The organism is Marixanthomonas spongiae (genome assembly GCF_003095375.1).
Classification (GTDB): domain Bacteria; phylum Bacteroidota; class Bacteroidia; order Flavobacteriales; family Flavobacteriaceae; genus Marixanthomonas; species Marixanthomonas spongiae.
Window position 1 is genome coordinate 1 of the sequence record NZ_QEHR01000012.1, and the last position, 53466, is coordinate 53466.

Sequence of the window (53466 nt, forward strand, 5' to 3'; positions counted from 1 at the left end):
AGCGAATACAGGATAAGGGAAATTGAAAGACTGATAAATAACAGAAGAGTGAGAAAGTTTGGCTACATTAGCCCAATAGAAAAATTAAAATCAACTTGGCCAGTTGCACTTATAACTTGAACATGGCAATAAATCAAAAAAGAACACGAAAAAAACGTGGATCCAATATGCAATTTTTGCTGTAATAGCGATTACGTTATACGCCACAGGGATGCATACCGAAGTAATTGGCTTCGCACAGCGAGGCTTGCTTGCCACTGGTTTAATGAACCCAGATGTTGAAGAGATTGCACACGTAAGAAACAATCAAAGCATTCAGGAAGAGCCAGTATCTTCCAATCTTACAAAAGTAGATTATAACCTAATATTTACAGATAGGGATGGCAATACAAGGTCTCTAGAGGAATTTAAAGGAAAAGTGATATTCTTGAATTTCTGGGCCACTTGGTGCCCCCCATGTATTGCCGAAATGCCGAGTATCGATAGTTTGCACGAAGAAATGGGCGATGAGGTTGCTTTTGTTTTATTATCCTTCGATGATGATTTTGAAAAGGCTAAAGCTTTTGATAAACGTAAAGGGTATAACCTACCTATTTACGCACCTGCGAGTAATCTTCCACAAATGTTTCAATCATCTGCTTTACCTACAACCTACGTTATTGATGCTAAAGGTAATTTAGCTTTAACCCATAAAGGAATGGCAGATTATAGTGATCCAGAATTTAAAAAATTCTTAGAAAGCTTGAAGTAGTATTTTTTTTTTGAAATGGGATGGAAACATTTCACATCCATCCCATTCAAAAATAATTATGATAAATAAAACGTAGTATGCGACATTTAAAATTAATACTGATAATCGTACTTGGCCTATTGAGCAAATTTGGGCAATCGCAAGTAATGAAAGCACCAGATTGGAAAGCTGAAATTCAGGAGAACACTGTTGCCAAAGGCGATACGATAACGGTACTGTACACATCTAAAATACCAGAAGATTGGTATATGTACTCCAGCGATTTTGATCCTAACCTTGGGCCAATGGTTACCGAATTTAAGTTCAATGAGTCTGAACAATTTGAAAAATTGGGCAACCTGCAACCCATTGGTCAAAAAAAAAAATACGACGAACTTTTTGAAGGTGAATACACTTATTTCAAAAAAGAAGCAAAATTTAAACAACGGTTTATAATCCATTCCGATAGTCCTGATATCAAAGCAATGGCTTCCTATCAAATTTGTTCAGATATTAATGGGCAGTGTATTCCTTTTGAAAGTGACATTTCCCTTTTCGGAAACAATGTGGATCAAGCTTCCAACATAGAGTTAGATGAAACGAATGCCAACGCTCCAAAATCTTTGAAGGCGTTTAAAAACGATTTTAAAACAACAGAAACCGAAGGACAAGGCGTTTCATTTTTGTTAACCTTTTTCTTTCTATCCTTTGGCGCAGGTCTGGTAGCGTTGCTTACTCCTTGTGTGTTTCCTATGATTCCTATGACTGTTAGTTTCTTTACCAAATCTAACACCAGTCGTAAAAAAGGAGTCATGCAAGCTATTTTGTACGGTGTTTCCATTATAGCGATTTACACTATAGTTGGCACGTTGTTTTCAGTATTGTTTGGGGCAGATTTTGCTAACTTTTTAAGTACCCATTGGATACCAAACCTATTTTTCTTTGCCATATTTGTATTATTTGCGCTTTCTTTTTTCGGTTTATTTGAAATACGACTGCCCAACAAGTTTGTAAACCAAATGGATTCCAAATCTGATAAAGGTGGGGTGCTCGGCATCTTTTTTATGGCCTTTACCTTGGTTTTGGTGAGTTTTAGCTGTACAGGACCCATTGCAGGAACCATTCTCTTACAAGCCGCCAGCGGCGATACCGTACAACCCTTGGTAGGGATGTTAGGTTTTTCGTTGGCATTTGCATTGCCGTTTACCTTGTTTGCCATTTTTCCGAACTGGATAAAATCGTTACCTAAAAGTGGTGGTTGGTTAAACACTGTTAAGGTGGTGCTTGGTTTTGTGGAATTGGCACTTGCGTTAAAGTTTTTAAGTATTGTAGATCAGGTCTATCATTGGGAAATATTAAACCGCGATGTGTACCTTGCTTTATGGATTGTTATATTCGCTTTTCTTGGTTTTTATCTTTTGGGAAAAATCACGTTCCCACACGAAGAGAAAAAGGAAAATACATCGGTAGGTCGTGTCATATCAGCCTTATTGGTCTTCAGTTTTGTTATTTATCTTATCCCTGGCTTGGTGGGTGCACCTTTGAAGGCATTGGCCGGATATATGCCCCCAATGAGTACCCAAAGTTTTGTGATGAACTCGCCTCAGGTTACAACCACGGCATCCACTTCTCCTGAGATTTCAGAATGTGGTGCACCAAAGTTCGGCAACCTGTTGGAACTGCCCTACGGTATTCAAGGTTATTTTGATTACGACCAAGCTTTGGCCTGTGCCAAAAAACAGGACAAACCTTTATTTATAGACTTTACCGGTCACGGTTGTGTAAACTGTAGGGAAATGGAAGCTGCTGTTTGGTCAGATCCCAAAGTGCTGAAAAGACTAAAGGAAGATTATGTGGTCGTGGCGCTTTATGTGGATGAGAAAACCGAATTGCCTGAAAACGAATGGTACGTTTCGGCATACGATGATCGGGTAAAGAAAACCATTGGCGGACAAAACCTCGATTTTATGATACAGCGGCTCAACGCCAATGCCCAACCTTATTATACTTTGGTTGACACTAACGGCTCCTTATTAAGCGCGCCGAAAGGCTATGACCTAAACGTAGATAATTTTGTAGAGTTTTTGGACAACGGTTTAAAGGAATTTCAAAATAGGTCGTCTGTAATGGAAGTTGCAGGAAATGAAAAATCACAAGATACCGAACCAAATTTATTCGTAAATTAAGATACTTTCTTTCAATTACAGGTTTGATTTAAAGAAATCTGAACGGATTCTTCTACCTGAAATTTTGAAGTGATAAAACTGAATATATTATTTATAAATGATGTGCACGGTTTTGATTGTAATATTTAATGCGGTTTGCTTTTTTGGGCAGATAATCAATTTTATTTTTTCACGCCTACAAACCGTATTACTTCTGCTTTTCCTTTGTGATGGTTTCCTTCTGAAAGTTCAATCGACTCCTCTTTTAGGATTTGAAAACTTAAGGATGAAAATTCCTCCTTAATTTCTTCAATTGAAAAGAGCATCGCTTCGTCTTTAGGGCCGCCTGAATCCTTTTCTATTTGTGCTTTTGCAAAGCCTTCAAAAATTACAATCCCGCCAGGTTTTAAGAATTGCAGCAAGCCCTGGTTTGCCGATTTACGGATTTCAGCTGGAAAATGGACGTAACTCAATCCTATAACATCAAATTTTTTATCGGTGCTAAAATCTAGTACACCAGTAACTTCATAACCTATTGAAACATTTTTTTCTTTTGATAAGCGTAGTGCTTTTTGTTTTCCTTCCGTACTAATGTCAAAAGCAACCACATTCCACCCTTTGGAAGCTGCATATACGGCATTGCGACCTTCGCCTTCTGCTGGTAGTAGTATGTTTCCTATTTCTAATTTATCAAGTTGTTCTTTAAAGAATGTATTGGGATTGGTACCATACCTGAATTCATCGGTACCATACATTTCATTCCAAAATTCTGCGGGATATTTCTTCATATTTTCTAAATAAATCGTCTTGTTCTTTTTTTGTAATCTGTGTATGCTGGGAATTTCTCAATTAGCAGCTTTTCTTCGTAGATGGATTTGTAATAAAATAAAACCAATAACAATAACGTAATCAACAGTTTAAATAAAGATACCTGATATATTGCATAACCCACTCCCGAGAACACCACGGCGGTATATATAGGATGTCTCGCTATAGCAAACGCACCATTGGTAATCAACTTCCCATTTGCAACTGGGGTAGGAAAAGGGGAAAGGTTGGTATTGAGTTGCAGTAATGCTACGGCACCTAAGATCAGCCCCAATCCCAAAATAAAAAATCCCGAATAGCGTAGCCATTCGGGATAAGATATTTTAGCCAAACTAATTGGCAATACATAGACTACAAATAATATTATTTGAACACCTACATAGAAGTAGTCTTTGCCTGGTTTTGGCAGCTTCAATCCTTAAATTGTTCTACATCATCACTTAAATCATACACAGTAACTCCGTCTAATTTCTTTTGAAGGATACTGCTTCCTGCAGCACTACGGTAACCACCGGCACAATGCACTACAATAGGCTTATCGGTAGGTATCTCGTTTGCTGTTTCTCTTAATTCATTCAATGGGTGCGCAATCGCATTATCGAAAAATTTGCCTTGTTCTATTTCGCTTGTATTGCGGATATCAACAATCGTATAATTGTCAGGATTTTTCTTGAAATCGGTTACATCCAATTTTTCGGTTGTTACCAGATTTTCATCCGAAAGCGTAATTACTTTTTCAAGCAATTTTTCATAGCCTATTTTTGCTACGCGATGCAACAATGCATCTTTATTTTCTTTGCTGTCAATTACCAGCGTAAATGTATCTTCAGGTTTTATAATGGAACCTAGCCAGGTTTCAAATTTTGCATTTTCTGAAACCGCCTGTATGTTGATACTGCCTTCTAAATGACCATTTTTAAAGGTGGCTTCATCGCGTGTATCTACGATAATACCTTCTGCTGTGGTATTTTCAGAAAAAGAGACTCTTGCGATAGAAGGTTCTAAATCTTCTGCTCCCGCTTTGTTGGTATCTACATCAAAACCAAAATAATGAGGAATAAAAGGCTGCCCATCTAAGATAGTGCTCATAAATTCTTCTTTGGTTTGATCCTTAAACGCCCAATTTCCCATACGTTCATTGCCCAACGTGCTACTTGCAGCGTCGCTCAAATTCTTTCCACAAAGCGAACCTGCACCGTGTGCCGGATAAACAAGTGCATCATCTGGTAAATCGGTAAATTTATTCTGAATGGTTTCGTACATCATCTCCGCAAGCTCTTCACGCTTGGCTTTCATATTGCCCGCTTTTTCGCGCAAGTCTGGTCGGCCTACATCACCTATAAACAGCGTGTCGCCTGTAAACAGGGCAGTATCGTTTCCTTCTGTAGCTACAATAGTAATACTATCTGGCGAATGGCCTGGTGTGTTTATAGCTTTTAACGTTACATTTCCCAAAGCTATAGTATCGCCTTCGTCAAAAGCATTGTGCGGATAATCTGCTCCCAATTTTTCACTGTTATAAATAGTGGCGCCGGTTTTCTTGTGAATTTCTAAATGCGAGCTCACAAAATCGGCGTGTGGGTGTGTTTCTATTACGGCTACAATTTCTGCATTGTTCGCTTTCGCGAAATCATAATATTGCTCAGGATTTCTCTCTGGGTCTATAACCGCCATTTTACCATCACTTACAATGGCGTAGCTGTAGTGTGCGAGTGGTTTGTACTCAAATTGTTTGATATTCATAACTGTATATGTGTTTTATAATTATAGTATAAATATAATGATTAAAAAACCTATAATGAGTAACTTAGGTTACACTATGGGTAGTTTAAAACTTCTTTAACATTAAACATGAAGTGATAATGAAAAACCTGCCATTGACGGCAGGTATATGAATTGATCGTAAGTAATTTAACAAACAGAGAACACTATATTACATTAAAAATTCTCTAACATATCAGCAACTTTATTTGAGAACTTTTTAGCATTCAGATGTTTTGGGTTAAGGGATAATAACATTATATCCATTTGCCTGAATTTGCAAAAGTCTTAAAAATGCGTTTTCTACAGAAATGACGCCTTCTGGCAAATCTTCTTCGGTTACGTTTAATCTTTTCATTGCTTGTTGGCATACGCTTACACGCAGTTTGGCATGTTGGTTTTCCTCGATAATGCGGGAAAGTTCAGAGTCCTTTCCTAATTCTTCAACCACATTTCCCCAAATTACGATTTCAAAATTTTCAAACTCAATATCACTTGCGAGCAGGCGGTCAAAAAACTTGAACGCGCCTTTAATATGGCGTTCTTTCTGTAATCCCAACGCCATATTTGGGGTTTTGCTCAAATCTGATACCAATTGCGTTTCCAATGGTTTGGCTGCTGTGTCCTGAGCCGAAACGGAAAAAGAAAACAAGACGATAAATACGGTTAAGATGCTTTTTGTGAGATTTATTAGTTTCATAATTTAAAAGTTTTTAAGATTATTAAAATGAGTCTGATTATTCAGGTTATAGGTTTAATTTTTGATTGAGTGATTTCTGTGTTTTTGTATTTCTAAAAATTATTTAAGATTAATACCAATGAAAAAATAGATATCACAATCCAAAGCCCTGTGGCATAAAAAATGGATTTTGCCCCAACTTTCTTAATTTGCGAAAGTGAAATTCCCGAGCCGATAAAAAATAAAGTGGTCACCAAAAGCTGTCTGGAAACTGCCGAAATAGAATCGTAAACAACTTGTCCTTGGGAAAAAATTGTGGCAATAACGGTCGCCGCTATAAAAGCAAGAATAAATGACGGAATTTTGATTCCTGTTGCGCCTTTAGATTTGTTATGAAAATATGAAATAATGAGCGTTACCGGAACGATCCATAAGGCTCGGCTCAACTTTACGGTGGTAGCAACTTCCAAAGCCTCTTTTCCAAAAGCCTGTGCGGCACCTACAACCGAACTTGTATCGTGAATGGCAATGGCAGACCACAGCCCGAATTGATATTGTGACAGTTCGAAGAAATGACCAATAAACGGAAAGATCAACAAGGCAAGGGCATTGAGTAAAAATACCACGCCAATAGCAATACTAATTTGTTCGTTTTTGGCTTTCACTATAGGCGATACCGAAGCAATGGCGCTACCACCACAAATGGCCGTTCCTGAAGAAATCAATAAAGCGGTTATTTTTTCAATTTTAAAGAATTTGTTGAACAAATACCCTAAACCAAATACCAGTGAAATAGTGACAATGGTAATTAAAAACCCGTCTTTACTTACCTCAAAAGCGTTGATGGCATTCAGGCCAAACCCCAAACCCACGATGGAGAGTTTCAGTAAAACTTTAGAAAACTTTGCAGTCTGCTCCGCAAAAGGATTTCCCAGTAAAAGTGAGAATGCAATGCCCGCCACAAGGGCTATTGGCGCATTTATTATTGGCAACAGGGTTAATAAAGCCAATAGGATATAAAAAATTTTCTTTAACTGCATATTTATTTTGAAATTGGAGCTAATATTTTCTTTAATTATGGCACAAAATTATTAAAAGAAAGGTAGGCAATTGGTAACACAGGTTACACTAGCGGTTTTTATTACAATATTTTAAAGAGGGTTAACAATAGCATATATGATCAATATAAATAACTGTATATCATTACATTATATGTTTTAAGCTCTAATAAACTAATGTTTTATATATCATCATAGCGTAAACACTAAAGATGTTTCCCAAATATGGTTGTTAAGTGTAAAGTTATTGCGAGGAATATTGATGTAATGATAACCTGATGTAATTGTGATATGGTCGTTATTACGGAAACGCAACCCAACAAACATCCAGTTTTGGTCTAGTGTTTTAGGTTGCAGGGTTTTCTCAAAATCAAGAAAAACCTCGTCATATACCAAAGCTGATATGTTGTACTTTTTAATTAGTAGAATCTCAACGATAAAACGATAGCGCAGTCTATTTGAATAATCCGTTCCGTTAATTTCAAGCACATTATTTATTGACGAAATTTTATCCCGAAACCGTTCTTCAAAACGGATTCTATGGGAAACTTTAAAGGTTTTAAATGGTTGGGTTATATATACTTGCTGCCAAACGTTGTTTTCACGGTTATCGATTGGAGCAGAATAGTCTGAAAAAGAATAATTTTGACTGAAGGTGTAGCCTATGGCAACTTTAATGAATGGATTAATTTTATGTTGAATGGAGGGGCGTAATAGAATCTGTTGCCAATCTTCAATAAAATTAGTACGTCTAAAACTGAACTCGGATTTAACAAACCAATTCTTATTTATAGCTGCTTTAATAGTCAAAGTGTTCCAACTACTATAGTGGTCAACTTGTTCTTGCTGTGCATGTAGGGAAATGGCAAAGATTAAGAATACTATGACTAGACTATTTTTCATTTGTAAACATTTATACTTTCAAATTTATGGAACACAGTAAATGAAAGACGTAACGAGTGTTACATAACTTGTAATTAATCAATATAAAAAAAGAGCAAACCAAAAAAGTCTGCTCTTTTATATAAGATTTTTCTTTGTTTAATATAGCATTGTCAGCACCGTCAGGTGGTTAACCATTAATGCAAGAGTACGCTCTGTATGGGTAAGGATACTCACTATTTTTTATAAGGCCATTTCATATAACCTCCTTTTAAATCATAGATTTTTTTAAAGCCTAAGGCATCTAACTTTGCAGCTGCTTTTTTGCTACGGTTACCAGAATGGCAATAGAGATAGACGGGTTGCTCTTTATCCAACTTGTTAAATTCAGCATTAAAATTTTCTTGCTGAAAATAATCGATGTTTAATGCACCTTTTATTGCGCCTCCTTTAAATTCCCTCGCAGTACGTACATCTACTAATTGAACATTCTTTTTTGCAATGGCTTCCCTAAATTCTGAAGCCGACAAGATTTTTATAGCGTCGGTTTGTTGTGCCTTAACGCCAAAAAGCGTGCTTAAAAGTGTCATAATTATGATATATTTTCTCATTGATTGTAAGTATTTCATTTTCAGTGTAAAATTATGCTTTATAAACTGGAAAGTGCGTAACCAATGTTACCGTAATCAAAAAAAAGCGACAATCTCTTGCCGCTTTCACTACTAACCAAAAACCAATCTAATTATTTTAATGTGGATGGACACACATAGTTTGTAGTTTCAACACCAGCTTCTTTAATAGCGTTATAACCACCTTGTATATCTATTAAGTTATGGATGCCACGACTTTTTAAGATAGAAGAAGCAATCATACTGCGGTAACCGCCGGCACAATGAACGTAAAAGGTTTCTTCCTCCGGAAATTCGGCAAGGTGATCATTTAATTCTGAAAGCGCGGTATGGTGTGCATTAACCACGTGCTCGCTTTGAAACTCTCCAGGTTTGCGTACATCAAAAATGGGAACAGCATTATTTTTATCGCTTATCACTTGTTTAAATTCGGTTGCAGGAATTGATGTTACCGTATCATATTCTTTTGCAGCTTTTTTCCAAGCATCAAAACCACCGTTAAGATAGCCTATGGTATTATCAAAACCTACACGAGAAAGTCGAGTGATAGCCTCTTCAATCCGGTCTTTATCTGCAATTAACAAGATGGGCTGATGCACATTTTTAATCAAATCGCCCACCCAAGGTGCAAAGCTATCATCGAGACCTATAAAAATAGAACCTGGTATATGACCTTTAGCAAAATCGGTTTGATGTCTCGTATCCAGAATTACAGCACCTGTTTCATTGGCTGCTGCTTCAAAGGCATTAGCTGAAAGTGCATTTTCACCTTGAGCAATAACTTCTTCAATATTTTTATACCCTTCTTTGTTCATCTTAACATTCATAGGGAAATAAGCCGGAGGAGGCAAGAGGCCATCTGTTACTTCCTTGATGAATTCATCTTTGGTCATATTGGCACGCAGGGCGTAATTCATTTCTTTTTGATGCCCAAGGGTATCTACTGTTTCTTTCATCATATTCTTCCCGCAAGCACTGCCTGCACCGTGCGCTGGGTAAACCATTACGTCGTCTGCCAAAGGCATTATTTTGCTATGAAGGCTATCATAAAGCGTAGCTGCTAGCTCTTCTTGGGTCATATTGGTAGCTTTTTGCGCTAAATCGGGTCTTCCAACGTCTCCTAAAAAGAGGGTGTCGCCTGTAAAAATGGCGTGATCTTTTCCATTTATATCTCGTAATAAATATGTGGTGCTTTCCATGGTATGTCCTGGGGTATACAGCGCTACAAAAGTGAGTTGCCCCAACTTAAATTCTTGTCCGTTTTTAGCTGTAATAGCGTCAAAGTCAGAATTGGCATTTAGACCATAAATAATAGGTGCGCCAGTTTTTTCTGAAAGGGTTAAGTGTCCCGAAACAAAATCGGTTTGAAAGTGAGTCTCAAAAATGTATTTAATTGTTGCCCCAGCAGCTTCAGCCTTGTCAATATAAGGTTGCACTTCGCGCAATGGGTCAATAATTGCTACTTCTCCTTGGCTCTCAATTTAATAAGCAACTTTAACAAGACATCCGGTCTAAATTTGTTCTATTTTCATAATTTTTGATTTTTATATTCGGTGCGCTACAAAAGCACAGCTATTAAAATAAATATGAAGTAAAAGTAATAACTTCTTGATTGAAAGTTTGTAACCGTTGTTACCGTTCCTTTTTTTTTTGAAAGGAAATACTATATGTTCAAAGAAAGTTCCATTATGGAAGCGAGGCATCAACAATGTAGGTGTGCTTTTTTAAAATTCTTATGCGGTCAATTCCTTATAGATAATATAAACACCCATTACTAATACGAACCAACCAAAACCCTTTTTCAATTTTTTACCGTCGATAAAATTATTAAGCCATATACCAATGAATATACCTACTATTGATAATCCAGAAAAGACAAGTAGAAAAAGCCAGTCAATATTCAAGTTTTGTACGTCGCCTATAAATCCAATTAGCGATTTTATTGCGATAATGAGCAAAGAAGTGGCTACTGCTTTTTTCATAGGTAATTTGGCGAAAAGTACGAGTGCAGGAATAATTAAAAAGCCGCCGCCAGCACCTACGATACCCGTTATTGTACCTACTACTAAACCTTCAACAATTATTAGTGGATAGTTATAAGTGATTTGGGCATTTTCATCAACCTCTTTCCTGTTGTTGCGTATCATTGAAACAGAAGCCAAAAGCATTATAACGGCAAAAAAGAGCATAATAGCCAGATTCTTTGTGACCGTAAAGTTGCTCCACTCAAAGAGTTCATCAGGTATTGCAGGAATTAAAAATGCTCGGGTAAGATATACTGCAATAAATGCAGGGATGGCGAAGATAATGGCTGTTTTATAATCAACCATTCCTTTAGACATATTTTTTATGGCACCCACAAGAGAAGTGATACCTACAACAAATAGTGAATATGCCGTTCCAATTATTGGGTTGAGCGAAAGTGCATAAACCAAAATTGGTACAGTAAGAATAGAACCACCACCGCCAATTAATCCTAGAACAACCCCAATAAATAGTGCTCCTATATATCCTAGAATTTCTATTATTTCCATTTGTTAAATTAATTATGGAGCAAATGTACTTTCTTGCATATTATATATTTGTAACCCTTGTTACAAGACTTCAATAAAACTACGGTGTAATTTTATTTTTTTATTATTTTCCATTTTTTTGAGCAATCTAGAAATTACTACTCGGCTGGTATGTAAATCACTTGCTATTTGTTTATGGGTTGTATAGATATGTTTACTATTTAAAATTTCAATTCGGTTTTGAAGATAGTTTTCCAGTCGTTCATCCATGTTATTGAAAGCTATATTATCAATGCTTTCGAGCATTTCCATCATACGATTGTGATAGTTAGAAAAAACAAAATTGCGCCAAGTTTTATATTTTCTAGACCATTCTTCCATCTTGCCGATAGGAATCATTAGCAGTTTTACCGGTGTTTCGGTTACTGCGTGTATCTCACTTTTTTTATCACCCATACAACAGGTCATTGTCATTGCGCAGGTATCACCACGTTCAAGATGGTATAACAAGAGTTGTTCACCTTCATCGTCAGGTCGCAATATTTTTATACTTCCCAATAATAATAATGGCATGGATTTAATGTATTGACCGGGACGCATTAGGTCTTGCCCTTCGGGAACTTCCATAAATGTCCCCACATTATCTATTTCTTCAATAAGCTCGGGTTCAAATTGACCGCCATAATATGTTTTAAGTTCTTGAATCATTTCTTTGTTTTGAAATTATAGGATTTTTTAAAAGTAAAAATATACGCAAATAGATTTTGATAATATATGTATATAGCATCAACAAAAATAACCCTAACAATTAAAAGGAATAAAAACAGAACCTGCTTTTTCTAAACTACTGGGATTGGATGGAAAACCATATACCGAATTATTAAATTTGGAAAAGACAAGTATGAATTTTCTTCCTGTCATTTAGAAGATTTCCAAAAAATAGAATTCTCATTAAACGTCTTTCACATAAAGTTCATCAAAACTATTTCTCATTTCGATGTTACCAAGCATCACGATTTCGGCTCCCTGGGGAAGGATGGTTTTTGCCGATAATAACGTGGTCACTTCATTGTTTTCTTTTACCGCAATAACAGACAAGCCTGTTTTAGCTCCTATACCAGATTCCCCGAGTGATTTTCCCGCCAAGGAAGGAGGTGTTGGAATATTGAACAATTTAATGCCTTCACCCAATATATTTAATTTTTGGTTTTTGGAAATGGACAATACGGCTTCAGACCCCAATGTGGCATAACTCAACACAAAATCAGCCCCAGCCCTATGAATGATATCGATATTTCGAGCTTCCGATATCCGGCTAACAATCCGTACTTCTTGGTTCAATTTACGGCAATAGGAGGCCAAATGGATGTTCATAGCGTCGTCGTGGGTAGAAAGCAATACCGAAGGCGCTTCCATGATGCCAGCTTCTTTCAGCAATTCATAATCTGAAGCCCTCCCAATGAAAACATTGTTGCAATAGGGCCTCGCTTTTTTGCATACCGCTAATTCTTTATCGATCAAATTGACCGAAATACCGTTTTTGTGCAGGGATTTTGCCGCAGCCAACCCTACCCTTCCCCCTCCAATAAGGAGTACGGGATTGGTGTTAGTAGGAAGATCGTGAAAGAGTGCATCAATGCTTTGAAGCTGTTTTTCATTACCTATGACAACAAGTACACTTTCGCTGGTTAGTATTTCACTTCCTGTTATAGGCTCTAATTTTCCTCGCTCCCAAATACCTACAATGCTTACCCCAAACTTTTGCCTAAGCCCCGTCTCACGGATGGTTTTAGAAACCAAAGAGGTTTGATGAATGGGCAGTTCGGCAATCATTAAGTCTTCGTATTGGCCTATGGGCTGTGATTTTGCGTGTTGTGCATTGACCCTGTTGGCCAACTGTTCTCCCAACCATTTTTTAACCGGTAATACGTGATTCGCACCGCTCAATTCCTGGACATCCACTGTTTCGTCATCTTTGGCCAAGGCAACGATAGGGACATGGGGAGCAATATCCCGGATGGTAAGGATAATTTTTGTGTTTTCCACGTCATCCCTATTTACCAAAACCAACTTCGCATCCTTAATATTGGCACGCAAGAAGGTTTTCTCGCTGTCCAATTCGCCAAACAGTACAGGGACCCTGGCATCATAACTTTCAATTGCCTTTTTGAGGTCTTTTTGAATTACAAAATATGGAGTGTTCTCCTGTTTCAACCGTTTTGTGAAATCACGTGCTATAACATCAAACGAACATATTAAAATATGGTTTTTTGTCTTGGGAGGGACTTGCCGTGGAACCCTATTTTTCTTTTTCGACTCTAAAAGCGGTACATAAAAGTGCCTTATAAAAGCAAAAGGCAAAAGGATCAATAACATGAAAATACCCGAAAGCAGTACCACGATGCTGAACAGGCGCCCAAGGTCCGATTGAAAGGTGATATCCCCGAAACCCAACGTACTCATTACGGTAAGCGTCCAGTAAAAACCTGTTATCCAGGAATGATACTGTCCTTCAAGTTCCATTATGTAATGAAATAAAACGGAATAGATGACAATTACAATGCCTAAAACGGCCAAAAACTTGAAGAGTATTTTTGAATTTCTCTTAAAATCCCTGTCACTCAAATAATAGGCTAACTGACTACCTACAAATTTCATAATCTGCTTTTTAACTGAAATTTACCAATTTCACTATTATAAACCCTCACGCAAGTTACATTATCTTTTCGCATTTCAGCAAGAAGATTTCACATATGCAATTCCATGCAAACATACATTTACAAAAAATTCACATTCAACCTATTATTGCAGGGGCACGACGTTACATTCCAAACGGGTTTTCAATACTGTGCGCTGGCTCTGTAAACCATTTTGGACCACTATTCGTCATATAGATATGGTCTTCCAATCGGATGCCGAATTCCTCTGGCACCACAATCATAGGTTCAATGCTAAAAGCCATTCCTGCTTGTATTTTTATATCGTTTCCTCTCAAAATAAAAGGATGTTCATGGATCTCAAGGCCAATCCCATGACCTGTTCGGTGAGGTAATCCTGGTAGATTGTAATCAGGGCCGAGTCCGTCTTTTTCCAGTTGTACGCGCACTTGATCGTCAATATAACCACAGGGCTTGCCTAGCTGTGCAGCGTCAAAAGCGGCCAGTTGAGCGGCTTTCTCATTGTTCCATATTTCCTTTTCTTTATTGGTTGCATCACCATAACTATAGGTTCTGGTGATATCTGAGATATAACCGTTGTACTGCGTACCCGTATCTACCAAAACGATATCGTTTTCTTCCAATGGTTTGGGTGATTTTACCCCGTGCGGAAAACTGGAATCCTTACCAAATAATACAATGCAAAAATAAGAGCCGCTTGCAATACCCAGTTTTTGATGTGCTTTATGAATAAACTCTTCTACTTCGGAAGTAGTAATGCCGGGTTTTAAAATCCGTGCCGCCGCTTGATGTACTTGCATCGTTAAATCCATCGGGTACTGAATGTGTGCAATTTCAGCATTGCTTTTAATCATTCTGATGTCCCTAATGAGTTCTTCGGCACTGCTGGTTTTAAATTTGTGGTGTTCCTGAAAACGGGAAACCAATGTAAAGGGAGTGGAATCATCAATGGCCAGGTTTGTACCTTCTTTTAAAGCTTCAGAAATTTTCTGTACGGGGCACTCATGTTCCAACCACGGAATAAGCTCGCCCTTACTTCCTATAAAATCATTAAAAGTGCCTATTTCAAATTCAGGCACTACATAATGAAGCCTTCCATCGGCAAAAAGAAGGGCGCCAACTAAGCGTTCTGACGGGTTCCATTGTGTATTGGTGAAGTAATATAAGTTGGTTCCGGCGTTGATGTAAAGTGCGTCCAGCCCTTTTTCTTTTAAAACCACACAAGCTTTGTCGCGTCTGTTTTGAAATTCTTTATCAGTAATGGGACTTGGCTTGTTGGTTGGTGCTTTTAACTTAGAAAGCTCTTCTTCTGGTGTACTGCCACCAATACCGTATTTTCGGTTACTGTTCATATTGCTTGTTATTTTAAAAATCAGTCAACGGCTTGAAACCATTATGTGACCAACGTTGGTTGAAATATATACAATGCGGATTAAACTTACATAAAATATGATGACCAATACTTAAAATTTAGCTAAAAAAACCTGTGCAATCATCTTATTTAATCCTGTTGGAATATAACCCATGCTTAGCCACATTCAACATTTTTACAACAATACCCTCCCCCAACTTAGAACATTTAGATTTACTATTACGAGTTATTTTGGGAAGCATAAGATTATTCTTGTAAATAAGGTGGGGTATATTAGGGGAAACACCTATCTATTATACTAATTATATATACATAAAATACAATATAAGCCCGTTATAACCTCATAATAACCATATTATAACCACGCTATAACCTTTGCTTTATTTTTTATTATATTTACTGTTGTAATTTGAAAAAGGGGTGGTTTGATAATTTAAAAATTAATGATTATGGCAAAACAAAAAGGGATTATTCCGTTAACGGGAACTATTGGAGGTATTAACTTTTATTATTTAAATGGAAAGCCGATTGCACGGCGTGCCGGTGGTGGTTTTAATGGCAAGGCTATTAAAGAAAAGGCAAGCATGCAGCGCGTACGGGAAAACGGAAGTGAGTTTGGACATTGTTCCCGTGTGAATAAAGCGTTTAGGTTGGGATTGCGTCCCTTTTATGCCGGGCATACCTTTACGCACTTTCATAGCCGATTGATGAAGTTATTTACGAGGTTAAAAGATTTAGATACAGTGAACGAACGTGGAAAGCGGCGTGTAGGAACCGGTATGGCTACCGATACCGGAAAAAGGGTGTTGCGGTCATTCCTGTTTACGCCTGCTTGTCCTTTGAGTACCGTATTGCCTTTTACTTATACCTATGATTCTACGGCCCATACTTTGGTGATTCCACAGGTTGCTTCTTCTGAAATTAATTGGGTTGCTGGTTCGGATTGTATTTCACTTACCTTGGGAGTGCTGGTTTTTGATTTTGAAGATTTGACGTATCGGCTTTTTGAAAGCTCCCCTCATTTTATAGAAGCTGATGGTGCAAAACAATCGGTTACCCTCTCTCCTACTCAAGCTGTTAGTGGGACAGGGATGGAAATCGCATTTTTAGGCATTCGGTTTTATCAATTTGTAAATGGGGAGCGGTATGTATTAGCCAGTGATGATGCAGTAGGTTTTGAGATTGTGGGACTTGAGTAACGGCCTGTTAAAAAGAGAGTTTGGTAGGTAAAACCTAATTAATGGTTACATTTTCAATTACATCAATATATTGCCATATGTGCTTAATATGTTTTTTTGGCTGTATGGCATGATCAAAGGGATGGTAGTTCTTTAATATGAATTCTTGTATATTCTTTTCTGAAATAGCTTTTTGGAATTCATCAATAATCAATTCTTTTGTTTCAAATTTAATTATATATATGACACCGTCTGTAGTTTGATTCTTCCTTATTTTTTGTCCCATTACCATGCTATTTGCGTGCACCGTGGGGTGATAAGAATGAATGGATTGAAACAATGCAATATTTCGATTGGTATTAATAAGTTGGAATTCTTTAAAAATTTTAACCTCTGGTGGTTCCGCCAAAAATGTATCTGTTTTTAATGGTGATTTTTCTTTCTCATTATCAGCACTAAAATTCTTTTCATTGAAGAATATATAGTTTAAATCTAGATTTTTCGATTCGCATAATGCGATTACCTTATTAAAATCTAGAGAATCTCTTTTTTTCCAAGTTGAAAGCGTATTAGGCTTAATATCAATCAATTTACATAAGTTTTTATCAGTATTAATCGATAATTCTTCTTTTAATCGATCAATTATATTAATCGCATTTTGAGACATTTAACGTTTTTTTAATAAAACAATAAGATATTTAGGATAGCTTTATAATAATATAATGATAGAAAGGTTCAGCTTTTTTGACTTTTTTAATAGAGTCAGAACAAGTTCAATATAGAAAAATTTTTAACAAACATTACCTCTTTCATAAAATTATTTTTTGAAATATCACTAAAGCTTGTTTAATCTAAATGTGACCCCAATGATAACAAAACTACCTAACCCTTGTATCTCTAGATTTAAATACTTACTACTATGTGTAGTAGTTTTATTTGACCTTGCACAAAACGACCTTTATGCCCAAACACAAGTATATGCTAACCAAGTTACGTTTGAAGATCACGTAGATAACGCCGCAGAAGCTACTCAAGCCAATGGTAATTTTGCCACTTTAAACTCTTATGGAGGGATAGCAGTAGGTGTATTATCCTATACAGGAGAACTAGAGCTTCAATTCCCCAGTACTGTACCTGCCAACACCACAACTTTTGTAAGAATAGATTTTGACAATGATGTATTAAACAGCTTACTGGGCGGTTCATTAGGAAACTTACTGGCCGATGTACTGGGAAATGTTATTTTAGGCAATCATTATTTTGATATAGAAGCACGCTATTTTGATGGTAATTCATCCAATACTGTTTTTTCTTCTACTTCAAGAATACCACCCTCTAATGCTCGATATCGAATTGTAAAAGACGCAGATAGCAATTTCTATATAGCCATTACTCCAGATGAAGATTATAATAGAATATATATTGAAGATAATACCGATGCACTTTTAGTTGGATTATTTCATAGTATGAATGTCTATAATATATCATACTTTACCGACAACCAATGTGCTATTGATCCTTTGTTTACCGATTTTGATGGACAAGGGTTAACTGTAGACCTTCTTGATATAGGTGGTGCCGGGGTTACCAATCCAGAATATGTAATTGATGAAAATCCAGATAATTTTTCTGAAGTAAGTTTAGGCGTTATTGGCATTTTAGCCTCTATACGTCAAAACGTATATTTCCCTACCTCTTATCAACCTGATAAAGAATTCTCCGTTACTTTAAAAACCGAGCCTACCTTAGTTACATTAGGGCTTTTAAACAACGTTCAAGTGATAGCCCATAATGACGGGGTTGAAGTATATTCAGAAAACCTATCTTCAATTTTAAGCCTTGATTTATTAACCTTATTACAAAATGGTGAAAAAGCTGAAATAGTTTTCGCTCCCGGAGTAGCTTTTGACAGGGTAAGTGTTCGTCTTACTTCTTTATTAAATGTGAATATTGCGCAGTCAATTGATGTCTATGAAATAGCTGTTGTAGGACCAGATGCTCCCACAGCTGATGAAACGGACCAACAATTTTGTGCTGTTGATAATCCTACTGTAGCTGATATTGATGTGAATGAACCAAATGTAATTTGGTACGACCAAGCGACAGGGGGAACAGCATACGACCCAACCGATGAATTAATCGACGGAAACTCCTATTATGGTGCACAAATTGTCGATGGTTGTGAAAGCGAGGATAGACTTGAAGTTACTATTATTATCGAAGATGCGCCCACCCCGACTACCGATGAGACCACCCAGGATTTCTGTCTGGTTGATAATCCAACAGTAGCCGATATTGATGTAAACGAAACCGATGTCACTTGGTACGACCAAGCCACCGGGGGGACACCGTACGACCCAACCGATGCCTTGATCGATGGCACTATTTATTATGCATCGCTTACCGATGCAACAAGCGGTTGTGAAAGTTCAGTACGGTTGGAAGTAACCGTGAACGTAGGCGATGCACCTACTCCTACCACAGATGAGACCATTCAGGATTTCTGTTTGGTTGACAACCCTACCGTAGCCGATATTGATGTAAACGAACCAGATGTTACTTGGTACGACCAAGCCACTGGCGGAACCCCTTACGACCCAACCGATGCCTTGATCGATGGCACTATTTATTATGCATCGCTTACCGATGCAACTTCAGGATGTGAGAGCTCAGTACGGTTGGAAGTAACCGTAAACGTTGGTGATGCACCTACTCCTACCACAGATGAGACCACCCAGGATTTCTGTTTGGTTGACAACCCTACAGTAGCCGATATTGATGTAAACGAACCAGATGTTACTTGGTACGACCAAGCCACTGGCGGAACACCGTACGACCCAACCGATGCCTTGATCGATGGCAACATCTATTATGCGTCGCTTACCGATGCAGCTTCGGGCTGTGAGAGCTCAGTACGGTTGGAAGTAACCGTGAACGTAGGTGATGCACCTACTCCTACCACAGATGAGACCATTCAGGATTTCTGTTTGGTTGACAACCCTACCGTAGCCGATATTGATGTAAACGAACCAGATGTCACTTGGTATGACCAACCCACTGGCGGAACCCCTTACGACCCAACAGATGCCTTGATCGATGGCAACATCTATTATGCGTCGCTTACCGATGCAACTTCAGGATGTGAGAGCTCAGTACGGTTGGAAGTAACCGTGAACGTTGGTGATGCACCTACTCCTACCACAGATGAGACCATTCAGGATTTCTGTTTGGTGGACAACCCAACAGTAGCCGATATTGATGTAAACGAAACCGATGTCACTTGGTACGACCAAGCCACTGGCGGAACACCGTACGACCCAACCGATGCCTTGATCGATGGCAACATCTATTATGCGTCGCTTACCGATGCAGCTTCGGGCTGTGAGAGCTCAGTACGGTTGGAAGTAACCGTGAACGTAGGTGACGGAAGCGGTCCTGTGATAACATCAAGCACACAAGATCCTGTTTGTTTAGAAACCACTATTACCTATTCAACAGAGCCCGGCCATCAAAATTACCTTTGGACGATAACAGGAGGCATTGTAATGAGTGGCGGAGATGCAACCGACAGTACCGTTACCGTTCTTTGGGATTCTACTGACGATACAACAGTAAGTGTTTCTTACGATAGTACGAATACTTGTACCACGGGAGGTACGACAACATTTGTAGAAACTGTTTCAGTTTGTGCCGATATTACGATAGATAAAACAGTGGACAAGCCGGAACCTATGATAGGAGAAACAGTAACGTTTACCATTACTGTGGCCAATGCAGGGCCTAATGATTTTACAGATCTTGAAATTTCTGAAGATATACCTTCAGGATTCGAATTAGTAGACTATACCGCTTCAATAGGCACCTATAATCCTTCCACCTCAATATGGCAAATAGACTTACTTCCAGCTGAAGTTACCGCTACACTAGAAGTTAGAGCCGAAGTTTTAGGGCAAGGAGATTATACCAATATTGCCTCTATTATATCTTCGAACCCCACAGATTCAGATGTTTCAAATAATAGCTCTGAAATTAGTGTAGACCCTCTTTGCCTTATCGTTTACAATGAGTTCACCCCTAACGGAGATGGTGTGAATGACCGGTTTGTTATTTCTTGTATTGAAAACTATCCAAATAATAAATTACAAATTTTCAACCGCTATGGTTCTGTAGTATATAAAGCTAACAACTATAGCAATGAATGGGACGGAAGGGCAAATGTGAGCGGTATTTCCAATAAAGGAGAAGTACTGCCCGCCGGAACCTACTTTTATATTTTAGAGTTCGATACTATAAAATCAAAAAGCGGATGGATCTATCTAGCTAAATAATTACGTGCACACCTATTTAAAACAGTATAGCAATTAAATCCCAAATCATCATGATATATAAATCAATACCCCGAAAAGAAACGATAGCACCCCTAGTACGGCTATGTATGCTAATAGCAATTGGGATCATGTCTTTCCAAATGACCGCACAGCAGGAGGCTCAATATACACAGTATATGTATAATACCTCCGTAATTAATCCAGCTTACGTTGGCTCCTTGGGTACATTGGACATTGTTGGCACCTATAGAGACCAATGGACAGGATTAGATGGAGCACCCGTAACCCAAAACCTCGGAATACACGCTCCCCTACGCAATGATAAAATAGGTATTGGTCTCAATATTCAGAATGAAACCATTGGGCCAGCCAAAGAGTTTAATGCGGTAGCTAATTTTTCTTATACCGTTATGGTCAGCCCCAATACCAAATTGGCTTTTGGGTTAGGTGCCGGAGTTAACCTTTATGATGTAGATTTTTCCAAAGGGTTGTTTTTAGATCCCAATGACTTTTTATTGATGAACAAAATTGACCAAAGGGTTACGCCAGTTATAGGTGCAGGTACCTACTTATATGGTGAAAAATGGTATGTAGGGCTATCTGTCCCAGATTTTAAGACCGATGATTTATATGATGACGAAGAGCGATCCATTGCAGAAGAGCAAATTCAATATTATTTAATGGGTGGGTATGTGTTTGATTTAAACCCTCGGTTTAAGTTTAAACCTGCCTTTTTAGTTAAATATCAAACCGATTATCCTTTTGTGGTTGATGTTTCCGCCAACTTTCTATACAATGAGCGTTTCATGTTAGGGGTATCCTACCGGTATGATGATGCGGTAAGTGCGCTAGCAGGTATCGAATTGTTTTCAGGCTTTTTTGTAGGCTATTCGTACGATTATACCTTAACCGAATTAACCAACTTTAATTCCGGTAGCCACGAAATTGTATTGCGATTTACATTACCCAGTAAACTTAAAAGAATTAACTCACCCAGATTTTTTTAAAACTTAATTATGAAACTACTTATACAACTCTCGTTAATACTATTTGTTAGCACTTGTTATTCGCAAGCATCACTCAATAAAGCGGAACGGTTATTTAAAAAAAACGCTTTTAAAAGTGCGGCTACTACCTATAATGAGTATATAGAAAATGCGGATAAAGTTTCAGAGGAAACCTTATTACAAGCAGCTGAAGCCAACTATAACGTTAACAACAATAGGAAAGCTGCCATGCTTTATGAACGTGCTTATAACATGAATGCCAACCTAGACGAAGAAAACCTATATAGGTATGTACGAAGCTTACGAAGCGTTCGGGAATATAAAAAAGCAGACCGCGTTTTCCTTCAGTTTCTCGAAAATAACGATAAACCTAAAGTAAAAGAACAGTTTATAAAAGAACGGGACTCCTTTTACGCATTATTGAATTCGTCAAAAGAATCTAGATACACCATTTCCAATAGTACCATAAACTCTGAATATTCAGATTTTGGACCGGTACTTTATAGGGACAGTCTTATTTTTTCATCCTCTAGGCCGGGTGCTGCAAAGGAATTATATTTATGGAACGAACAGCCTTTCTTAAGTCTCTTTGTGTCCGAAAAAGCAGAAAATGGTATGCTGGAAAAACCAACTCTGTTTTCTAAGCAGATAAAATCTGATTTTCACGATGCCACCATTGCCTTTGCGCCCAATAGCCATGTAGTCTATTTTACATCGAGCCATACAGAAAAACACAAGTTGATACTGGACAATAACCGCAGCAACCAGTTTGTGCTCTATAAAGCGACGATGGAGGATGGCAAAATTAAAAACAAAGAAGAACTTTTTTTCAATAGTAAAGAATATTCAGCCGGGCATCCTTCTGTAAGTCCAGACGGTACATTCCTCTTTTTTGCGTCCGATATGCCAGGGGGATATGGCCAGGCAGATATTTATTATTCTGAAATATACAAGGACGGTATGCTTTCCGAACCTAAGAACGCAGGGCCTACTATTAATACAGCAGGAAACGACTTTTTTCCGTTTTTGGCAAGCGATGGTTCTTTCTACTTTTCATCCAACGGACACGTAGGTTTTGGTGGACTAGATATTTTTGAAGCCTCTTTTAACAATGCTACCAAAAGCTTTTCTGATGTAAAAAACATAGGGAAAGTGGCCAACACCAGCTATGATGACTTTTCTATAGTATTTGATGACGATGTAACTTCTGGCTATTTTGCCTCGAACAGACCTGATGGAAAAGGCGATGATGACATTTATCACTTTACCAGAAAACCCCTTACCTGCAATCAAGTGGTAAGCGGAAATATAAAAGACCAAAAAGACAATAACAACTTAGCAGATGTTACGGTAACCGTACGGGATAGCACCAACGCCATTATCCACACCCTTATAACCGATGCAAACGGTAATTTTAAGGTTACAATACCATGTAACAACACAATAACACTTACCGCAACCAAACCTGATTATTTTGAACAGACCAAGGATGCACAAACTGGCAATAAAGACCAAGGTATTACTGATCCTGTAAACTTTATACTAGAAAAAGCTACCGATATGATTGTGAAAGACGAAGAAGGCTTTGAGAAGATTAAAATGGATCCTATTTATTTTGAATACGATAAAGCCAATATAACACCACAAGCTGCTAAAGCCTTAGATGGTGCTGTTAAGTTAATGAATTTTTACCCAAATATGGTTATTAAAATTGAAGCTCATACCGATTCAAGAGGATCTGATAGTTATAACCTCTCTCTTTCTGATAAAAGAGCAAAAGCGACTCAAGAGTATTTATACTCAAAAGGAATAGCCACCAATAGAATACTTAGTGCGAAAGGATTTGGAGAATCCCGTTTACTTAATAAATGTTCCAACGGTGTAAAATGTTCAGATGAAGAGCATGAAAAGAACAGACGATCTAATTTTATTATTCTAGAAAAATAAGGGTACATACATAAACTTCTTATCAAGATTTGGGAGTCACACAGTTTATGTATTTTCGCAACAGGTATTGGTCATATATCTTTTTATGACCTCCTGTTGTTTTAAAAAAATAATGCATTTAATCTATTTTTTTTGTATCTTAATCGATAAATAACTCCTCCCTTTAATTGGCAAAACTAATATTCATTAAGTTTTAATGATGATTTTTGTATGAACAATAAAGTTATTTTATCGACAACCAAGGTTGTAGAACCTACAAGTTTCGGAAAGATCACGCATAGGATTAGTGATAAGTTTCGTCCCCTGCCAGAGGTGTATCCATTCAGGTCTTTTTTAGCTTTGCAAGAGTTTTTCTTGAAACCTGGGCTGGGCATCTTGCCCCATACCCATGAAGATGTTACCGCTATTTTAATACCCCTTAGCGGTTCATTAACCCAACGATCTCTTAAAGATGGCAACACAACTATTACTAAAGGAGAAGTGCAGTTGCTATGTTATGAAAAAGGCGACATGCATTTAGAATACAATCAGGATAAAAAAGAAAACCTAGACTGTTTGGTCTTTGCTTTAGCTTCAAAGAACAAAGAAAATTGCACAGAGATCTTTAAGCTAACGGATAAACCCAATACCATTAGTAAAGTGTTTGACAGTAAGCTTATCAATGATCAAGAAAAAAACATTTCTTTTTATTTTGTAAACTATAATGCTGGTGTACACAAAACACATACATTTCATAACAACAAAAAAGGTGCTATTATCTATATGGTATATGGAAAAATCATGCTTCATAACGACACTAATAGTCCTATCCTAAAAAACAGAGACACCTTAGCGATATGGAATGAAAGCACCATCACGTTTACCACCCATCAAAACTCCAAGTTTTTTATTTTAGAACTATCCTAATTGGTCTATACAATTTTTTTAGACATGTTTCATATCATTTTACGTATTATACGCAAAACAATACGGGTTACTGTTGTCGTTATATTTCCATAACCATAGAGCTGTTGGTCTTTGGTGTTGATTATTTGCCCTATCGTTTTTTTTTAAAGTATCTCCCACTTTATCAAACTGTGAATAGCAAAATGATATCCATTACAAGAAGATGACGAATTTTTTCGGTTGTGGTTACTTTGTCTTTTTTAGATCAATGGCTTTATTATAAATTTAGTATCGTTTGTGTAGCCTATTATTCGGCACCCAATAGATCGTGCTCATTATTTAATTATTGACATTTAGAGAAGACATAGATTCAATTCGTACTATGGCCCCGGCATTTTCCAACATTCGTTTATATTGTTCTGCAACCTTTTTTGTTAGGCCTTCTTCCACTACGTCTAAATTATCAACAATATCTTTAGATTGCTTTAGGCTCAAATTTGTCAAGTTTCGAACTACTTTAATCACGTTTACCTTATTTTTGCCAGACGACAGCATTTTTACCAAGTATTTTACTTTAGGAACTTCACTGCTCATAGTATTTACTTCAGCCGTTACTCCCAATTTTTGAAGTTGATTAGCCATACTATTAGCTGCCTGTTGGTTCAGGTTTTGGGTTACGGTGCCACCGTGTTTTATGAGTATTGAAACTTTATTTTTTTCATTGGTACCTAATTGATGCAATAAAAATTTAAGAACAGCGGCCTGATTACTTTTTACTGGCTTAATATTAACTTCATACATAGAAGTTTGATTCTGACCATTATCGTTATCGTTTATATTGGCCTCTAAAGACGATGCACTGTTATTTGTTGAGAGTACTTCTGCCCTAACGCCTAATTTTCGAAGTTCATTGGCCACGTTAGTCGCTGCCTGTTGGTTCAGGTTTTGCATCACGGTTCCGCCATTTTTAACCAGCATATTGACCTTTCCTTTTTTATCTGAACCTAAAAATCTAATTAAAAGCTTAGTAACAGCCGGTTTATTTTTAGTAACCGGTGCTATCCTAACTTCGTATTTTGCAGTTTCAACCGCTGCAAAAGCTTCAGAGCTTTTATTATTTTCCTTTAACACCATCATCTGCTGTCCTTTGTGCGGTTTTTGCACCTTATTGGGTTGTTTGGCTTGGGTATCACTATTGGTATCATCACCGTTCCATTCTTGGGAAATAGCAAAAAACGAAGCAAATATCAGCACTACGGAAAATAATAATTTAATTTTTTTCATAATTAATATTCTTGTGTTTAAGGTCCTTAATTTAATTATAGTTAACAAGTTTGACCAAAGTTAATTAAAATTACTTTAAGCCTAATTTTACTGGTTTTAAGGAACTTAAGCTGAAACATTAATTATAATTTTGAAAAATTACATTGCATATTCATATCCATAATTACCAGTAGGTTCTTGAATTGCAGTCCAATCTTCGGATTTTCGCCTCAAAAGTTTTCCTTGAGTTTTGCTTGATCCCATATATTGATTTAACTTGAATAATGGATAAACCTTTTTTTGTTGAAAATTATATTTCCCTATCCCTAAAGGGTAATAATTTTCTCTGTTTGAACAATTGTATAGAATTTTCCCTCCCTTTTAGAATCGGGGAAAAGGAAAATTCGTCTTATGGTGTTATCCATCATTCACTTTGATTTAGTTTTCTAAATTTTATTTAAACTATGCCGAGCCACATTTAAAGTCTTTCCAGCCACATCGGTTAGCCAACTTATATGTGCCTTGGGGTTTTTGGCTAATTCGGTAACAGTATTACGGGTGGTTACGGCAAATTTGGCACCATCGGCAACCAATTGTCCCGGCTGAGCCAATCCGTTAAGTAGGTATCCATTGGCATCCAGCCCAGCCTGAAAAAGGATTTTCATGATAAAATCTGGAGTAAGTGCTTTATACGATGGATACGTCCCTTCAAATATACCTGCAATAATGGCGGCAAACTTGGGATCGTGTTTGCAACGGGAAATAAGGATGTTTAAAAAGTTCATCCATAGCGGAGTAAGGGTTTTGTTACGCCCAAACTGCACCAGTAAATTGGACAAGGAAAAATCATAGGCCAGCTCCTTTTCCAGTTGATTTTTATACCCTTCCAAAGCATCTGCCGAGCAATCGTCTTGCTGTATGCAATCAATTAAACTTTCTGCTGCCCAGCGAGCACTTAACACGGCATATTGAATACCATCGCCGCTCAAGGGATTTATAAGTCCAGCGGCTTCACCTACCAGCATCGCACGGTCTGCCGTTATAGGGTTCCGGGAATCGTAAAAGGTAATGGGCCAGCCCTGTATTTTTTCGGTTGCTTTGCCATTGCCCAATCGTTTCCGTAAATCGGGGTTGGTGGCTATATGGTTGGCAAAACATTGCCGTACTTCTGAAGCCTCTTTCGGACAGGTTTTAAAAATCATCGCCATCCCTACGTTGGCTCCTGTTTCCCCTTTTGGGAACAACCAATAAATCCCAGGGAAGTTTTCTTCACTAAAATAAACATCCACCCGGTTGCGTGGGCCATTGACACCTTCATAATACGACCGCAACCCCAACAATTGATACGCGGGGTCTGGCTGATAGCCGCGTAATTTTCGCCCTACCAATGATCGGCTTCCGTCTGCCCCTACAATCAGTTTTGAAATCAGCCGCCCTTCTTTCTTTCCATTTTTATAGGTCGTTACCACCTTGTTGGCATAGACCTTATAATCGATCATCCTACAGTTTTCATAAAAGACAGCGCCCTCCTTTTTTGCTGTATCATAAATCATAGCATCCAATTCCATTCGGGGTATTATGCGTGCATGAAATGGCAGGTCATCTGGCTTTTCCAAGTTAATATGGGCTTGGTCGTTTTTCATAAACAGGCCAACCGTATCAATACTGTTTGCTTTTTTAAATGTATTGGTTTGGGTGATGCCCATGGTATGAAGTTCGCGCAATGCAACAGGGCTCACGCCATCGCCACATACCTTATCCCGGGGAAACTTTTTAGCCTCTATAACAATAGTCTTGATGTTGGCTTTCGCCAAATGATACGCCAAGGCACTACCAGCAGGCCCTCCCCCAACGATGAGCACATCGCAATCATATTCTATTTTTTGGCGTATCTGTACCATAGCTAATAATCACGGTTTATCATATATAAAATAATGCTTTCCAAAAAAGCTTTGTCCTCGCTCTCTTCCAAATGTGAAAAATGCGAGTAAAACTCTTTAAGGGCCGCTCCTGCCAAATACTTGCTGGTCGTTTTTGCGTAGGTAATGGAACCGTAGTCATGCATTAATTCCAAAATTGTTTTCGCTTCAGCCAAGTTGCGGTCTAAAATGGGAATTTTTAAAAATCCTTTTATGAACCTTCGTTCAGAAGCTGAACAATGTAGGAGCAGATGAATAAGCATCAAGGTGCGTTTGCCTTCCATAATATCGCCGCCTATTTCCTTTCCGTATGCGCTTTCTTCCCCTACCAAGTTGAGCACATCATCTTGTATTTGAAAGGCCGCGCCCATAAAATAACCCAACCTATTGAAATCGTCCGGTTTTACACTGCCCTTGCTCCCAATAAGTGCCCCAATACGTATTGGGTGGATACAGGTGTACCAGCAAGTTTTTTTAAGGATCATCCGCAGGTAGTCGGTTTCGGTGAGGTCGCAGCGGTTGTCTTTGCGCCATCCCAGTTCGAGGGCTTGCCCTTCTGCCGATTCGGTTATTAAATGCTGAATTTCCAAAAAGATACGTTGTGACAGTTTTTCTCCCAACAAATCCCGGTTGCGCCATAAAGGGGATAAACTGAGGGCATTGAACATATCGCCAACGTTTATGGCTATGGCACGGCTGGTGGCTTCGTGCATGGTCGGTTTTTTGCGCCTATAAAAACTCTCGTCTTCCACATCGTCATGGATCAAGAATGCGTTGTGCAACATCTCTAAGGCAACTGCTGAAAACTTGGCTTCTTTCAACTTTCCCCCAAATGCTTTACAACTTGCGATGCACAGCCCCGGACGGAACCCTTTGCCGCCTCGATTGGGGTAATCTGATAACAAACCATAGAGGTATTGATCGGGCTCTTTTTCAGGAATAAACGCATGGATCCCCAAGAGGGTCTCGGTGCCGTAATCGGCCAGCTTTTGTTTCATGTGCGTGGTATCCATAACGTGTTGCTTATTGAATATTAGGTTGTTTGCATTGCCTACACCTACCCGTTAACTAGCTATATCTTTTATGTTTCCAATACTTCCAAAGCGATCAACACCCGCACCAACGGGTCGTTTTTATCGGTCAATAAGGCGTTGTAACATCCCGGCTGACTGTTTTTCGGCAGGTCTAACGTGATATTCAGGTCTTTTTCTTTTTTTGGTCTGAGCGAAAAGGATTTAGGTTCTATTTTTATGGCCCTTTTATAGATTACGTGTTCGCCCGGCCCAATCAAATCGCTTTTTCTAAGTTCAATTTTTTTAGGGCTTTCCAGATGGTCTTCAAACATGCTTATTGTCAAAGTAACCGTTTCGCCCGGTTTCATTGGGGCATCGGGTTCTAATGTAATAATAGCGGGGGTGCTTTTTGAAGTTTTGGATGGTGGTTTTGTGCTCGATGCTTTGCCGTTTTTTTTTGCCTGTTCCTCTGTTTCTTTTTTAAGAGCTTCCACCACACTGTTCATTTGGCCTGTTAAGGAAGCAAAGGCGTCGATAAATAAGTCTAACACTTCATGCGAATCCCGCCGAATCCGGTTCATTAAGGCGTCGGGGTCTTCCCGGATTTCATCGACATCTATTAATTTTTTCTCAATCTTTTTGGCCGCTAAAATACCTGCGGCTATTTCTTCTTCCAGTACGTTCACTGCGGAATTAACGATACGCTGCGCCTTGTTCACCACACGGTCTGTATCGATCCACGAGGCGTCTTCCTGTTTGCTTTGCTTACCGGAATTACTTTTTTTTCGTGGTCCTTTTTTTGACGTTCCCATTGGCTTGTTTTTTAACTGGTGGTGCTATGTGCAGTAGGATACGGAAGAAGGAAGGCTCAAAGCCCACTACTTCCACATCGCTACTATAGGTTGCGCTGGGGGTCTTTTTTGGAATATGAAGCTCAATGGCCACGGTATCTTTTTCGCCTGGCTCTTGAGTAAAGGATTGTGGTTTAAAAGTGGTTTTAATATTGATTTCGTTAGCAGGTTCCGCAGTATCCGTAAAAGGGGAATTGACCAGTTCGCAACTCGCGGTTTCTGTTTTGGTGTTTTCCAGAACAAACTGCAAGCTAAGCCGTTCTCCGGCTTTGGCGGTTTCTTCCAGTACAAATGCAGGTTGTGTCTCGGTATGACCAGAAGGTTCTTCTTTATCGATCATTTCATTGGCGAATGAAAAGCCCATTTCCAACGCCTTATTGTAGTATTCTAAATTCATTTTGGCAAACTCGGTAAAGGCTTTGCTGTACGCTTCGGGCTTGAAAACAAATGGGCTTTTGCCTGTTTTGGGCTTTTGGCTCATCTCGCTCCATATCTTAAACCCCTGACCCATAAATTTTTTATTGAGCGCAACGGTTTTTCTGAAAAGTTCTTCAAACGGTATTTGGTCGTTGTTTGATGCCATGGGCTTGGTGTTATCGGTCTTGGTCTTGGTCACGGATGGGCTCACAATAATAATGCGATTTCCAGCTTTGCCATCTTAGCTTGTATTTTTTCTCCTCGTGGGGCGTTACCGTAATGCCGGGATGATCGGCGATTTCCACGGTAAGGCAGATGTTTTGATTGTATTCTTTTTCTCGCAGTACGATTTCCGAAGTATAGGTGCCATTTTCCAATTTTCCCGTATCTAAATGCAACAACACCCTTTCTTTACCAAAGGGAGCCAATTGGACCGCGTTTTTATTTAAATTAAGTTGCACGCCGGCATCATTCCCATCTTGATCGATCAAAGGCCGGGCTCCTACCCTATATTTTTTAGGTGCATTGCAATCATTTTTCACATAAAATGGGATGATAATTCGCTCTCCCTTCATAGCTGTTCTATGCATGCTGGTCAAGCAATGCGGCGGACATTCTTCTTGGGGTGGACAACAATCCCCAGTATTGAACATGGTTTTTAAAGGCTGAAGGACGTTTTTGCCCAACTGTCCGGCATTTTTACTGAACTGGTTGCTGTTTCCCGTCATATTGTCCAGCATGGTACCATAGAATTCCATGGACATATTGGTAAGTCCCTGAAGGTTTTTCATGACCGAATCGCTGAACACATTGGACTGTAAAGGTTTATTTTCCATTTTTTCTCGTTTTATGGGTTTGTGGTATGTGACTTGAACGAACATGACACTTGCTCCTCCCAAAACCGGATGGTAAGGTCGTAATCGTTTTCTGCCTTGGCGTTCTCGGGGATGGTGATTTCAATGTTCACCAACATGCTCTTTCCAGGTTCTAAAACCTGCCCGGCCTCTTTTACTTTAGAGTTGGCCCAATTAGGCATGTTTTCTTTTAGGTTTCGGGTTACGTGGTCCATGGTATCGGTAAAGCCTTCCTCTTTATCGTACCGGAAACCATAGCCAAAAGCCCGGCACAGCAAGTCCATATCCAATGGGGCGACGTGGGTCACCTTGGGTATTTCAAACGGCATATTGCCGGTGTTGACCACTGTAAATGTTGCGGTGTGCTTTGTTTCGGGGGCTGTTCCTTGAAAGGTAAATTCGGTGGGGTTGATCGCTACCGAAATAGTAGGCTGCACTACCATGGTCACCTTGCGTTTTTTGCCACCGATGTCTATTTGGTTTTCGTAGGTGCCCGGACGTGTGTTAGGGTCTATGGAAAGCATAAGGTGTTCCATACGTTTTTCGCCGGGTCGCAACTTGCTGTTGATATAAAGCGGAACAGTGTTGAGGCTTTCGGTCTTTTTGCTTTTTGTGGCTTTAAGGTCAAGGAATTTTATACGGGTCTTGCTCTCGTTTTTATTGTGCAGTTCAATACTGCCCATTAAGTTGCCGGGAGGGCCGTTCAAGATGATTTCCTCCTCGCCAACAGCGATGTTCTTCAACTGGGAATCGGGCACTTTTTTTAACATAACGCAACAGATTTTAATTATCCTTGGGGCTCATTGGAATCCCTTTCGGGGAAAGGTCGGGTATCGGGCTTGCAGCATGGGTCTTCTTCGCAACGTTCAGCGGCGTTGGGCACGTAGGGTTCGGTGATGATCTGGCTTTCGCCGCCTACGCAGATGCTGAAAAACTCTACGCCCAACATTTTAAAGCACACATTGGAATAATTGGGAATGCGCACCCGTTGTTTCATCAAGTCCTTGATGTCTTTTAAGGTAAAGCGCGGCAGGTTCATAAGTTCCAGCTTGTTGTCTGTGGCTACGGGTTCGTTGGTATCTCCGGTTAGTTTCAAGGTGTTTGTGGTGGATAGGCTTCCGCTTATCTTGTTTTCCACACTGCCGGAAAGTTCGGTCGCAATCTTGCCCGAATGTTTGGCGTCCAGATCGGCATCTATATCAAACGGGCGTATCGGGTTGAGATTGTGCGTGTAAGTGGTTGGAATTTTTGGAACGCTCATACTATTTGATTTATTTGGTTACAACCCAATAAATTTAATCAATAATATCTAAAGCATTAGCATTTAACCCTCTAAATTTAAGCTGATTACGTATATTTTTACAACTTTCAAATTTTTCTTACAAAAGAAGAACGGTATAGACAATAATTGGAAGGGGTTTTCTGAAACTTTCCTTACCTTTTATCGTTTTAAGTGTTCTAAGAATTGTTCTTTCCGCCGGGTCGAAACTTCGATACTGTGATTGTTTGTCATAATTACATAACCCCCCTTTCCCTTGACATATTTTTTTACTTCGTTCAGGTTGATCAAGTGCGAATTGTGTACCCTGAAAAACTGTTCCGTAGCCAACAGTTCTTCAAAGGTTTTCAATGTTTTAGACACCGTTATTTTCTTTCCGTTTTTTAAATGAATGTGGGTATAATTTTTATCGGCTTCACATCGTAAAATTTGGTCAACTTCCAAGAATTCGTACCCTTCGCTGGTAGGCACGGTTATTTTTTTTAACGCATTTTGGTGTTCCATATTCTGAAGCAATACAGCAATACGCTGTGCCATATGTTGTGTGGTATGGGTTTTAAAACGTTCCAAGGCGGTGGCGAACTCTTTTGTGCCTATTGGTTTCAGCAAATAATCCAATGCGCTAAACTTTATGGCTTTAAGGGCATACCGGTCGTAAGCAGTGGTAAAAATCACATCAAAAGAAGCAGGGCCTACCTGCTCCAGAAAGTCAAAGCCTGTGTTTGGCCCTATTTGCACATCTAAAAAAACAAGGTCTGGCCGTTGTTCCTTCGCTATTTTTAAAGCGTCGGCAACTGTTTTTGCCGTAGCCACAAGAACATACTCCTCTTTGTAGGACGCCAACAGCTCCACCACATGGTCTATGCAGTGTTGTTCGTCATCTATGACCATTACTTTTACCATACCTTAAAATGCCAGTTGCAGGGGGAGTCCTACTTCTACCCGCACCCCCTGTTTTTTGTCTATCAACCTAACATGCCCTTGGACACTGTTTCGTTTATTAATGATTGCTATGCGGTTTTTGGTGAGCTTCATGCCATATGATTTGTTCGTCTTTCCATTTTTGGTTGCATCTTTTAACTGCCCTACACCGTCATCATCAATAGAATAAAGAATCATCTCTTCCTTTTTTTGAACCTGAACCAAAATATGGCCGGTGCCGGTTTTTTGTGATATACCGTGCCAAATACTGTTTTCGGCAAAAGGTTGCAGGATCAACGGCGGCACCAAAGTGTTTTCCACATCAATAGACGGGTCGACCGTAATTTTGAAAGAAAATTTGTGTTGCAGCCGCTTTTGCTCTATTTCAAAATATGTAGTCAATAACTCTAAGTCCTCTTTTAAGGGAATCGCTTCCTTTTCTGAATTTTCCAAAGTCTGACGCATCAAGGTTGCAAATTTCACCAAATAAGCCTTTGCCTCCGTTTTTTCGTTTTTGGCGACAAAATCGTGGATAGAGTTAAGCGAATTGAAGATAAAATGCGGGTTCAGCTGCGACCGAAGCGCTTTAAGCTTGGTTTTATCAACTTTAGATTCAAACTGTGATACCGTTTTTGCTTCTACGGCATCGCGCTTTTTCTTGTACAGGACAAGAATCACGACCAGTGCAAGCAATAGCCCACTGCCCCCAAGGATTACCGTTTTCTTTAGGGTGCGCTGCCTGTCGATTTCGGCTTGGGAAAGCGCCTGCTCTTTTTGATGCTCATAGCTTAGGTCTTTTTTTACCAGCTCCACTTGCTGTTCCCTGTCTTGGATGCTATCGTTGAGCACAATATATTTTTTATAGGCTGCTAAGGCTTCAGTGCCTTTTCCCTGGTTTTGATATGTTTCGCTCAAGGCCAGCCAAGACTCTGCTTCCCGATCCAGTGCCCCGGTTTCTGCGTTTAAGTCAATGCTTTTTAGCAAGGTGGTTTCGGCTTTTCTTGTTTGTTCTTGGTACCCGTAAATTTTGCCCATATTGGTCAATACAATGGCCATCGTTGCTTTATCTTCTATAATTTCGGCTTGCTTCAAGGCTTTATCGTAATAGAGAAGTGCTTTTTCATAATCTTCTAAGTGTTGGTAAGCCAATCCTAAATTATTGCAAACCGTGGGATAATAAATTTGAAGGGGTTTTTCTTCGGAAAGCGACAGTGCTTTTTGAAGGTTTTCAACGGCCAAGGAATCTTTCCCTTGGTCCATTTGCACAGTGGCTATGTTGAAAATGGCAATCAATTGTTGGGGTTTTGAATCGGTTTCTTCGGCAATTTGAAGCAGCTTGCTATAGTTTTCCAAAGCCCTGTCAAACTCTTCCATATCGGCATAGATGTTGGCGATGTTGCTATATACCGTAGCATCGAAGAGGTTTTTCCCTTCAAAATGGGCTGCATCCAAGGCTCGGTGGTACTGCTGTAAAGCTTGGGTAAAATCAGACTTTAAATAATACACGTTCCCTTGTTGCCGGTAGGCTTTTGCAATGCCTACGTTCCAATTATTGCTTTTGGCAATTTTTAAAGCCTCTTGGGTATATTGGGTTGCCTTCGGTTTATTGGTTGTGGCAATGGCGTGGGCCATGTTCAATAGGTAAATGGTCCGCAGCGTATCGGGAACCTCCTTTTTATCCAGCAGGGTTTTAAGGGAATCTACTACGGTCTGCTGGGCCATACCCAAACAGGACACCATGAAGAAGACCAACAAAAATAATTTTGTTTTCATAAAAACCGTTCACAATGGAAAAATATGAGGAGTTGACTTGAGGAGTACCCAATTTACTAATTTTCAGCAAAAATCCACCATAGGGTTGCAGAAAATAATTGAACCCGTGCAGTTGCTCATTTGTGGTTGCCTTATCCCTGTTTGTTGTATAGTTTTAATTATCAGTTACTTAAAACCATACAATATGCGCACTTCACTACTTATTATCGCTGTTTTCTTTTTCTTTTTTAATGTTGACGCACAAAACAACTCGCTCAAAGAAATTTACAAAGGAACGTTTGCGGTCAATTCTATAACCGCCTGGCGGGGAAAGACCCGGGTAGCCGTCCCGTTACAGATCCCGGCCAACGCTACAGGTTTTTATTATACGGTTTATGTGAGCAAACGCAAAACCTTTAGGCCCGAAGCCCGGAAACTTGTTTTCGATGTTTTGGCCGATAGGATGGGCACGAGCTCGGAAAATGCAGACCGGGCCAATGAGATCCTGGTAAAAGAGCAAGGAAAATACGAAGACATCAACATTTACCTCCTGCCCAGCGAACAGGACAGCCAATTGTTCGAAAAACGGATGAACTATGACTTTAAGGCTTTAAAAGCATGGAAGGACATAGGTGAAGAAGTGACGTTTGTACCTACAAACGGAACTCGACAGACTCTATATCTAGGGTTTTTAAACACCAACAACACCATAGGATTAGACGTGTATTTAAAAGTGGCGGCGAAATATTGAAGAAAGAACCAAATAACTCACACATATTATGAAAACAACAATTAATTCAATCATACTCGCTATTTTATTAATAACGGGCGGCACGGCACACGCACAGTTTCTTAAAAAACTGAAGAAGAAAGTGACACAAGCTGTTGAAAATACAATTGTAAACACAGCAGATGAAGCCGTAAACGATGTCATAGGAAATAAAGAAAACAATACTAGCGAAAGGGAAAACCCGGCATCTCTTTCCATTACCGAAAACAAAACCATTACAAACCGACAGCATCAAAAACCCACTTCAAGAACTACCGAGGGCATAGTAAAATCCACTGATAAATTTTCAGCAGTATCCACAATGACCATCCCGACCATTGATGAAGACTTTGAGTCTATTTCCTTACTTACTTTTAAAGGACTGCCCCTCTTGGGCGAACCGGACAAAAATTTAATAGGGCTTACTGTAGGTAAGGAATACGAAAAGTACAACGGCTTGCTCAAGGTGAAGTTTTACCGTCCGCTGTTCGATACCATGGACAAGGAGGTATGGTATCCCAACAGGTATGCTGGGGAAATAAGGTATCCGAGGGAAGGCGTGAATTCGGTCATCGCCCAAAAAGCACTCTTTGCGGCCGCAACCAGCTTGAGTTCGCGTACGGCTTGCGAAATCTATTATGACAGACCGGGAGAACACAAAAGTTACAGAAACGACAACAAAACATGGGGTGGGTACAATGCCAGCGATATACGCCAGAATACCCTTTATAAAAAATACATTGCCGAACAATTGGGCAATTTGCAACGCTATGCCGAAAAAATCCCAACCACGGCCTACGTGGTCGATAAAATGGGGTTAATGCGGTATGATTTTGACCAAAACGGTTTTATACTGGAAATACCTGTAGCTACGCCCAATGTAATCTATACCAAAAGAAGTTTTGGTGGGTATGCCCCGCGCCACGAATATGAACAAGTGTTCAAGACAAAAAGACGACGCAGTTTTGATTACCTTTTTAAAATAAAGCCCGAAAAAGTAGAACAGTTGTTTGAAGGCAAAACACGTTCGGGCAGATCGGCCTATTTCGTACATAAAATTGAATGGTACGGAGCTGACCACACCCCAACATATAAAGAATACGTAAAGTACCCCCAACTTAAAACGGTGCGCAAAGCAATAAACTACCATAGACTGCAGTACAGCTATGCAGACCCACTTATAGAAATTTACCTGGATCCCGAGCTTACCCAAAAAATAGGCGAAATAGACCTTGCTAAAATAGATACGAAACAATTAAAAAATGAAAATGAAAATGAAACAGAACAAAAGCCAACCCTCCGCAAAGAGCCTCATGTAAATTTTGAAAATGCAATACCACTCAGTGTTGTTCACGAAAAGCCAGAAATACCCTTCTGTACCGACAGCAAGGACCGCCGTTGCCAAGAAAAATACATTAACGAATGGTTACAGGACAAAATAACGAATGACAAGCTTAAAGAATGGTTTAAACCCTACAACAATAGCAACCATCGAAAGGTTTCAATAGGCATGGTTCTTGACACCAATGGAAAATTCCATATTAAGAATATGCGTCCGTTTAATGAAAAAGCGTCCAATGGCATACAAAAAATACTCAATGCCCATACGTTAAACATGAAGCCCGCACGGCAACGGGGAAAACCGGTTCATGTTATGTTTGTCCACAATGCCCTTATCTCATACAACATACGGAAGTATTGATCAATAAGCCAATAAAAGTATTATGAAGGCAAAATTCAAACACAAAGCTATATTGTTCATTGCAACCATGATTTTTACACTGCATGGTTGCCGGGTAGTGTACTCCAACCGCCCTTTGCCCAGCGAGCAACCTGTTCTTAAAGCTTTTCCGTCCAACTTTAAAGGGGAATACAAGGTTATTGGCCCTATGGACAAATCTGATGTGTTGGATAAGAAATACCCCCAAAATCTTTTTGATATGTTCTGGAACATTGAGGTAAACAAGGGTGTCTGTACCATAAAGCATTATTTTGGTTTTCATCCTTCAAATACTGCACAAATTAACGACCATCGCGATTTTAAGGTTGAAAACAGCATCCTTTTTTACAGGAACGACAGCATTAAAAACCGTATGCTGAAACTATTGAATAAAAGCACAAAATTGACCGAGAATGAACAATACGATTTGGAAGACCTTCTTAACCGTGACAAAAAAGGGGAACTCGAGCAAAACTTTCCCTTGACAAAAAAACAGGGACGCTATACCTTCAACACAAAAACGGCTTACAAAATAGACCTGCTGAACAACGACTTTACCGACTATACTTGGACCGACAAACCGGTTGAAGTAAAAGTAGCCTTTAAAAAAGCAGGGGATTATTTGTTTTTTAACCTAAAAGAAAGCAAAAAAGATTGGCTGCCCATCATTGTAAAACAAAACGGGAACCACATAACGGTCTCACGCATTGACCACAGTAACCTATCGGACCAATACTCCTATTACAGCTCCATTACCGAAGTTATGAAAGAGAAAGATAAAAGTGACGACTACGTTATTAACCCTTCGCAGGCCAACCTTCTCTCTTTTTTAGAAGAGCCTCATTTTCTAAATACCATAGCGATATTAGAAAAATCACCAGTCATTTTTTATCAAGAGACTTGGTTTCTTTATGGGGTAGGTTTATTTGTGATAATAGTGATAACCGTTTTAATAAACAGCCTTATTTCAAAAAATAAAAAAAAACCAAAATAGAGAGATTATGATACGTATTTGCAAATTACATTTTGTTTTGGCCGTACTGCTTTTTCCATTGGCCTTAATGGCACAAGAGCTACCCGGTATAAATGCTATTGAAGAGATTTATAGAGCTTACAACAATGAAGATTACTACCAAGTAAACACCTATCTAAAAAAATTTGGTATGAACGAAAAAGACAGGACCAAAAAGAATGACGCCACTATTTATTTCAATAAATACAATTTAAAAAACAACATCGGGAAAAGGAATTTGTCCATTACGTTAGGGGATAATGGAAAAGTAGGCGTGATGATTCGAAATGCAGATGAAGAACTTTATAAATATTATATAAACACCTATATTAAAGCGGCCGATACTTATGACATGAGAGATAATGTGTATTTTTTTAAGAAGGACAATATAAATATTGCCACTATTTTTTCCGAACAAAAAATCTATTTTGTCCTAACCTCGCTTAACAAAACTAAATTAGAAAAATCTACAAAATCCAAATCTCCCGTTTCGAGCGGCACGATTACCGTAAATTCAACTAAATTAACAGGTATTTACCTCAACAAAGGCGATAAAATCAATTTAAAAGCCTCTGGGAGGATAACTTTAGGCTTTTTTGCCGGTGCTGCCGGACCAGAAGGCATCAACGGATTTGAAATTTACAATATCGTGCGCAATTACCGCCACGGCAGCCTTATCGCCACCATTGGCGAAAACGGCACATGGTTTTATGTAGGCAAAAAAGCCACATTAACGGCCGATACCTCGGGGTACTTAAAACTGTATGCCAACGATGTGGACCCCGGCAATAATTCTGGGAGTTTTAAGGTCGCTTATACGAAATTGTAATACCTACTTATTGGGTTTCTAATAGTACGTCGTTTTTAATTGTACCATGATATATTAAAGAAAAGATGTTGAACATCATCCTTAAAGCAAAAGGATAAGAAATACATCCAATTTTGATTTATAGAAAAAACAATACATTCCTCCACAATTTACCTACCTAAAATAGGTTTTCCAGTAGTTTTCTTCGACTTTACCCCCTATTTTCTTCGACTTTTGTACGTAAAATAAGGGGTCATGTCGAACAAAAGTCGAAGAACACTCGAAGAAAACTGGGACAAAATCCAAAGGAAACTTGGTGGTGGTTTGTGTAAAAACAGGAAGAAGTATTATTTTAATCTTAATAACTTATTTGTTCATTTTTTCCATTGATGAAAAAACGAACCAAAAAAATCTAGGCTTACGAAACGGTATCTAAATTTATCATTCGGTGCCTAAATTTTAGGAACTCGCTTTACTACACTTGCTAGGGTGAACTAGTCGTCTTGCTCAAACAGCCTAAAATTCTTAACGGCACTTTCATTTCAAATTTGACGATACCTTTTCGATAGGCCAAAGGCAGGATTTTTTAAAATACTTCCTCATTGTGTAATAGTTAGCTGGAAAAAAGTAATAACTTTATCATGTAGCTCAAACAGCAAAAATCACCCTATCCATTTGCAAATTAGTCCCATACCTATTATATTAGCCATTCCCCTTTATATAATCTAACTAACTTAACCGTATGGGAACACTACAAAATGGCCTCATGGGAGGCTTCTCTGGAAAAGTAGGTCCGGTCGTGGGCGCTACTTGGCGAAACAAAAACATTATACGCTCGGCACCGCAACTTTCTAACAAACCACGTAGCCAAGCACAATTGAGCAACCAAAGTAACTTTGGGCTGGTAAGTACCTTTTTAGCAAAGTACCGTGCCTTTATCAACGCCTATTTTATACCTGATGCAGACGGCAAAGCGGCTTATGGCAGTGCGATGTCCTACCATAGAAAACATGCCACCATTAAAATAAATGGGCTGTATTACATGAACTACCTCAAAGTACTCATAAGCAAAGGCCCCTTACCTGGTGTATGGAACCTCACTTTCACTCAAGGAGCAATTAACAGTTTTCAACTAACTTGGGACGATAATAGCGAGCAACCCCTCGCCGCCCCTAATGATCTATTGACCGTAGCCACATACGCCCCAGCGTTACATACTTTTTATTTTTTTGAAGCCTGTGCCGAACGCCAAGACACTAGCGTACAACTAACGATACCCGCTGGTTTTACCGAACAAAACCTACAGCTTTGGGCGACCTTTACCGACCAAGCCAAACACCCTACGGCAGCGACGAGTTGTTATGTTGGGGAAGTGAATGGGTAAGGAATTGAAATATTTGGGTATATTTGAAGTATTATCTCCCTAGTTTTTTTAAATAAATAATGTTTAAACCAAATTCTACTTACAGTAATGTTTAGGTTTTTTTTAAAAGCATCTTTAAAATTATAATATATATCTAATTATCTTTTGAATTTGACAATACTTAAAACACTTTTATGAATAGAAACTATGATTGGCTTGTAAAAAAAACACCACGTTCCGTTGACCAATTAAAACTGTGGCCAGAAAATCCAAGATTAAATCCAGAGGAGACACACTTGACACTCAAGGAATATGCAGAAGATTTGACCATTGATAAAGGAGAAAAAAATGATTTTTTCGCACTCGTAAATTCAATTGTAGCAGATGGTTTTGTGCCAGCAGACCCAGTTGTAGTTTGGCAGAATAAAAAAAATAAAAAATACTACGTTGCAGAAGGTAATCGTCGTGTAATAGCTTTAAAATTATTACGTGAACCAAAGAAATCACCAAAATCAATACGTAGTTTTATTCGTAAAGCCTCTTCAAAAATAAATATTACGACGATTGAAAAAATACCAGTTAATGTTGCACCATCTTTCGAGGATGCAGAATGGTATATTAATCAAAGGAACAGTTCATCAACACTTCAAAGAAGATGGTCAAGAGTACAACAACAAAGATGGATAGTTACTCTGTACCAAAAACACAATGGTGACCTTGATAGAATTTTGTCGGTTACAAAACTTACAAAGAGTGAAATCGAAGGAATTATAAGAACTTTAAAAATCAAAGATTTTGTCAAACTAGATATAGTAAAAGACAATCTCTCAACAGAAGAATTTGAATTGGCAGACTCTTACCGTTTTCCAATAACCGTTTTAGAAAGGTTTTTCAGTTTTGCAGACGTAAAGGAAAAATGGGGTATAGAATATGACGGACTTGATGTTAATATAATTTCAAATGAAGATAGTTTTTACGCTTCTTTCACAGAATTAATAAAAAGGATAGTAAACAAAGATGATGATAAAATAAATACTAGACTAAGAAAAGAAGACTTAGAAGAAGTGCTTGATTCATTACCTACAGTAATTTTTGCATCCGATCAAGTTGAAGAAAAAGATGATAAGGTAGAGGAAAAAATAATTAATAATGATAAATCTACAAATGGTGCGGACACAAGTGGAGGTTCTACGGGTGAGGAAACTGAAGACAAGCCAGAGCCAGGCCCAGAGCCAATAAATCATTTAAAAGATAACCCAGACAGAACGAAAATGGTTTTAAAGATTTATAGTTTAAACACAGATAGTTATAGACTTTTAGGTCTTTTTAATGAGTTTAAAAGAATATCATTAGGTTATAAAAATATTGTTTCATCCTCATTAAGAGTTTTTGTAGATTTAGCAGTTTTTAAATATATAGAAACAGAAGGTATAGAAAGTGACTTAAGCCGGTTTTATCGAGATGATTTGAGAAATATTCCTTTAAAAAAACGTTTGGAATATATTAAAACAAATAAATTGGCTGGAAAACCCCAAAATATAGTCGGTAGATTATTAGACCCAACTTCTCAATATTCATTAGATGTTTTGAATGGGTTTATTCATAGTCAAGACACTCATTATTTAAACCGACAGTTTTTAAATAGCTTTTGGGATTTCTTATTTCCACTATTTCAGGAATTATTAGATATTAGAGAAATATAATGTACTATTCACCACTTAGATATCCAGGAGGAAAAAATAAGCTTTCCGCATTTATTGCTAAAGTATGTCTTGACAATAATGTAAATGGACATTATGTTGAACCTTATTCTGGTGGAGCTTCGGTAGCATTATTTCTATTAATGGAAGGCTTTGTCCAGAAAATAACAATAAATGATAGAGACAGGTCAATTTATGCTTTTTGGCACTCTGTACTAAAAAATACAAATAAGTTATGTGAAATGATTGAAAGTACAGAATTAACAATTGAAGAATGGAAAAAGCAAAGAGATGTCCAAAGTAATAAAAAAACAGTTGATTTACTTACACTTGGTTTTTCCACTTTTTACTTAAATCGCACAAATAGATCAGGGATAATTAATGCAGGTGTAATGGGAGGCATTGAACAAAATGGAAATTATCTTATGGATTGTAGGTTTAATAAAACCGCCTTAACCCAAAGAATTAGAAAAATAGCTAAACATAAAAAGAATATACGTCTCTATAAAAAAGATGCTATCAAATTAATTGATAAAATCCAACAAGAAGCTCAAGATGACAACTTTATTTTCTATTTTGATCCACCATACTATCTAAAGGCAAGTTCACTATATATGAATCATTATGAGGATAAAAATCATAAAAAAGTAAGTGACAAAATTAAATCAATTGAAAATATCAAATGGATAGTTTCTTATGACAATGTTCCTGAAATCCAAAAGCTTTATTCAGACTGTCCAAAAAAAGAGTTTTCTTTTAATCATACTGCCTATGAAATAAGAGAGGGAAAAGAGGTTTTGTTTTTTAGCAATAATATTGAGCAGCCAAAAATTAGTGATTGGAATCCATTAAAGTTCAAACTAAAAAAAGGAAAAAAAACCTCTAAACTTGTTCACACAAAATAGTTTCTACAGTTTAATAAAAAATAAATGCCTTTATTAGTATCAAAAAGGGAATTAAATAGTAACTATTTAATCAATAATACCTATGAAAATTTAGCATTTAAACCCGTTACAAAAATAGCTAATATCACTTTTATTCCTCCTAAGACAAAAATTAAATTCTCAAATTACAACAACTGGGTATATCTTAAACTAGATTCTTCTAATAATGAAACATTATCAGTTCTGAGATTAAAAAAAATTATATTGAATAAAGAGAAGTTTTACGAAGCAAATAAGTCTATATCCTTTAAAAAAAGAAAAGGTTATGCACAATGTTTATATGAATATGCTTTTCAAAATTTAGACCTACCAATAATCTGTGATGGTATACAAACAAAACCAGGTTCATCAGATCTTTGGTTAAAATTTCAAAAAAGACAGGATGAGTATGGTTATGAAATTGTAGTTTTTAATACGCAAACAAACCATAAAAGTAAATTTATACGCAGGAACTATAATGAATATGATATTTGGGGTTGGTATGCTGATTTTACTGATATGGCTAAAAACATTCCAAAATTTTTGGAAGATGCAGTTAGCGAAGGAGATATGGAACTTGAACTTTACCAATTTTTAAAGAAAAACATTAATAAGGTTAAAGATCGTTCCCATATCAGGTTAATTGGAAGAAAAAATTGAGAAAACGTTGTTATTAAATTTAAGAGGTTTAAAAAGTTAATTAATTTGATTAAAATACGAATAGTAAAACAAAAAACACAAAGTAACTTATTGAATTTAAGTATTTATTTAAATAATGAATAAGAATAATAGAAGAAGTTATTTTGTAAATAATAATTTACTGAGTAGGTTTTGCAACCCAATTGCATCCATATTTCCCTATATTTGTAGCGTGAAAATTTTGGCAGTCATATTATCTATCTACTTTTTGGGGCTCAATATAGTGCCCTGTAGCGATACGGCCCCTACCCAAGACGATACACAAACCGAGATGGTTTTAACCCAAGACATCGACCACGAACATCCAGATAGCGACGAGTGCACGCCCTTTTGCCAATGCCATTGTTGCCACGTACATACGCTGGATATCGGCACCGCGGCTTTTGAGCCCATTGCCCTTGCCATTTCAAACCATATATTTCTACATTTTGACAGTTTACTTCTTTAGAACTGAGACGAATGTCTCGTCATAAGGCCCAAAATTGCTTTAGAGTTTTTTCGCCTGAAAATTCCTATAAAAACCAAATGTTCACGTTTTTTAGTTAAATTAGTACAAAACTAAATGCAACCGAGGGTTATACAAACACGTTGTAACAATTAAAAAACTTACTTATGAAAACAAAAATTCTATATTTAATAGCAATGGTTATTTTTATGAATTACTCATTTGGACAAACTTTTGAAACGGATTCTATATCGCAATCGGAAGTTTCAAAACTTCATTTTATTACAGGCAAATGGAAAGGAACCGGTTGGATGATGGGTCCCAATGGGGAAAAAACTGAATTCGACCAGACCGAAAACATTCAATTTAAGTTGGATAGCACCGCAATTTTAATAGAAGGATTGGGAAAGAAAAATGAAAAGGTCATACACAATGCGATGGCCATTGTATCGTATAATAAATCAGAGGAAAACTACTCTTTCCAATCATACCTGCAAAATGGGAAAAAAGGTGAGTTCAAAGCAGAACTGATTGGTGAAAAATTTTATTGGTACCCAAACAGTACTATGCGATATATAATTGAACTCAATGATAAAGACCAATGGTACGAAATTGGGGAAATTAAAAGAGGTGAAAATTGGTTTCAATTTTTTGAAATGACTCTTGACCGAATGAAATAACTGCTATCAACCAGCTCCACTCAATCATTCATAAATTATAAAAACTATAACGATAGAAAAGAATACAAAATAGCAAAAAGCTTAACGAAATGCATTCGCTGCCTTCTGCAACCCAATTGCACCCGTTTTTTCCCTAAATACAGTTAACCATAACACAACAGAAATCAAGTTTCCCTGTGTTACCTATTATGTACTATAACCGCTATAATTTGGATATCCCTATATTAAAAAACTTGGCGGTAATAGTGTCGTTGCCATCTAAGGTATATTTAATCTCCACCACATCGTTGGCTTCTAAAAGAAGTACCGAGTTGCCACTGCTGCCCCAATAATCCCTTTTGGTTAAATTTACATTACCGCTGGTTAAATAGGACTGTAGGGCGCCATTTACAAACACAAGGAGTTTGTACTTTTTGGGCCCTGCGGGAAGGTTGGTCGTGGACATGCCCGCTGTAATTAAGTATAAACCTTCTTGTAATACTTTAATGGTGCTGTTTTTGTTTTGGTCCACCCCAGTTCCGCTCACTTCAAAATAATCGGCTACATTATGCAGAATATGTGAATTATTAAGTGGTAATGGCAAAGGTGGGCTTTCTTGTAAGGTAAGTTTGCCTCCTGTTTTATTAAGGATAACAGAAGGGGTGTCGTATAATTGCACATTCCGTACCCACTTAGTGTTAACATAAAGGTATAAACTGTTATCTGTTGTGTTAAAAACCATAGCACCTTCAAGTGGACCATCGATTGCTTCCATTTGAGCGGTCGTCATACGGGGTATCACAACAGTGCCTGTGGTACTTTCCACTTGTAATGCACTGCCGTCATCTAAATTTGTGGTGTTGATCCCCACTCCTTTTTGGGCAAAAGTGGGTATTATGGCAGCAGACAGAAAAAAAACGATGAGTATTTTCTTACAATATATCATAGCCGCTTAAATTTTAATAATTCCTATTTTAAAGAAACGGGCGTCTAATGGTTTGTTATCATTATTAAGCACATACCGTAAGATTATTTTGTCATGTTTCTTAAAAGGTAACGTCATTACCCCACTGGTACCAAACTCGTCTGCGGTTTCCATAACCACATTACCGCGTACCAAATAGCCAATAAGATTGTTATTACTGTTTTTATAAACGCCAATAATGTATTTATGGCCACCCATAGGCAAGCTGTTCACGGCAAAACCAGCGGTAATCATATAATTACCGTCTTTTTCTACTTGCACCGTACCATCTGCCGTAACCGTAAAGAAGTTGTGCTCGATAGCTGCTATTTCATCGGTATTGAGCGGAAAATTATAATAGGTGTTGAGATCTGTTTGTACTAGGTTATTATCGTCGTTCGCACCCCAGTCCTTGCTCAAAACAATAGACGGAAGGTCTGGCCGCGTGATATTGTTCCACGTTTGTGAGGAATACATAAACAAGGCTGAATGTGTGGTATTATACACAACAGACCCTTCCAGTGGCGTGGGGATAGCATTCATTTGTGCATTGGTCATTCGCGGCGGTACAAATCCTCCAGTGGTGCTATCTATCTGTAAAGCACTACTGGGTGCTGGGTTGGTAGTGCCTATCCCTACTTGTGCCATAACCGGCATAGCAGTTAAAAGAAGAATAATCAAAATTGTACAGGCACCTTTTTTTTGGTGTACTCGTGTAGTATTTTTCATCGGGGGCTTGAATTAAATACATAAATAGGTTAACATTTTCAACAGCAAAGATATAAGATATTTTGAAATGATCATTTTTTATTGCAGATAATCGTTGTAATACAGTTTTTTAGCGATTAAAAATTAGAATTTTGTAAGATAAATCTAATTTTATGTACTGTTTTGTTAGGTGTTCAAAATCTCGATTGGCATCATCAGCCTATAACCGAAACAGTATCACCTCGCTATTTTTCATGGCTTTTATCCATAACCAGTTGAGCTTCTTCCAGCTCCTGCAAGAGCGGACTCTTTTACGGTATGAATCTTGCCTTAACGAGAATGAAACTTGTATTATCGCATCATAGAATGGCGTGAATACATTTTGCAACCCAATTGCACCCGCTTTTTCCCTATATTTGTAACGTGAAAATTTTGGCAGTCATATTATCTATCTACTTTTTGGGGCTCAATATAGTGCCCTGTAGCGATACGCCCCCTACCCAAGACGACACACAGACCGAGGTGGTCAGTACCCAAGACATCGACCACGAACATCCAGATAGCGACGAGTGCACGCCCTTTTGCCAATGCCATTGTTGCCACGTACATACGCTGGATATCGGCACCGCGGCTTTTGAGCCCATTGCCCTTGCCATTTCAAACCATATATTTCTACATTTTGATAGTTTGGGAGAACATATTCCACGTACTTTATTACAACCCCCCAGAGCCTAATACCTGCGTACTTGCCTACCGTTTAAGGTAGGGGCAGGTATCTTGTCCTTCAAATGCACATAACTTATTTAGTGCGATAATTCTTTAAACATTTTTATCAAGCTACGCTTTTTTTCATTGTCATTGCCGACACTGTCAATGCAAGTAAACAACAATCGAATTAATGACGATACATTTGAAAACAAATTGCACGAGGTAAAGAGTCCTCCCCTAACCCCTCCAAAGGAGGGAGATAACATATGGTAGCCCACTCCTCCCCCTTGGGGAGGCCAGGGAGGGGACAACATAAAAAAAAGCCACAGCTACATTAAAACAACACCTATGATCAACAAAATCATTGATTTTTCCATCAATAACAAGTTTATAGTGGGACTCATGACCCTCGCACTCATTGGGGCGGGTATTTGGAGCATGACCAAAGTCCCCATTGATGCCGTGCCCGACATCACCAACAATCAGGTACAAGTAATTACCCAATCGCCCAATCTGGGCACCGAAGATATTGAACAGTTTGTTACCTATCCCGTAGAAGTGGCGATGAGCAACCTGCCCAATGTTTCGGAAATACGCTCGGTATCCCGCTTTGGGCTGTCGGTCGTTACCATTGTGTTTGACGATGATATGGGTATTTACCTCCCCCGGCAACTGGTTGCCGAAAAGCTCACCGAAGTACAAGAACAGATTCCCAATGAGTTTGGGCGGCCTTTTATGGGCCCTATTTCCACCGGGCTGGGCGAAATATACCAATACACCTTGGAAGTGGACGAAGCCTACAAAGACGAGTACACCGCTACCGAGTTGCGCAGTATGCAAGACTGGATCGTCCGCAGGCAGATGGCAATGGTGCCCGGTGTAATTGAAGTAAATGCCGTGGGCGGAAACAAAAAGCAGTACGAAGTAGCCGTCGATCCAGACGAGTTGCGGGCCATCGGCATTACGATTTCCGATGTATATACCGCTTTGGAAAACAACAACCAAAACACCGGAGGTGCCTATATCGAAAAAAACCACCAAGCCAACTTTATCCGTGGCGAAGGCTTGGCACGTACCGTAAGCGACATAGAAAATATCGTGGTACAAAACCGCAAAGGCATCCCCATTACCATTAAAGATGTGGGAACGGTCACCATTGGCAGTGCGGTGCGGTATGGTGCGCTTACCAAAAATGGCAAGGGCGAAGCTGTTGGCGGGATGATTTTAATGCTGAAAGGTGCCAACTCCAACGAAGTGATCGAGAACGTAAAAGAACGCGTGGCACAAATTCAAAAATCACTGCCCGAAGGGGTCACCATCGTACCGTTTTTAGACCGTAGTGAACTCATTGCCGAAACCACCGGCACGGTCACCGGCAACCTTTTGGAAGGGGGATTGATCGTCATCTTCGTCTTGGTGTTGCTATTAGGAAACTGGCGGGGCGGCTTGATCGTGGCTTCCACTATTCCATTATCGTTACTGTTCGCTTTTATCTTGATGAGCGTATTTGACGTCTGGGCCAACTTGATGAGCTTGGGTGCCATTGACTTCGGAATTATAGTGGATGGTGCGGTGATTATTGTGGAAGGAACGGTCTTTATGCTGTACTCCTACCTTCGGAAAAATAAAACCATCACAAAAGAGACCAAAAATGAAGTAACCGCCAAGGCATCCAAAAAGATGATGAATGCGGCTTTCTTTGGACAGCTTATCATTTTAATTGTATTCCTGCCCATTTTAGCCTTGGAAGGTGTGGAAGGCAAGATGTTTAAACCCATGGCCTTGACCTTTATCTTTGCGATGATCGGTGCGATGATCCTTTGTTTAACTTACGTACCAATGGTTTCATCCTTATTCCTGAAAGTCTCAAAACCTGAAAAACGTTCATACGGAGACAAATTTGTAAACTGGGTAGAGCGCAAATACCAACCCTTACTGAACACATCCCTTAAAAAAGGAAAACTGATTATTGGAATTGCGATTGGCTTCTTTGCCCTGGCAATCATTACGTTTACCCAAATGGGAGGCGAGTTTATTCCGCAGTTGGATGAAGGCGATATTGCCTTTCACGCCATCTTAAAACCCGGAAGTTCGCTTTCAGAAAGCATTGAAACTACCACCAAGGTAGAACGAATTGTCAAAGCACAGTTTCCCGAGGCCACAGACGTCATTAGCCGAATTGGGGTAGCCGATGTCCCCACCGACCCCATGCCGATGGATATTGCGGATGTCTTCGTAATTTTAAAACCTACCGATGAATGGACCTCAGCGGACTCGAAAGAAGAGCTGGTCAATAAAATAAAAGAGGCGGTCAGCGTCGTGCCCGGTGTAAACTTCGAGTTTACCCAACCCATCGAGATGCGTTTTAACGAATTACTGACCGGGGTTCGGGAAGATGTTGCGATTAAATTGTTTGGGGAAGATTTGGATATCCTCGCCAGTAAAGCCGAAGAAATGGGGAAACTCATTGGTGATATTCCCGGCGTAGCCGATATGAAAGTGGAAGCCACCGACGGCCTGCCACAAATAACCATAGACTACAACCGAAGCAAAATAGCGCAATACGGCTTGGACATCCATACATTGAACAATACGGTGCAAGCTGCTTTTGCAGGAGGTACCGCAGGCGTGATTTTTGAAGGGGAAAAACGGTTCGATTTGGTCGTTCGCTTAAAAGAACAAAACCGAACCAATATCTCGGATATTGAAAATCTCTATGTAAACATACCCAACGGGTCACAAATACCCTTACGCGAATTGGCGAAGATAAGTTACGAACCCGGCCCGATGCAGATTAGTAGGGACAACACCAACAGACGTACCTATGTAGGGATCAACATTCGGGATCGCGATGTGAAATCGGTAGTAAAAGACATTCAGGCGAAGTTAGATGCTGAGTTTGAATTACCGCCGGGTTATTATATACGCTATGGCGGTGCCTTTGAGAACTTAGAGCGCGCCAGTAACAAGCTGCAAACGGTGGTGCCCATTGCCTTGATTTTGATATTTATTCTAATCTACTTTGCCTTGCAGTCGTTCCCTCAAACGGTAATGATTTACCTTGCCATCCCTATGGCAACCATTGGTGGGATCTTTGCGTTGTGGCTACGGGATATGCCGTTTAGCATTTCGGCGGGGGTAGGTTTTATCGTCCTCTTTGGGGTGGCCGTCTTAAACGGGCTGGTGATGATCAGTGGCTTAAATGAACTGAAAGAAGAAGGGGTCACCAATTTAAAAGACCGCATTATACAAGGGACCAAACGGCGTATCCGCCCCATTATGCTGACCGCCTTTACCGATATCTTAGGGTTCTTGCCTATGGCGATCTCTACATCGGCCGGAGCGGAAGTACAACGCCCTTTGGCAACGGTAGTGATTGGTGGATTGGTCACCTCTACCCTATTGACCTTGTTTATTCTGCCTATCTGTTACCAATGGATAGAAAAACGAAAAGAACGAAAAATGATGAGAAAACCCGCACTTGCAACCACGGTGTTGCTTATTGGTTTATTGGGAAGCTCGGCTTTTGTCCCTACGTATGGACAGGAAGTTTCAGAAACCCAAACAAACCTCACAAAAGACCTATTGCTCATTACCTTAGCAGAAGCCGTTGAAACCGCCCAAGAAAATTATCCGCTGTTAAAACAAAAACAGTTGGAAATAGAACGGGAATCGGCTATGAAAGCTGCGGCATACGACTTCGGAACAACCACGGTATTCACCAGTGGCGAAGAACTGAATGACGAACGGGGCGTTTATACCACTATTGGAATCGGGCAACAAAACATCGACCTGCTGGGTATTGGCGCTAAGAACAAACAGCGCAAGCAACATATCGCTTTAGCCGAAACCGCCTTGGAACTATCGGAATTACAAGTGGCTCAAGCGGTAAAAGAAGCGTGGTCGAAAGCCTTTCAGGAAAAGCGGAAGTATCAGTTGTATAAAGAATTGGATTCCATTTATACGCGTTTTACAGAAGCCGTATCGCTCAACTATGAAGTAGAAGCAATTTCAAAATTGGAATATGCTTCGGCGAAAAACCAAGCATTTCAAATAAAGAACAAAAAGCAACAAACCTGGAGCGATTACCAAGTGGCATTGCAACAGCTCAATATTTGGTTGGTGTCCGATACGTTTTACACGGTGCCTGATTCTTTTGAAGCTAATACCTTAAAAATGCAAGCGCTTTCATCAACGCTAACGGAACACCCCGAGCTACAGCTTTCCGAACAGCAAATAAAAACCGCTGAAGCCGATTACAAAGCCGCCCGTGCTAATTTATTGCCGACGTTCAATTTACAAGGTGGCCTACAAAAGGTAAATGGTTCGACGGGCTTTTATAAATATCAGGTAGGGATATCCGTTCCGTTGTTTTCAGGCACCGAACGCAGTAAAGCAAAGGCCGCCAGAATAGATGCTGAAATTGCTAAAAACCAAGCCACTTTCAACAAACAACAACTAGAAGCCACGTATCAACAAGCAGTTCAGACTTTTCAGAAATGGGAAGATTCGTGGCAGTTTTATAAAGAAGAAGCCTTGCCGCTTGCCAAGGAGCAACGACAAGGCGCCTTATTGGCATATAAAGAAGGCGCGGTGGACTATGCCGCTTTCACGCAATTGATACGCGATGCCATACAAACCGAACTGGACGCACTCGATGCCTTACATAACTATTTACAAGCCGTATTTCAACTACACTATTTTAATAATTAATATGATGAAAAAAACAATAAACCCTATATACAGTCTATTCGTACTCGCTAGTATCGTACTGGTTTCTTGCGGGGATTCGAATACCAAGTCTGAAGAAAAAAGTGCTTCAGAAGAAACAGCAAACAAAAAGCCGCACATAGAAGAAGTGATGCTTTCGGCACAACAATATGAAGCTTTGCAAATGGAAACCAACACCCTACAAGACCGTAAAATGAGCGGTTTTGTAGAAGCCAATGGCCAACTGGAAGTACCGCCACAAAACGAAGCGATGGTGACTTCGGTCGTGGGTGCCAATGTAGTTTCCATAGAAGTGATAGAAGGCGATGAAGTAAAAAAAGGACAGATACTCGCCTATTTGTCGCACCCCAACATCATCGATAAACAAACGCAGTATTTAGATGCGTACAGCAATGAGCAGTTCCTTCAGAAAGAATACGAAAGGCAACAAAAGCTATACGAAGCAGGTGTAGGCTCAGGGATGAACTTCCAAAAAACGGAAGCCCAATACCAAGCCGCAAAAAGCTTGGCACAAGGCTTAAAAGCACAATTGCAGCAATTGAACATTAGCGCAGCCGGAGTAGAAAAAGGAACCATTTACCAACGCGTAGCATTACGTAGCCCGATAGAAGGGGCGGTGCAAAAAGTACAGGTAACAACAGGACAGTATGTCGATCCGCAGACCAATCTGTTTGAAATCGTCAATACCCATCACGTCCACGCTGATTTAATGGTATTTGAAAAAGATGTGCATAAAGTAAAAAAGGGACAGACCGTTACTTTTGAGGTGCAGTCCATCCCTGGAAAAGAATTGAAAGCGACCATCTATTCGGTTGGGCAAACCTTTGAGGAGAATCCAAAAGCCTTACATGTGCACGCCGAGATAGAAAACAAAGAAGGACATTTAATCCCCGGCATGTATATTCAAGGCCGTATATTAACAGACGACCAACAAACAAAAGCCTTGCCCGAAAGTGCCATCGGTACGGACGGTGACAAAAAATACGCTTTTACGGTGGAAAAAGAGGGTGATGCGTGGAGTTTAAAACCCGTAGAAATCACCACCGGTGCCAAAGATGGCGAATGGGTAGCGGTTAATTTCTTAAAACCAATTGCCCCCGACACCCAATTGGCTTTCAATAACGCATATTACCTATTAGCCGAATGGAAAAAAGGAGAAGCTGGGCATAGTCATTGATGCAGATGTTGGATGCTGGATGCTGGATGCTGGATGCTGGAAGTCAGAAAACGGGAGTTAGAAGTCGGACCTTCGATACAGCCCTCCTATCGTCGGGCCACTCAGGCACCAGAGGTTTAAAGCTCAATGATAGGTGTTTGAGTGAATTCGGGAGACCGGCAGGGATCACGA

General features: G+C 39.0%; 46 protein-coding genes and 1 pseudogene. 22 read left to right on the forward strand and 25 right to left on the reverse strand.

Annotated features, from left to right (window positions below; translation table 11 throughout):
- The 3 genes and pseudogenes from DDV96_RS16245 to DDV96_RS14380 all read left to right on the forward strand — a co-directional run.
- Positions 1-120, forward strand: a pseudogene (locus DDV96_RS16245) (IS30 family transposase); the annotation flags it as partial.
- A 91-nt stretch (positions 121-211) separates the two neighbouring features.
- Complete coding sequence (locus DDV96_RS14375; protein ID WP_240607740.1) at positions 212-751, forward strand: TlpA family protein disulfide reductase; 540 nt, start codon at positions 212-214, stop codon at positions 749-751.
- A gap of 77 nt (positions 752-828) precedes the next feature.
- Complete coding sequence (locus DDV96_RS14380) at positions 829-2916, forward strand: protein-disulfide reductase DsbD family protein (protein WP_165806018.1); 2088 nt, start codon at positions 829-831, stop codon at positions 2914-2916.
- A gap of 161 nt (positions 2917-3077) precedes the next feature.
- On the opposite strand, the gene DDV96_RS14385 is transcribed toward DDV96_RS14380, so the two are convergent.
- From DDV96_RS14385 to DDV96_RS14430, 10 genes are all read right to left on the reverse strand, one after another.
- Entirely contained in the window at positions 3078-3683 is a 606-nt protein-coding gene (locus DDV96_RS14385) for a class I SAM-dependent methyltransferase (protein WP_116695486.1), read from the reverse strand.
- Positions 3684-3688: 5 nt separating this feature from the next.
- Positions 3689-4138 (reverse strand): methyltransferase family protein, encoded by a 450-nt coding sequence (locus DDV96_RS14390; RefSeq protein ID WP_116695487.1) that lies wholly within the window; start codon positions 4136-4138, stop codon positions 3689-3691.
- A complete protein-coding gene (locus DDV96_RS14395; protein ID WP_116695488.1) occupies positions 4135-5466 on the reverse strand; it encodes an MBL fold metallo-hydrolase in 1332 nt (443 codons plus the stop codon). The genes DDV96_RS14390 and DDV96_RS14395 overlap by 4 nt, the downstream gene beginning before the upstream one ends.
- A 259-nt stretch (positions 5467-5725) precedes the next feature.
- A complete protein-coding gene (locus DDV96_RS14400; protein ID WP_116695489.1) occupies positions 5726-6184 on the reverse strand; it encodes a DsrE family protein in 459 nt (152 codons plus the stop codon).
- Positions 6185-6276: 92 nt separating this feature from the next.
- Positions 6277-7203: a YeiH family protein gene (locus DDV96_RS14405; protein WP_116695490.1), complete on the reverse strand. Its 927-nt coding sequence runs from the start codon at positions 7201-7203 to the stop codon at positions 6277-6279.
- 210 nt (positions 7204-7413) lie between these two features.
- Positions 7414-8124 (reverse strand): DUF2490 domain-containing protein, encoded by a 711-nt coding sequence (locus tag DDV96_RS14410; RefSeq protein WP_116695491.1) that lies wholly within the window; start codon positions 8122-8124, stop codon positions 7414-7416.
- Between the two features lie 215 nt (positions 8125-8339).
- A complete protein-coding gene (locus DDV96_RS14415) occupies positions 8340-8732 on the reverse strand; it encodes a rhodanese-like domain-containing protein (RefSeq protein ID WP_240607741.1) in 393 nt (130 codons plus the stop codon).
- Positions 8733-8845: 113 nt separating this feature from the next.
- On the reverse strand, positions 8846-10213 hold the full coding sequence (locus DDV96_RS14420) for an MBL fold metallo-hydrolase (RefSeq protein WP_240607743.1): 1368 nt from the start codon (positions 10211-10213) through the stop codon (positions 8846-8848).
- Between the two features lie 252 nt (positions 10214-10465).
- Positions 10466-11266: a sulfite exporter TauE/SafE family protein gene (locus tag DDV96_RS14425; RefSeq protein ID WP_116695493.1), complete on the reverse strand. Its 801-nt coding sequence runs from the start codon at positions 11264-11266 to the stop codon at positions 10466-10468.
- Between the two features lie 60 nt (positions 11267-11326).
- Entirely contained in the window at positions 11327-11953 is a 627-nt protein-coding gene (locus DDV96_RS14430) for a Crp/Fnr family transcriptional regulator (protein WP_116695494.1), read from the reverse strand.
- 109 nt (positions 11954-12062) lie between these two features.
- Here DDV96_RS14430 and DDV96_RS14435 point away from each other — a divergent pair, with 109 nt between their 5' ends.
- Entirely contained in the window at positions 12063-12170 is a 108-nt protein-coding gene (locus DDV96_RS14435; protein WP_116695525.1) for a DUF4269 domain-containing protein, read from the forward strand.
- Between the two features lie 26 nt (positions 12171-12196).
- On the opposite strand, the gene DDV96_RS14440 is transcribed toward DDV96_RS14435, so the two are convergent.
- Both DDV96_RS14440 and DDV96_RS14445 read right to left on the reverse strand, forming a co-directional pair.
- Positions 12197-13903 (reverse strand): potassium channel family protein, encoded by a 1707-nt coding sequence (locus tag DDV96_RS14440; protein ID WP_116695495.1) that lies wholly within the window; start codon positions 13901-13903, stop codon positions 12197-12199.
- 163 nt (positions 13904-14066) lie between these two features.
- The gene (locus DDV96_RS14445; protein ID WP_116695496.1) at positions 14067-15275 is read right to left on the reverse strand and encodes a M24 family metallopeptidase; all 1209 of its coding nucleotides are present in this window, start codon (positions 15273-15275) and stop codon (positions 14067-14069) included.
- Positions 15276-15744: 469 nt separating this feature from the next.
- Between DDV96_RS14445 and DDV96_RS14450 the strand changes: the two genes are divergently transcribed.
- Positions 15745-16494, forward strand: a complete 750-nt coding sequence (locus tag DDV96_RS14450; protein ID WP_133240862.1) for a hypothetical protein — start codon at positions 15745-15747, stop codon at positions 16492-16494.
- 34 nt (positions 16495-16528) lie between these two features.
- Here DDV96_RS14450 and DDV96_RS14455 read toward each other — a convergent pair whose 3' ends face one another.
- Positions 16529-17140, reverse strand: coding sequence for a helix-turn-helix domain-containing protein (locus DDV96_RS14455; RefSeq protein ID WP_116695498.1), 612 nt, complete (start codon positions 17138-17140; stop codon positions 16529-16531).
- A 199-nt stretch (positions 17141-17339) separates the two neighbouring features.
- Here DDV96_RS14455 and DDV96_RS14460 point away from each other — a divergent pair, with 199 nt between their 5' ends.
- The 4 genes from DDV96_RS14460 to DDV96_RS14475 all read left to right on the forward strand — a co-directional run bounded on the left by DDV96_RS14460 (position 17340) and on the right by DDV96_RS14475 (position 24661).
- The gene (locus tag DDV96_RS14460; RefSeq protein ID WP_116695499.1) at positions 17340-20801 is read left to right on the forward strand and encodes an Ig-like domain-containing protein; all 3462 of its coding nucleotides are present in this window, start codon (positions 17340-17342) and stop codon (positions 20799-20801) included.
- Between the two features lie 107 nt (positions 20802-20908).
- The gene (locus tag DDV96_RS14465; protein ID WP_240607742.1) at positions 20909-21808 is read left to right on the forward strand and encodes a PorP/SprF family type IX secretion system membrane protein; all 900 of its coding nucleotides are present in this window, start codon (positions 20909-20911) and stop codon (positions 21806-21808) included.
- Positions 21809-21817: 9 nt separating this feature from the next.
- Positions 21818-23755: an OmpA family protein gene (locus tag DDV96_RS14470; protein ID WP_116695501.1), complete on the forward strand. Its 1938-nt coding sequence runs from the start codon at positions 21818-21820 to the stop codon at positions 23753-23755.
- A gap of 210 nt (positions 23756-23965) precedes the next feature.
- Complete coding sequence (locus DDV96_RS14475) at positions 23966-24661, forward strand: pirin family protein (protein WP_116695502.1); 696 nt, start codon at positions 23966-23968, stop codon at positions 24659-24661.
- A 318-nt stretch (positions 24662-24979) separates the two neighbouring features.
- Here the strand turns inward: DDV96_RS14475 and DDV96_RS14480 are convergent, their stop codons facing one another.
- The 10 genes from DDV96_RS14480 to DDV96_RS14525 form a co-directional block, all read right to left on the reverse strand.
- Positions 24980-25972: a ribosomal protein L7/L12 gene (locus DDV96_RS14480; protein ID WP_133240863.1), complete on the reverse strand. Its 993-nt coding sequence runs from the start codon at positions 25970-25972 to the stop codon at positions 24980-24982.
- A gap of 377 nt (positions 25973-26349) precedes the next feature.
- The gene (locus DDV96_RS14485) at positions 26350-27804 is read right to left on the reverse strand and encodes a geranylgeranyl reductase family protein (RefSeq protein WP_116695504.1); all 1455 of its coding nucleotides are present in this window, start codon (positions 27802-27804) and stop codon (positions 26350-26352) included.
- 2 nt (positions 27805-27806) lie between these two features.
- Positions 27807-28835 carry a polyprenyl synthetase family protein gene (locus DDV96_RS14490; RefSeq protein ID WP_206074032.1) on the reverse strand — a complete coding sequence of 343 codons (1029 nt, stop codon included), beginning with the start codon at positions 28833-28835 and terminating at the stop codon, positions 27807-27809.
- Positions 28836-28903: 68 nt separating this feature from the next.
- Positions 28904-29647, reverse strand: coding sequence for a hypothetical protein (locus DDV96_RS14495; protein ID WP_116695505.1), 744 nt, complete (start codon positions 29645-29647; stop codon positions 28904-28906).
- The gene (locus DDV96_RS14500; protein ID WP_133240864.1) at positions 29610-30314 is read right to left on the reverse strand and encodes a hypothetical protein; all 705 of its coding nucleotides are present in this window, start codon (positions 30312-30314) and stop codon (positions 29610-29612) included. The genes DDV96_RS14495 and DDV96_RS14500 overlap by 38 nt, the downstream gene beginning before the upstream one ends.
- Complete coding sequence (locus DDV96_RS14505) at positions 30280-30939, reverse strand: hypothetical protein (protein ID WP_116695507.1); 660 nt, start codon at positions 30937-30939, stop codon at positions 30280-30282. Before DDV96_RS14505 ends, DDV96_RS14500 begins: the two co-directional genes overlap by 35 nt.
- Positions 30940-30950: 11 nt before the next feature.
- Positions 30951-31727: a COG1470 family protein gene (locus DDV96_RS14510; RefSeq protein WP_116695508.1), complete on the reverse strand. Its 777-nt coding sequence runs from the start codon at positions 31725-31727 to the stop codon at positions 30951-30953.
- 17 nt (positions 31728-31744) lie between these two features.
- Complete coding sequence (locus tag DDV96_RS14515; RefSeq protein WP_116695509.1) at positions 31745-32218, reverse strand: hypothetical protein; 474 nt, start codon at positions 32216-32218, stop codon at positions 31745-31747.
- A 180-nt stretch (positions 32219-32398) separates the two neighbouring features.
- Positions 32399-33139 (reverse strand): LytR/AlgR family response regulator transcription factor, encoded by a 741-nt coding sequence (locus DDV96_RS14520; protein WP_116695510.1) that lies wholly within the window; start codon positions 33137-33139, stop codon positions 32399-32401.
- Between the two features lie 3 nt (positions 33140-33142).
- Positions 33143-34930 (reverse strand): tetratricopeptide repeat-containing sensor histidine kinase, encoded by a 1788-nt coding sequence (locus DDV96_RS14525; RefSeq protein WP_116695511.1) that lies wholly within the window; start codon positions 34928-34930, stop codon positions 33143-33145.
- 184 nt (positions 34931-35114) lie between these two features.
- On the opposite strand from DDV96_RS14525, the gene DDV96_RS14530 reads away from it, so the two are divergent.
- The 10 genes from DDV96_RS14530 to DDV96_RS14575 all read left to right on the forward strand — a co-directional run bounded on the left by DDV96_RS14530 (position 35115) and on the right by DDV96_RS14575 (position 45028).
- On the forward strand, positions 35115-35660 hold the full coding sequence (locus tag DDV96_RS14530; protein WP_116695512.1) for a hypothetical protein: 546 nt from the start codon (positions 35115-35117) through the stop codon (positions 35658-35660).
- Between the two features lie 28 nt (positions 35661-35688).
- On the forward strand, positions 35689-37380 hold the full coding sequence (locus DDV96_RS14535; RefSeq protein WP_116695513.1) for a hypothetical protein: 1692 nt from the start codon (positions 35689-35691) through the stop codon (positions 37378-37380).
- A gap of 22 nt (positions 37381-37402) precedes the next feature.
- On the forward strand, positions 37403-38392 hold the full coding sequence (locus tag DDV96_RS14540) for a hypothetical protein (RefSeq protein WP_116695514.1): 990 nt from the start codon (positions 37403-37405) through the stop codon (positions 38390-38392).
- A 7-nt stretch (positions 38393-38399) separates the two neighbouring features.
- Positions 38400-39239 carry a hypothetical protein gene (locus tag DDV96_RS14545; RefSeq protein WP_116695515.1) on the forward strand — a complete coding sequence of 280 codons (840 nt, stop codon included), beginning with the start codon at positions 38400-38402 and terminating at the stop codon, positions 39237-39239.
- Positions 39240-39960: 721 nt separating this feature from the next.
- The gene (locus DDV96_RS14550) at positions 39961-40602 is read left to right on the forward strand and encodes a DUF6266 family protein (protein WP_116695516.1); all 642 of its coding nucleotides are present in this window, start codon (positions 39961-39963) and stop codon (positions 40600-40602) included.
- Between the two features lie 173 nt (positions 40603-40775).
- Positions 40776-42284: a ParB N-terminal domain-containing protein gene (locus DDV96_RS14555; RefSeq protein ID WP_116695517.1), complete on the forward strand. Its 1509-nt coding sequence runs from the start codon at positions 40776-40778 to the stop codon at positions 42282-42284.
- On the forward strand, positions 42284-43186 hold the full coding sequence (locus tag DDV96_RS14560) for a DNA adenine methylase (protein WP_116695518.1): 903 nt from the start codon (positions 42284-42286) through the stop codon (positions 43184-43186). The genes DDV96_RS14555 and DDV96_RS14560 overlap by 1 nt, the downstream gene beginning before the upstream one ends.
- A 24-nt stretch (positions 43187-43210) precedes the next feature.
- On the forward strand, positions 43211-43864 hold the full coding sequence (locus tag DDV96_RS14565; RefSeq protein WP_116695519.1) for a hypothetical protein: 654 nt from the start codon (positions 43211-43213) through the stop codon (positions 43862-43864).
- A gap of 211 nt (positions 43865-44075) precedes the next feature.
- The gene (locus tag DDV96_RS14570; RefSeq protein WP_240607745.1) at positions 44076-44351 is read left to right on the forward strand and encodes a DUF6660 family protein; all 276 of its coding nucleotides are present in this window, start codon (positions 44076-44078) and stop codon (positions 44349-44351) included.
- Positions 44352-44515: 164 nt separating this feature from the next.
- The gene (locus DDV96_RS14575) at positions 44516-45028 is read left to right on the forward strand and encodes a hypothetical protein (RefSeq protein WP_116695520.1); all 513 of its coding nucleotides are present in this window, start codon (positions 44516-44518) and stop codon (positions 45026-45028) included.
- 202 nt (positions 45029-45230) lie between these two features.
- Here the strand turns inward: DDV96_RS14575 and DDV96_RS14580 are convergent, their stop codons facing one another.
- Complete coding sequence (locus DDV96_RS14580) at positions 45231-45953, reverse strand: hypothetical protein (protein WP_116695521.1); 723 nt, start codon at positions 45951-45953, stop codon at positions 45231-45233.
- A gap of 6 nt (positions 45954-45959) precedes the next feature.
- A complete protein-coding gene (locus DDV96_RS14585; protein WP_116695522.1) occupies positions 45960-46700 on the reverse strand; it encodes a hypothetical protein in 741 nt (246 codons plus the stop codon).
- Between the two features lie 402 nt (positions 46701-47102).
- On the opposite strand from DDV96_RS14585, the gene DDV96_RS14590 reads away from it, so the two are divergent.
- From DDV96_RS14590 to DDV96_RS14600, 3 genes are all read left to right on the forward strand, one after another.
- Positions 47103-47414, forward strand: a complete 312-nt coding sequence (locus DDV96_RS14590; RefSeq protein WP_116695528.1) for a DUF6660 family protein — start codon at positions 47103-47105, stop codon at positions 47412-47414.
- Between the two features lie 321 nt (positions 47415-47735).
- Positions 47736-52100, forward strand: a complete 4365-nt coding sequence (locus DDV96_RS14595; RefSeq protein WP_116695523.1) for a CusA/CzcA family heavy metal efflux RND transporter — start codon at positions 47736-47738, stop codon at positions 52098-52100.
- 4 nt (positions 52101-52104) lie between these two features.
- On the forward strand, positions 52105-53295 hold the full coding sequence (locus DDV96_RS14600; RefSeq protein WP_116695529.1) for an efflux RND transporter periplasmic adaptor subunit: 1191 nt from the start codon (positions 52105-52107) through the stop codon (positions 53293-53295).
- Positions 53296-53466 lie beyond the last annotated feature (171 nt).

Bases quoted from the DNA above. Each gene is read 5' to 3' on its own strand.
- DDV96_RS14460 (WP_116695499.1), top strand. From the start codon at position 17,340: ATGATAACAAAACTACCTAACCCTTGTATCTCTAGATTTAAATACTTA.
- DDV96_RS14445 (WP_116695496.1), bottom strand. From the start codon at position 15,275: ATGAACAGTAACCGAAAATACGGTATTGGTGGCAGTACACCAGAAGAA.
- DDV96_RS14510 (WP_116695508.1), bottom strand. From the start codon at position 31,727: ATGTTAAAAAAAGTGCCCGATTCCCAGTTGAAGAACATCGCTGTTGGC.
- DDV96_RS14415 (WP_240607741.1), bottom strand. From the start codon at position 8,732: ATGAAATACTTACAATCAATGAGAAAATATATCATAATTATGACACTT.
- DDV96_RS14450 (WP_133240862.1), top strand. From the start codon at position 15,745: ATGGCAAAACAAAAAGGGATTATTCCGTTAACGGGAACTATTGGAGGT.
- DDV96_RS14545 (WP_116695515.1), top strand. From the start codon at position 38,400: ATGATACGTATTTGCAAATTACATTTTGTTTTGGCCGTACTGCTTTTT.
- DDV96_RS14410 (WP_116695491.1), bottom strand. From the start codon at position 8,124: ATGAAAAATAGTCTAGTCATAGTATTCTTAATCTTTGCCATTTCCCTA.
- DDV96_RS14470 (WP_116695501.1), top strand. From the start codon at position 21,818: ATGAAACTACTTATACAACTCTCGTTAATACTATTTGTTAGCACTTGT.
- DDV96_RS14440 (WP_116695495.1), bottom strand. From the start codon at position 13,903: ATGAAATTTGTAGGTAGTCAGTTAGCCTATTATTTGAGTGACAGGGAT.
- DDV96_RS14575 (WP_116695520.1), top strand. From the start codon at position 44,516: ATGAAAACAAAAATTCTATATTTAATAGCAATGGTTATTTTTATGAAT.
- DDV96_RS14600 (WP_116695529.1), top strand. From the start codon at position 52,105: ATGAAAAAAACAATAAACCCTATATACAGTCTATTCGTACTCGCTAGT.
- DDV96_RS14495 (WP_116695505.1), bottom strand. From the start codon at position 29,647: ATGGGAACGTCAAAAAAAGGACCACGAAAAAAAAGTAATTCCGGTAAG.
- DDV96_RS14540 (WP_116695514.1), top strand. From the start codon at position 37,403: ATGAAGGCAAAATTCAAACACAAAGCTATATTGTTCATTGCAACCATG.
- DDV96_RS14425 (WP_116695493.1), bottom strand. From the start codon at position 11,266: ATGGAAATAATAGAAATTCTAGGATATATAGGAGCACTATTTATTGGG.
- DDV96_RS14385 (WP_116695486.1), bottom strand. From the start codon at position 3,683: ATGAAGAAATATCCCGCAGAATTTTGGAATGAAATGTATGGTACCGAT.
- DDV96_RS14565 (WP_116695519.1), top strand. From the start codon at position 43,211: ATGCCTTTATTAGTATCAAAAAGGGAATTAAATAGTAACTATTTAATC.
- DDV96_RS14395 (WP_116695488.1), bottom strand. From the start codon at position 5,466: ATGAATATCAAACAATTTGAGTACAAACCACTCGCACACTACAGCTAC.
- DDV96_RS14530 (WP_116695512.1), top strand. From the start codon at position 35,115: ATGCGCACTTCACTACTTATTATCGCTGTTTTCTTTTTCTTTTTTAAT.
- DDV96_RS14525 (WP_116695511.1), bottom strand. From the start codon at position 34,930: ATGAAAACAAAATTATTTTTGTTGGTCTTCTTCATGGTGTCCTGTTTG.
- DDV96_RS14375 (WP_240607740.1), top strand. From the start codon at position 212: ATGCATACCGAAGTAATTGGCTTCGCACAGCGAGGCTTGCTTGCCACT.
- DDV96_RS14515 (WP_116695509.1), bottom strand. From the start codon at position 32,218: ATGAGCGTTCCAAAAATTCCAACCACTTACACGCACAATCTCAACCCG.
- DDV96_RS14485 (WP_116695504.1), bottom strand. From the start codon at position 27,804: ATGGTACAGATACGCCAAAAAATAGAATATGATTGCGATGTGCTCATC.
- DDV96_RS14455 (WP_116695498.1), bottom strand. From the start codon at position 17,140: ATGTCTCAAAATGCGATTAATATAATTGATCGATTAAAAGAAGAATTA.
- DDV96_RS14490 (WP_206074032.1), bottom strand. From the start codon at position 28,835: ATGGATACCACGCACATGAAACAAAAGCTGGCCGATTACGGCACCGAG.
- DDV96_RS14505 (WP_116695507.1), bottom strand. From the start codon at position 30,939: ATGGAAAATAAACCTTTACAGTCCAATGTGTTCAGCGATTCGGTCATG.
- DDV96_RS14585 (WP_116695522.1), bottom strand. From the start codon at position 46,700: ATGAAAAATACTACACGAGTACACCAAAAAAAAGGTGCCTGTACAATT.
- DDV96_RS14535 (WP_116695513.1), top strand. From the start codon at position 35,689: ATGAAAACAACAATTAATTCAATCATACTCGCTATTTTATTAATAACG.
- DDV96_RS14555 (WP_116695517.1), top strand. From the start codon at position 40,776: ATGAATAGAAACTATGATTGGCTTGTAAAAAAAACACCACGTTCCGTT.
- DDV96_RS14580 (WP_116695521.1), bottom strand. From the start codon at position 45,953: ATGATATATTGTAAGAAAATACTCATCGTTTTTTTTCTGTCTGCTGCC.
- DDV96_RS14550 (WP_116695516.1), top strand. From the start codon at position 39,961: ATGGGAACACTACAAAATGGCCTCATGGGAGGCTTCTCTGGAAAAGTA.
- DDV96_RS14380 (WP_165806018.1), top strand. From the start codon at position 829: ATGCGACATTTAAAATTAATACTGATAATCGTACTTGGCCTATTGAGC.
- DDV96_RS14405 (WP_116695490.1), bottom strand. From the start codon at position 7,203: ATGCAGTTAAAGAAAATTTTTTATATCCTATTGGCTTTATTAACCCTG.
- DDV96_RS14430 (WP_116695494.1), bottom strand. From the start codon at position 11,953: ATGATTCAAGAACTTAAAACATATTATGGCGGTCAATTTGAACCCGAG.
- DDV96_RS14400 (WP_116695489.1), bottom strand. From the start codon at position 6,184: ATGAAACTAATAAATCTCACAAAAAGCATCTTAACCGTATTTATCGTC.
- DDV96_RS14465 (WP_240607742.1), top strand. From the start codon at position 20,909: ATGCTAATAGCAATTGGGATCATGTCTTTCCAAATGACCGCACAGCAG.
- DDV96_RS14475 (WP_116695502.1), top strand. From the start codon at position 23,966: ATGAACAATAAAGTTATTTTATCGACAACCAAGGTTGTAGAACCTACA.
- DDV96_RS14595 (WP_116695523.1), top strand. From the start codon at position 47,736: ATGATCAACAAAATCATTGATTTTTCCATCAATAACAAGTTTATAGTG.
- DDV96_RS14520 (WP_116695510.1), bottom strand. From the start codon at position 33,139: ATGGTAAAAGTAATGGTCATAGATGACGAACAACACTGCATAGACCAT.
- DDV96_RS14560 (WP_116695518.1), top strand. From the start codon at position 42,284: ATGTACTATTCACCACTTAGATATCCAGGAGGAAAAAATAAGCTTTCC.